The following is a 54,884-nucleotide window of genomic DNA, read 5'->3' as shown; positions in this document are numbered from 1 at the left end:
AACTAAAATACCTACCGGACCACCTCGTGGGGGTGGATCAGCGACCGGCCGGAAAAATCGAAAACTGGTTAGCAACGTTTATGAGCATTGCCGTCTCCATAGCTAACTCGTACCGCCGGATTGTTGCGAGAGCGTTAACGAAATCTGGATTAGTGTCCCGCCCAGCGGCCTACTATGGTTAAGATATTGGACAGATTGACCAGAATGGAAGATGGTCTCCCCGTGGCCACTTAATATTCTAAGTCGTCCTTTGGGGTCAGCAAAGACCAAGTTAGCTATCTCGGCAAGGCCCAGCCCGCGCCCATCTGTGTTCACAGAAGTTCGCCCTTCCTCCACTGCTGCTCCAATCAATTTGGCGTGGTCTGAGAACAAGCCATCAACAAGTGGCAGTCCAGCCAATCGTCCACGTACTTTTTCCCACATTTCCGAACGCGGCAAAGTCGCTGGGATGCCAACGCCCTGATCGTAGATGAGCACATTCAATCGTCGCTCCTGTGGTACCCACGATCCGCTGACCCACCATTCACCCTGAAGCCACTCCGTCCCCGATGCCATGTCATCTGGATATGCGTGCTGTACTGCGTTGGTCATTGCTTCAACGATGGCATCGTTCAACTCTAGTTCGCTGACCGCCAACTCCCCATCAGAAATATCGGTCAGTTCCTCAGAAATCTTACTTGCCGCCTCAAGGTCGCTCTTATTCCCCGATATACATCTGATAATTCTCGGCTCTCCGTCGTCGCCGTCTAGGCGCGGCAGATTCATCGCTCTTAAGATGTTGAAGAAGCCAACTTGCGCAAGCGACCAGAGAACAGATGGCTGCATCGTATCCCTATCACGGATACGCAAGCGTATCCTCTTCAACCTCCGCCATCTATCCAGTTCAGCAGCAAGCATCAAGGTGGCCGCTGGAGTGATGTGCTCAATCTTATTCAGGTCAACATAAACCGACCGCCCTTCCTGCAAGGCGGCAAGGCGGAAGTGTTCAAAGAACTCGATAACCTCGTCATAGTTCCCTGCCAAGCTGAAGTTAGCGGGGGCAACCAGATGCTCTTGTTTTCGCCCGCCCGAAACCCGCTTCGGCCTCTGTCCAAACCGCTCTTTAAACTTCCTCTCCGCTCTTCGCTGTTTCTCACTGAGGCGGCGCGCGGCTTCAAATTTGGCGTGGGTAAGCAGCCATTTTCGCCTGATCGTATCAAGGTGTTTCATTTACCCACTGCCCAAATCTTGACTGCCGAGCCACATCAGTTCTCCACGATACATTCGCTCGACAACTTCGCAGATCTACGCGAAATAGTTGACCTGGGGGTACATCCGAGAATTGGAGGAGGTGGCTATATTCGACCCCATCCGTCAAAGCACTAGCGCATACTGGTATCTGCACTTGTTTGATCTCGCCATAGTGTAGCGGTTAGTCAAAGAACTTCCCTAGGCCTACCCCCACCTTCCCAAATACTACTAAAAATTGCCAGAAATTTTCTCAGGTCTTTTTTCATCTGCAAAGGTTCAATTCAATCCATTTTCGGTAAAAAAACCTCGCTGTACCGAAGCTTTGCAATCGCTTGGGCAAGCTTGCTCAAGGGATTGCTCCGACCATATCTCTCAGCCATAGAGGCAGTACTCCAACCTGCAAGCGCATTGACGATCTCAACGTCGAGCTTCGCCCTCCTAGTGGCATCACGGAAGGTGTGACGGAAACTATGAAAGCTAACGCGCCGGTCCTTCACCCCGATCTTGCCAAGGAAACGGCTAAACCACTTCTGGAAGGCGTCGGAGTAATATTGATCCCCGCCCACCCGAAGATCGGGAAACAATTTCCGCTCATTCCGCTTCTGGCGCTTTGCTACCAATTGCAGTAGCCCGAGCTTCTTCAGTTCCGGGTGGACAGGAATAATGCGGTGGCTGGCTTCCGTCTTCAGCCGCTTGTTGTTTTCGCCCGGCTTGGCGGTCTCGCTTTCCTCGCGGACATGGATCACATCCACGCCATCGACCTTACCAATATCCGCCGTGTCTAGCTGACAAATTTCGTTCAGCCGCATCCCAGTGAATAGGGCAATCAGCGGCACCCAATAGCGGCCACTCTCACGAGGGATACAATTCCCTGGCTTGTCATAGCCTCGATCCGGGTTGGCGCAGCCGGTATAGAGCGGGGCGGAGAAAATCTTGTTTAACTGTTCGATGGTGAAAGGGCGGTATTTTTCCGTGTCGGCCTTCTTGAGCTTGAAGCGCAGACCCTGGGCCGGGTTCTCGCTCAGCCAGCGCAGGCGCAATCTGCCATGCTCGAAAGCCGCGCTCATAAAGTCGATATACTTGTTGGCGGTCTTCTTCGACATTGGCGCAAGGCCATCCGCCTGGGCGCGGGCTGGAATATCCGCTAGCGGCATATCCGGGTATTTGTCCCGGCATTTCGGCGGAAGCTGCATCAGACGCTCCTTGGCACCCTGGCAAACCTGAAAATCCATTCCGGTTAGCCTCGCATTGGTGCCCACCAGATCGCGCAGCAGCCGCGAAATGGATTGCTCATCCCGCTTGGTTCTCGAACCGAGGTTCATAGTCGCGCGGTGCCGGAGGTATTCGTCCAGCAGCATCCCGAAGGTTCTTTGCGCTTCATGGCGGCGGCGCGGCAACAAAGGGGCGCCCTGTGCCACGATTGCGGCAAAGAAACGGTCTGTTGGCGTGGGCGCGTTATTGCCTTCAAAATAGGCCGCCTCGAACTCGGCTCGGGCTGCATATCCGCGTGCCACCAAATGAAGCACATCTGAATATCGAGGGCTCTTTCTGTCGGGTACAATCCCGGACTGGATCAAAAGCCGATCAACGCTCGGCATCATGCTTGCGCTTAACTGGCGATAGTCGCCAAGCGAAAGATCGGCGTGATCCTGCCGCGCAGCCATAAGGGCTTCAGCCCGTTCTTCCGGCGTGTCCGGCAAACTAGGCAGTTGCAGCATTGAAGCTGCATACCATCGCTCGATAATCTCGTAGAGTTCTTGGTCGGCCAGTTCCGACAGCTTCCTGGGATACGGTGTTGGGTATTCAGGCACGGCAGAAGCCGCCGCCTTGCGCGGCCCCTCGCGGGTCGGTCTAAGGACTTCCTCTACCAGCCGGGCATATTCGATATTGGCGGCGATGATGGCGCGTTCCGCTCCCACGTTGTCGCCGGTCCCAAGGGTCCGTTTGAACTCCTTTCTACCGAGTACTTTCTGCACGGCAACAGGGAACTTGCGGCGGTAATACAGAGTATTCCCCCGCCGCAGAATGAACTGCCTTTTTCCCATATCTTTCATGTCCTCAGTGTACCAGCTTGGTGTACCAGCCGGAAGACAAGAAAGTGTTGGAAAATAAGGGTTTCTTAGCTTACAATGGCTTAGAAAGTTTTGGCTGGGGGACTAGGATTCGAACCTAGACAACCAGAGTCAGAGTCTGGGGTCCTACCGTTAGACGATCCCCCAGCAGGGATCGGGGCGGGGTATAGCCCGTTTGGCGGGCGCTTTCAACCCCTGCCGGCCCGGCTGCGGCAGGTATTGCCGGCGTGATCAGGAAAGGCGGAAAACCGCGGCCAGTTCCAGATGCGGGCTCCACAGGAATTGGTCGATCGGCACCAGTTTCTGCAGCTGATAGCCGCCATCCACCAGCAGCCGCGCGTCGCGGGCGAAGCTGTTGGGGTCGCAGGCTGCCATCAGGATCAGCCCTGGGCGTTGTTTGGCCTGGGCCTGTACGATGCCCTGCACCTGGGCACGGGCGCCGGCGCGCGGCGGATCCAGCAGCAAGGCATCCAGTCCCTTGAAATCCCCGGCCAGCAGCGGGCGGCGCTCTAGATCACGGGCCTCGGCTCGGATACGGCCAGCCAAGCCTTGCGCGTTGATGGCGGCAGTGAGGGCCGCTATCGCCCGCTTGTCGGCATCATAGGCCTGCACGCGATGGCCGGCCTCGGCCATGCGCAGGCCGAAGGCGCCGCAGCCGGAAAACAAATCGGCGACAGCCGCGCCGCCTTTCGCGGGCAATTCCGCCAGCAGGATTTCGGCCATGATGGCCTCGGCCTCGGCCGTCGCCTGCAGAAAGCCGCCTGGTGCCGGTGTCACCCGCACAGTGCCAAAACGCAGATACGGCGCTTCGCTCTGCGCCAGGATTTCCGGCGGCGCGTTTTCCTGGCTGCCGCGCCAAGCGAGGCGGCGGATATTATGTTCGGCGGCCAGCATCGCCAATGCCGAACGCGCAGCCCCATCCAGCCGCAGCGGCCCGGCCAGCAGCAGATCGAGGCCGTTCTCCATAGCGGTCAGCTTGAGGTCGATGCCCTTGCCCTCGCCCAGCAGCGGCTGCAAAGCCGCGCGCAAGGCCGGCAACGGCATCAGCAATTCGGGCCGCGCCACCCGGCATTCGGTGATATCCACCAGACGATGGCTGCCGGCCTCGTGATAGCCGATCACGACCGTTTTGCCGATGCGCCGCACATTGAGATCGATACGCCGGCGGCTGCCCGGCGGCACCACGCGCAAGTCATCCACCTGGATGTCGAGAAAATCCCGCCGCGCCAATGCCTGCACCAGCCGGTCGCGCTTCCAAGCGCGATAGGGCGCCTCCGTCCAATGCTGCAAACTGCAACCGCCGCAGGCCATGAAATGCTGGCAAGCAGCTTCGATGCGCTCGGGCGATACGGTCTCGATTTCCACCAATTGCGCGGCAAAACCGTCGCCACGCGGCTTGCCCAACCGTGCACTCACCCGTTCGCCGGGCAGTGTGTAGGGCACATAAGCGCGGGTACCATCGGGCAGATCGAAAACCCCATCGCCTTGGCCGCCCAGACGGGTTATCACACCGCTGCAATCACGCATCACGCATATACTCCGCCGCAATCAAAAATTCCCGGTTGCCCTCGGGGCCCAGGATCGGGCTGGGTTCGATGCCGATCACGCGCCAGCCCGGCAAGGCGCTCCACCAGGCATGGATGCGCTGGCAAACTTCCTCATGCAGCGCGGCATCGCGCACCACGCCGCCCTTGCCCACACGCTCGCGCCCCACTTCGAATTGCGGCTTGATCAGCGCCACGGCAAAAGCACCGGGCCTGGCCATGCCAAGCGCCGCCGGCAACACGGTTTGCAAACCGATGAAGCTGGCATCGCACACGATGGCATCCGCCGGCTCCGGGATTTGCTCTGATGAGAGATGGCGTGCATTGGTTTTTTCCAGCACCACCACGCGATCATCGTTGCGCAGGCGCCAATCGAGCTGCCCCTCGCCCACATCCACGGCATAAACCTTCGCTGCGCCATGCTGCAGCAAAACATCGGTGAATCCGCCGGTGGACGCGCCCACATCGATGCAGATGCGGCCCGTGGCATCCAGCCCGAAATGATCGATGGCATGTTTCAGCTTGATGCCGCCGCGGCTCACCCAGGGATGCGGCTTGCCGCGCAATTCCAGCGCCAGATCGGCGGCCACGCTCTGGCCTGGCTTGTCCAACCGCTTTTCGCCGCTGAATACCAGGCCAGCCATGATCGCGGCCTGCGCCTTGGCGCGGCTTTCCGCCAGGCCGCGCTCCACCAGCGCCTGATCCAGGCGGATTTTGGGGGCTTTGCTCATGCCTGAAGCTTACGGATGCGGTATTGAAAACGCCAGACCAGCAACAACGCCACCACGGCCAGGCCGGTTGCCAGGCCCAGCCATATGCCATTGCCGCGCATCGGGGTGAAAAAACCAAACCATATCGCCACCCCAAGCCCCACGATCCAATAGCCGAAGCCGGCCATCAGCATCGGAATGGCGGTATCCTTCAGGCCGCGCAAGGCGCCATTGGCGGTGGCTTGAACGCCATCCACCAACTGGAACAACGCCGCCCAGGCCAGAAACCCCACCGCCAAGCCGAAAACCGGGCTGGTGCCATCGGGCAGGAACAGCGCAATGGCGTGGCCGGAGAATTGCCAAAGTGTGAGCGCCGAAGCGCAGGCGAAAATCAGCGACAATACCACCGCCACCCAACCGGCCCGTGCCGCCGCCGCCACATCGCCGCCCCCGGCCGCCAAACCAACGCGCACGGTGGCAGCCTGGCTCAAGCCCATCGGCACCATGAAGGCGATGGAAGCCAGTTGCATGGCCAGTTGATGCGCCGCCACTTCCGCCGTGCCAAGCCGGCCCATCAGCATCGCAGCGATCGAGAACAGGCCCACCTCGGCGCCGAGCGTGAGTGCAATCGGCAGGCCGATGCGCAGATAGGCTTTCAGCCGCAGGGCATTGCTGCGCCACCAATCGCGCAGCAATTGATAGCTGTGGAATTGTGCATCGCGCGCCAGCACCCAGCCCAGCGCAATCAGGATCACCGTATTCACCAGGCTGGAACCGATGCCCGCGCCCACCGCGCCCAGGGCGGGAATGCGCATCCCCCAAAGCTGGCCGCCGAAAACCAGCACGATATTCACGCCGGCATTCAGCGCTATAGCCAGCACCATCAGCACCATGGCGGCGCGCGGACGTTCCAACGCAGCCATGAAGCTGCGCAGCACTACGAACCACAATGTGGGGATCATGCTGAAGCTGAGCGCCTGCAGGAAGGGCACGGCGATTTCGATCAATTGCTGTGGCTGGCCAAACAAACGGAAAATCGGCCCGCTGGCCCAGAGAATGCCCATGGCGATCAAACCGAACAGGCCGGTGAGGATCAAGCCGTCATGCACGGCATGGCGCACGCCAACGCGATCCTGAACATCGCGACCCAGCACCTGCGCCGCCATGGCCGGCGTGGCCATGCTCAGGCCCAGCGCCATCACCCACAGAATGTAGAACAGCGCCATGCCCAAAGCAGCGCCACCCAGCGCGGCCTCGGAATAACGCGCCAGCAGCAGTACATCGGTGGTGTGAATGGCCATCTGCGCCAATTGCGTGCCAATGATCGGCAACGCCAGGACGACGGTCGCCCTCGCTTCGGACAGGATTTGCATTGTCTGTCCTTATGCGCGGGCGCCGATACCGGCCTTCGGGCCGAGAGCCGAAATCGCGGCATCGGCGATCTGCGCGGCAGTCAGGCCGGCCTGTTCATATTGCCGCTGCGGCGTTTCATGGTCGATGAACACATCCGGCAGTACCAGCGGCCGAACCTTCAAGCCATGATCCAGCAGGCCATCATGGGCGCAGAAATGCAGCACATGCGAACCGAAGCCGCCGATGCTGCCTTCTTCCACGGTAAGCAGCACTTCATGATGGCGTGCCAATTGCCGCACCAGTTCGGTATCCAGCGGCTTGCAGAAACGTGCATCGGCCACCGTGGCGGGCAATCCGCGCGCGGCAAGTTCGTCGGCGGCCTTCAGGCATTCCGCCAGGCGGGTGCCGAAGCTGAGAATGGCGATGGCATTGCCCTCGCGCAGCACACGGCCCTTGCCGATCGGCAAAACTTCGCCGCGCGCCGGCAGCGTCACACCCATGCCCTCGCCGCGCGGATAGCGGAAGGCGCTGGGGCGATCGTCAATCGCCGCAGCAGTTGCCACCATATGCATCAGCTCGGCTTCGTCGGCCGCCGCCATCAGCACCATATCGGGCAGGCAGCCCAGATAGGCGATATCGAAACTGCCGGCATGGGTGGCGCCATCGGCCCCCACCAAACCGGCGCGGTCGATGGCAAAACGTACCGGCAGTTTCTGGATCGCAACGTCGTGCACCACCTGGTCATAGGCGCGTTGCAGGAAGGTGGAATAGATCGCGGCAAAGGGCTTGAAGCCTTCGGTGGCCATGCCGGCGGCGAATGTCACCGCATGCTGTTCAGCGATGCCCACATCGAATGTGCGATCCGGAAAGCGCCTGGCAAACAGATCCAGTCCGGTGCCAGACGGCATCGCGGCGGTAATCGCCACGATGCGATCATCGCGTTCGGCTTCGGCAACCAGCGCTTCGGCGAACACCTTGGTATAGCTGGGCGCCCCCGCCTTCGGCTTGGCCTGCGCGCCGGTGACAACATCGAATTTCGCCACGCCGTGGTATTTGTCGTCGGAGGCTTCCGCCGGGCCATAGCCCTTGCCCTTCTGCGTCACCACATGCAGCAGCACCGGACCGGGCTGACCGCTATCGCGGATATTCTTCAGCACCGGCACCAGATGATCCAGATTGTGGCCATCCACCGGGCCGATGTAATAGAAGCCCAGTTCCTCGAACAGCGTGCCGCCGCCGGTCACCATGCCACGGGCATATTCCTCGGCCTTCTCGGCTGCGGCGGCCAGGCCCTTGGGCAGCATCTTGCGGCCAAGCTGCTTGGCCAACTGGCGCAGCGAAAGATACGGCCGCGAAGAAAGCAGCCGCGAGAGATAAGCGCTCATCGCACCAACGGGCGGCGCAATCGACATGTCATTGTCGTTCAGGATCACCAGCAAGCGGCTATCCATCGAGCCGGCGTTGTTCATGGCTTCATAGGCCATGCCCGCCGACATCGCGCCATCGCCGATCACGCAGATCACCTGATTGTCGTCGCCCTTGCGGTCGCGCGCCACCGCCATGCCCAGGCCGGCGGAAATCGAGGTGGAGGAATGCGCGGCGCCGAACGGATCGTATTCGCTCTCGCTGCGGCGGGTGAAGCCCGACAGGCCGCCGCCCTGGCGAAGGGTGCGGATACGGTCGCGCCGACCGGTGAGAATCTTGTGCGGATAGGCCTGATGGCCCACATCCCAGATCAGCTTGTCGCGCGGCGTGTTGAACACATGATGGATGGCAACGGTGAGTTCCACCACGCCCAGGCCGGCACCCAGATGGCCACCCGTCACCGATACCGCGTCGATGGTTTCGCGGCGCAGTTCGTCGGCAAGCTGCCGAAGCTGCTCGAGATCGAAGCCACGGATATCGGCGGGCAGGCGCACGGTATCCAGCAGAGGGGTGCGGTTACTGATCATGGGGCCATTCTGTCACGAGCGGCGGGTTATAACAAACTCCGCCAGGGCATGCAAAACACCCGTATCGCCAGAAATCGGCGATAAACGGCTCTGAGCCGAGGCACAAAGCGCCTGCGCGCGCGCCTTGGCGCCATCCAGGCCCAGCAAACCCACGAAAGTGGCCTTGCCGGCGGCGGCATCCTTGCCCAATCGTTTGCCCACCAGGGCGGCATCGCCTTCATGGTCCAGGATGTCGTCGGCGATCTGGAAAGCCAGGCCCAGATCGGCGGCATAGCTGCGCAAAGCCGTCCGCGCGGTTTCCGGAGCGCCGCCAAGAATGGCGCCGGCCTCGGCGGAAAAGCCGATCAGCGCACCGGTTTTCAAGGCCTGCAATTGCGCGATTTCGGCCATGTCCATGCGTTTGCCGGCTTCCGCCAGACGCTCCGCTTCCAGGTCGATGGCCTGGCCGCCCACCATGCCGCGCGGCCCAGCCGCCTGTGCCAGCGCGGCAATCAGTTCCACGCGGATGGCGGCATCGGAATGGGTGGCCGGATCGGCCAGGATGGCAAAGGCCTGCGCCTGCAAGCCATCGCCGGCCAGCACGGCCGTGGCTTCATCGAACGCCTTGTGCAGAGTGGGCCGGCCGCGCCGCAGATCGTCGTTGTCCATGCAGGGCAGATCGTCATGGGCCAGCGAATAGCAATGCAGCATCTCGATGGCCGCCGCCGCCCGCAGGCTTTGCGCGCGCGGCACGCCGAACAGGTCCGCGCCGGCCAGCACCAGCAGCGGCCGCAGCCTTTTGCCACCGCCCAGGCAGGCATAGAGCAAGGCATCGTCCAGCCGTGCGGTATGGCCGGCCGGATGCGGAAGCAGATCCCGCAAAGCGGCCTCAACGCTTTCCGCCGCCTCGGCCATGGCTGCCGCCAGACGTTGGCTCATGGCAAGGCTTACTCGCTCTGGAAGGGCTGGGTGGCGGGCTGGCCGTCGGCGCCCACTACGATCTTTTCGATCTTTTCCTCTGCGGCGCGCAGCTTGGCTTCGCAATGCCGGCGCAGCAGGGCGCCGCGGGCATAGAGCGCAATGGACTCTTCCAGCTCCACCCGGCCGCTTTCCAACCGGGCAACGATTTCATCCAGCGCCTTCAGGGCTGCCTCAAAGCTCAGCGCCTGGATATCGGCTGGAATTTCGGACTGATTTTCCGCCGTTTCCTTGCCTGACACTGCCATGATATTGCCCTTTCCCGCGCCGAATTCGGCCACACTGTAAGCCTTAGCTGATACCCGGACAACCCGGCGGGGTTACCCCATAATTGGTGTAGAGCCTCGCCGGCGCCCTCCATATCTTGTATATTTCTAGAGACCAAACATTGAAAGGCCAAGCCATGCGCAATACCGCCTCGATGCCCAGCATTCATCGGCCCAGGATCAACCGTCGCAGCCTGTTGCAGGCCGCGCTCGCCGCCCCTGCCCTGGCTGCTTCCGCTACGCTGCTGCCGCGCGCCGCCCTGGCCAATACCGACCAGGGCCTGATCGATCAGGCCCGCATCACCGTGGAAGGTTTTGCCGGCGACAGCAATTTCGGCGACCTGCGCCGCCGTCTGCCCAATGCGCGCGGCGTGATGATCTTCCCGCAATTGATCAAGGGCAGCTTCATCATCGGCGGCGAAGGCGGCAGCGGCCTGCTTCTGGCCCGCAACAACGGCGTATGGAGCCAGCCGGCGATCTACACCCTGGCCGCCGGCTCGATCGGTTTCCAGATCGGCGGCGAGGTTTCGGAAGTGATTTTCATGCTGAACACCGAAAAGGCGGTGGACGCCATCCTGCGCAACGAATTCAAGCTGGGCGCCGATGCCTCTGTGGCCGCCGGCCCGGTGGGCGCGGGCATCGAGGCGTCCACCACCAGCAATCTGGGCACCGACATCCTGTCCTATGCCCGCAGCAAGGGCCTGGCCGCCGGCATATCGCTGGAAGGCGCGGTGATCACCGCGCGCCATAGCCGCAACGAGGCCTATTACGGCCGCTCGGCGCATCCGCGCGATATCCTCTACAACAACGCGGTCAACAATCCCGGCAGCCAGGGCCTGATCAGCGCATTGCAGGCCGCCGAACAGCGCGCATGATCAGTCGCCGGTTGCTGCGTGCCTATGCGGCAACCGACTACCTGATTCCCTCGGCTGATCTCAGCCTAATGCCCTACCGCCGCAATCCGGCCTTGGTCGCCTGGTTGCGGCGCCAGGGGGCTCAGCGGGTTGCCATCCTCACCGCCTGCAATCCGCGTAGCCATCCATTGAGCAAGCACGAGAATGCCAAACGCAATATAGCCCTGGCGGCTGAATTGCAGGCCGCAAGCCTGCGCCATTTCGATGCCAGCGGTACCGCGCAACGCGGCAACTGGCCGGCTGAATCCAGCTTCGCCATCCTCGATATCAGCCTGGCCCGGCTCGACGCACTCGGCCGCCGCTGGGGCCAGAATGCCGCCCTGGTCGCCGGCCGCGATGGCCGCCCACGTCTGCGCTGCTTCACCGCTGGGATCGGTTCACTGGGATGATCGATTCACTGAGATGATCGATTCACCGGGATGATCGATTCACTGGGATGATCGGCTGAAGCCGTATCTTTCTCCCTCTCGGCGGGATGATTAAGGAACAAAATAGCATTATATAGGAATATTATTGTTGACATTTTGTTCCTATATGCTCTCATAGGGGGAATTATAGCACAAGGATATATGAAATGTCTCCCTACGCTTCCCTGTTTGGCCCTCGCCGCATGAAAGCCAATCCGTCTGAATCCGAAGCCATCCGCGATCCTCTGGGCCGGGACCGGCATCTCTGGGACCAGGAGGAGGACGAACCCGACCTCAATGGCCAGCTTGAAGCCGCCCGCGCCGATTAGCGCGGTGATGCTTCGCTGCATTCGCTCTTCGGCCCCGGTGGCGCTTTCACGCTGGAGGATACCGTGGGCAAGAACGGTAAGAACCGTCCCGGCGACGTATTCAAGGTGCAAAGCCTGCTGCACCGCGAAGGCCTGCTGGACGCCGACAAGACCGATGGCCCCACCGGCTTCCTTGGCATCTACGACCATGAAGCCATCGAGAAATTCCAGAAGGAAAACGGCCTCAAGCAAGATGGCCGGCTCGGCCCCAAGGGTGAGACCATCAAGGCTTTCGAGACAATCTATCAGCCGGCCGGCATCCGCCCGCAGCCGCAACCACAGCAGAAGCCACAGCTTGGCTGGAAGGGTTACAGCCTCAACCTCATCGACCCGAAAACCTGGACCATATGGGACAGGATGGATGAACGCGAACGCAATTTCTACGAACAGCAGGCCGCACGGCAAGGGCAGCCCCATACGGAAACGCTTTCCGGCGGCGCTGGCGAAGACGACGCCACGCCTGTGCAATTGGCTCAGCAGGATAGCCCCGCTCCAAATACAAAAAGCGCTCCCCAACCCGTTTCTTCAAAGCCCTTGCCAGACTTCGATTGGAGCCGCTATCCGGGGGGCAGAATCAGTGGCCGCTTCTTGCTGCGTACCGAAGAAAACATGCCCGCTGAAAAGCAGGCAGAATTCAGCGACCGCATACCGGAATGGAATGCTTATGAAGAAGCTGTCGAAGGATCGATCATTCGATCGAGAGACCCGAAGGTTCCAGACCGGAAAGCCACCGCGAATGAAGCATTCGCCATCATGCAGACGCATGCCTACGAGGGTGGCCTGAAGAAAGATCCCAGCTCGTCGGCTTATGGCGGCATTCTGCAAGGCATATTGGACGAAGCGAAGGCTTCCGGCACCATCGATGGCCTGGACAATGTGAAAACCCCATCCGATCTGACGCCCACGCAGCATGCCGCCGTGACGCATTATTATCTGAATGAGGCATTCGGCCGGGTGGAAGGTGGCAAGGTCTTGCAGGACCTGCCCAACAAGCATGTGGCGGCCGCGCTTGCCGACACCGTGGTGCGTTTCGGCAAGAATGGAGGCGCGGATATAATCCGCGATGCGATCAAGAATCGGATGATAGAAAAAGAACTGAGCATTCCTGATTATTATAAAGACGCTTATGGCCGGCTGGGGCCGGCAGCTTTGAAGGATTTGAGAAACTTGTTGAAAGATGACGCCGAAATCGGACGCTTTTTGGAAAAACTACAAGCCCAGAGAAATAAAAAGGTTGAAGGTACGAAACATGAAGCCGGCGAAAATAACCGCAATCTCCATTTTCGATACGAGGAGCTCTACCCATAACGCGTTGCCGCATCACATCCTGGAATTCGGCAGCATCAAAGCCTCACGCAATGCCGGTATACCGGGAACAACATCCCGGCCACGCACCCGCCACACCCCTCCGGCTTTATAGAGGGCATAGATGGTATATCCCTTCACGCGCAGCTTGCATGCATTCTCGGCTGGTACGACACACATGCCATGCTGCACAAGAACGATGCCATCGCCCGGCAATATCCAGGGTGGAGTAGGCCTGTGCGAGAATCTGTGCTGTATCTCCTTCACCATCGCGGGCGATGGCCATAGAGAGGCATGCACCCGATAATAGATCGCTATGCGATAAATCGTTGGATCCACGGGCCGGGAATCCAAGTATTCCCTGATCTCACCGGTGGGCGGAGGCGGCAGCTGGTAGCCGACCTGGCCGCAGATGGGATTGCGGCGCATATCGGGTATTTCTTTGCAGGCGATAAAGGTTTCCAAAGCGCAAAGCGGGGTGGATAAATCGCCGAGGCAGCGCGCCGTATTCGGGATATCCGCCTCCAGCGTGATGGTGTAGATCGCATCCGCCGGATCGGGCGGCGGCAGATCAGCATCGGCTGCTTTGGCCGGACCAGCGAGCAAAGCCAGCGCTAAAACGCATACCCCGATATGCCGCAGCACGTGATCTCCCCGCTCAATCAACCGATCTTTCCATATCGCCAGAGTGCGGCGCTTTCATGTCGCCTGCAAGCGCAGAGGTGTTTCACGTGAAACACGCAAGCCCGCAAATGCCCCCTATTCATCGAACTCCGCGCGTTCCGGGATGCGGTTGAAAGCGATTTTCGCACCCATGAATTTCGCCGCTTCCTTCGCCTCATCGCCCTGACCCTGGCCGGGTGCGGGGCCGATATGCACGGTGTCGCGGCCATAGCGCTTGTTCAACTCATCCAGCGCCTTGGCAAGATCCACGCGGGCGGCGGCGCGGGCCGGTTCCGGCTCGAAACCCGATCCGCCGCCGAACAGATCGGCTGTCGTGGCCTGTTCGGGCACAAGGTCGCCCAGCACCACCCCCACCTTGCGCAAGCGCCGCCGCAGCGGCCCCACCGCCTCCTTGCGCATGCGGGCCCACAGCGTTTGCACGGCTTGCAGCACAACGAAACTGTCCTGCGTTTCGGTGAGGCGGAAATCGCCGGTCCATTTCTCGCGCCCACCATCATCGAAACGCACGCTGAGATGCAGTTGTCGCGCCTTGTGGCCAATGCGGCGCACACGCGCCACGGTTTTGGCCGCCAGACGCCGCGCCACCGCTTCGGCGGCATCGACCGGGCGCAATTCCGGCGGCAGCACATGGCTGTGGCTGATGGTATGGCGGCCATGTTCGGCGCGCTGCACCTGCTCGCCGCGCAATTCGCGCCAGAACTGTTCGCCGCCGATGCCGCCCCAGATGGTGCGGGCCTCCCGCGCGCCCAGATTCCACAGGCCCGGCATGTCGGTCACGCCGGCATCGTTCAGGCGCTTTTCCATATTGGCGCCGATGCCGGGCAGATCGCGCAGCTTGAGGCTCAGCAACGGCCCCGGCAGATCGGCCAGATGCAGCACGGTAAGACCATCGGGCTTTTTCAGATCGCTGGCCACCTTGGCGAGAAACGCATTCGGCGCGATGCCGATGGAGCAAAGGATGCATTCCCCCACATTGCGCTTCAGGCCGGCCTTCAGCCGCTTGGCAATCGCAATGGCATTCTGCGGCAGGCGCTCGTCGCCCATCAATTCGCACGCCATCTCGTCGATCGAACCGATCTTGCTCACCGGGATGTATTTGTCGATCTCATCCAGGATGCGGTGATGATAATCGACATAGAGATCATGCCGGGCCGGCACTAGTGCGATATCCGGGCAAAGCCGCTTGGCCTCCCAGATCGGCGTACCGGTCTTGATGCCGAAAGCCTTGGCCTCATAGCTGGCGGCAATCGCCGAGGTGGCGTCGGTCATCACCGGCACCACGGCCATCGGCCGCCCGCGCAGGCGCGGCCGCACTTGCTGCTCCACGCTGGCGAAATAGCTGTTGAGATCGAGATAGAGCCAGCGCAGCGAGGATGATTCCCAGGCTTGCGTCATGCCGGCCAGTCTAAACCGGCGGATCAGCGAGTCAACATTTTAAGAACATAGTTGGATCAAAGAGCTAGATCGAACACCGTTTCCAAGGCCCGATATCCACATGCAGATGTTTGGCATGGGCAGCATCGGAATTCGGCGTCAGCACCACCTGGAAATAATCGCAGGCCTTGCGCGCCACCTGGCGCAGATAAGCGCCCAGCGGGCCGCGATCGCGCCAATGCTGATCCACACTCACCCGGGTTTCGTCCATCAGCGCGAAACCCCAGATATCGATGGCACGGCCATGGCCATGTTCGGAGACCCTCGCGCCATTGCCGGTCATGCGCTTGCACACGAAACCGCCGGCATGGTTGATGCGGCGCAGCTCCTTGCCGAACATCTGCAAGGCATCGGGCCGCAACACATCGCGCTCGAATTCCATCAGGCGCAGCGCCAGCGGGCAGGTGATTTCCACCGGCCGCGACAATTCCGCTTTCATGCGCAGCAGCCGCACGCCGTTTTCCAGCGTGCAGCCGCCGCGCCCCGGCTCGGCCTGACCAATCAATTCAAATTGCGCCCCCATGGCTTCCAGGTCGTTCAGGCAGGCGGATTGAATGGCATCGCGGTTGGGCCAGTATTTCAGCGTGGGGCTGGGCACGGGGGCTGCAACCGGCGGCGCGGCGGCCGGCGGTGCACTGGGGCGCGGCGGGGCGCTGGCGCAAGCAGCCAGCAGCATGAGCAGCAGCAGGGCGGCTATTCTGTGCGCTCCTCCTATTCCCCACACCCTTCCTACTCCGCACACGCTTCCTACTCCGCAACGGGCAACCATAATACCTCCTCGATCCGCGCGGCATCGCAGAACAGCATGACCAGCCGATCCACCCCCAGGGCAATGCCGGCGCAATCCGGCAGGCCGTGGCGCAAAGCGGCGATGAAATCCATGTCGATGGGATAATCCTGGCCGTAGAGCCGCTTTTTCAGCGCCATATCGGCCTGAAAGCGACGCAACTGCTCGTCGGCATCGGTGAGCTCGGAAAACGCGTTGGCCAGTTCCATGCCGCAGGCATAAAGCTCGAAACGCTCGGCCAGACGCGGATTGCCCGGCTTGGGCCGGCTCAGCGCAGCCATGTGGATCGGATAATCATACAGAATGGTCGGGGCACCCTCGCCCAGATGCGGCTCGATCCGCTCCAGGGCCAAGCGGAAATACAGATCATCCCAGCTATCGCCGGCATCCACGCGTAAACCGATGGCCGCGCAAGCCGCCTGCATGCGCGCAAGATCGGGCCGCAACGGATCGGCGCCGATACACTCATCCAGATCCAGGCCGGCATAACGCAGGCATGCCTGCTGCACGCTGATGCGCTGCCAGGGTGCGGCGATATCGCAAACCCGGCCCTGGTGGCGCAGCCGGCTTTCGCCCAAGGCCGTGGCCAGCGCGCGCAGCAGCGCCTCGGTATCATCCATGATCGCCAGGTAATCGGCCTGCGCGCGATACCATTCCAGCATCAGGAAAGCCGGATGATGGCTGGCTGCGCGCTCGCCATTACGAAACACCTGGGCCAGCTGGAACAGCCGTGGTTCGCCCGCCACCAACAGCTTCTTCATGGCGAATTCCGGCGAGGTATGCAGGTAAAGCGCCCGCCGCCCGCCATCGGGGCGCTCAAGTTCGGTGGCAAAAGCCTTCAGATGCGGCTCAAGCCCCGGCGACACCTGCAAGGCCGGGGTTTCCGCTTCCACGAAGTCCCGGCTACTGAAAAACCCCCGCAAAGCCGCCAGCAACGCCGCGCGGCGCAGCAGGTTGGGCCGGCGCCGGGCATACAGGCCTGGGCGCCACCATTCGGTCGATTGGGGAGTATCCACCATGATTTCGGCCCGAATCGGGTTGTTTACCTACCCCTGACCTGATAGTTTCCCGCCGGTTTTTTAGCAAGCGGGCCGGATTCTGCGGCCCGCTTTTCGGTTCCGAGGGATAGGCATGAAGGTCAATGCAAACCAGTTGCGCAAAGGCAACGTGGTCGAGATCAATAACAAACTCTATGCCGTGATCACGGCACAGAACATCCAGCCCGGCAAGGGCACGCCGGTCACGCAGCTCGACCTGCGCGATCTGGCTACCGGCCTGAAGATCAGCGAGCGCTATCGCACCACGGAATCGGTTGAGCGCGTGTTCATCGACACCCGCGAATTCAGCTTCCTCTACGCCGAAGGCGACATACTCACCTTCATGGATACCGAAAACTACGAACAGCTGGGTGTGCCCACCGACGTGGTGGGCGATTCCGCCGTGTATCTGCAGGACGGCATGAAGGTTGAAATCAGCCTTTATGACGGCAAGCCGGTCAGCGTGGAAATGCCGCAGACCGTGGTTCTGGAAGTGAGCGAGACCGAGCCGGCCGTGAAGGGCCAGACCGCAGCCTCCTCCTACAAGCCGGCCATCCTGTCCAACGGCGTGCGCATCATGGTGCCGCCGTTCATTGCCACCGGCACCCGCATCGTGGTGAATGTGGGCGAGAATGCCTATATGGAACGCGCCAAGGATTGAAGCTGCGCTGCCCATTATGAAAAAGCCCGCTGTTTCAGCGGGCTTTTTTTTATTGCCGGCGGCATAATACCCGGCGATTCAAACCGTCTCGCTGATGCGGCGGGCAAAGGCTTGCCGAGCGGCTTCTACATGGTCGCCGTGTTCGGCCGCCCATTGCCAAAGGCCGCAGATCGCACCACCCAAACTGCTTCCCAGCGGGGTGAGACTGTATTCCACATGCGGCGGCACCACGGGATGCACATGCCGCACAACCAGCCCATCGCGCTCCAATTGCCGCAAGGTCTGGGTCAGCATCTTCTGGCTGACGCCTTCCAGCTTCTCGCGCAATCGTGAAAAGCGCATCGGCCCGGCTCCGAGATGTTCGATCGCCAGCAAGGTCCAACGATCGGCCAGACGCGTGAGCAATTCCCGCATCATCGCCTCTGTACGCGGATCATCCACATCGGCACATGAAATCTGCATTTCTTCAGTGGTGTTTGCATAATCAGAAAGCATGGCACTCTCCTGTGGCTGGGGCTGCCCGGAATGCGGCACCGAAGCAGCACGAATACAGGAAAAGCCCGTCAATCCGGCCATTCGCCGATCCAACGGTCTCCCACAAGTGCCTATGGAACTTTCGAGTGCCTTCTTGATGATACTAGCACGCTGGCATATCTCCTCCCAAGCGCCGCTTCACGGCCTGCCCGCCATTCTGCCCCAATGCGGAGAGATTATGATGCCCATCACATTCACCTTGAATGGAAAACCAGTCAGCTTGGATATAGACCCGGATATGCCCCTGCTTTGGGCCATACGCGACGAAGTAGGATTGACCGGCAGCAAATTCGGCTGCGGCATGGCGCAATGCGGCGCCTGCACGATGCATGTTGACGGCGAACCGGTGCGTGCCTGTTCGATGCCGGTCGGCAGCATCGAGGGCCAGCGCGTTACCACCATCGAGGGTTTGCAGGGCAAGGTTGCACAGGCTGTGCAGGCTGCCTGGGTGAAACATGAAGTGGCACAATGCGGTTATTGCCAGTCCGGCCAGGTGATGTCGGCGGTCGCATTGCTCAGCGGCAATCGAAAGCCGACCGATGCCGATATCGACCAAGCCATGAACGGCAACCTCTGTAGATGCGCCACCTATGTGCGCATCCGCGCAGCCATCCATGATGCCGCCAAGACCATGAGGGCTTAAGCATGACCGCGCAGCAACCTATCCAGACTTCCCGCCGCCGTTTCCTGCAAGGTGCTTCGGCCGCCGCCGGCCTGCTGGTTGGTTTTCATATCGTCCCGGGCGGCAAGGCCCTTGCCGCCACCGCCAAGGCGCCGGTTGCCCTGAATGCCTTCCTGCGCATCGCGCCGGATGGCATCGTCACCATCTACTCCAAGCATGTGGAAATGGGCCAGGGCAGCTATACCGGCCTGGCCACCATCCTGGCCGAAGAACTGGATGCCGATTGGAGCAAGGTGCGTGCTACCGGCGCACCGGCCGATGCCAAGCTGTATGCCAATCTGGCTTTCGGCATGCAGGGCACCGGTGGGTCCACCGCCATTGCCAATTCCTACGATCAATTGCGCCAGGCGGGGGCCACTGCCCGGGCCATGCTGGTACAGGCGGCCGCCGAAATCTGGAAAGTGCCGGCAGCCGAAATCAGCGTGGCCAAGGGCGTGGTTACTCATGGGCCATCGGGCCGCAAGGCCGGGTTCGGCGAATTGGCCGAACGCGCAGCGCAGCAAACCCCGCCGGCCAACGTGCAATTGAAGGATCCCACCCGTTTCAGCCTGATCGGAAAGCAGGTCCAGCGCCTGGATGCCCGCGCCAAGGCCAATGGTACGGCGGAGTTCACCATCGATGTGAAACTGCCGGGCATGCTCACCGCCCTGCTGGCGCGGCCGCCGCGTTTCGGCGGCAAGGTGAAAAGCCTGGATGCCACGGCCGCCAAAGCCGTGCCCGGGGTGATGGGCGTGGTGCAGGTGCCGGGCGGCGTGGCCGTGATCGCCAAGGGCTTCTGGGCCGCCAACAAGGGCCGCGAGGCCCTGCAGGTGGAATGGGATTTCAGCAATGCCGAAAATCGCGGCTCGGAGGAAATCCTGACCGCCTATCGCGCCCTGGCGCAACAGCCGGGCCGTCCGGCGAGACGCGACGGCGATGCCGATACCGCCCTTGCCAAGGCGGCCAAACGGATCGAGGCGAGCTACGATTTCCCCTATCTGGCCCATGCGCCGATGGAGCCGCTGGATTGCGTGGTGCAGCTTTCGCCCGCAGGCTGCGAAATCTGGGCCGGCGATCAATTCCAGACTGTCGATCAAGCCAATACCGCGCATGTGCTGGGCATCAAGCCCGAGCAGGTGAAGATCAACACGCTGTTCGCCGGCGGCAGTTTCGGCCGCCGCGCCAACATGCAATCCGACTTCGTGGTTGAGGCCGTGCAGATCGCCAAGGCGTTTGGCGGCAATGCCCCGATCAGGCTGCTCTGGACCCGCGAGGATGATATCCGCGGCGGCTATTACCGCCCGCTCTATCATCACCGGCTGGCCGCCGCCCTGGACGACAAGGGCGAATTGGTGGGCTGGCAGCACCGCATCGTCGGCCAGTCGATCATGGGCGGCACGGCGATGGAAGCAGTGATGGTGAAGGATGGCATCGATGCCACTTCGGTGGAAGGCGCCTCCAACCTGCCCTATGCCATTCCCAATCTGGCCGTGGAACTGCATACCACCAAGGCCGGCATTCCGGTGTTGTGGTGGCGCTCCGTGGGTTCCACCCACACCGCCTTCGCCACCGAATTATTCCTCGACGAAGTGGCGGCGACAACGAAGCAGGATCCTCTTACCCTGCGGCGCAAGCTGCTAGCCAAGCACCCGCGCCATCTCGGTGTGCTCAACCTGGCGGCTGAAAAAGCCGGCTGGGGCAAGCCGCTGCCGAAGGGCTGGGGGCGCGGCATCGCCGTGCATGAAAGCTTCAACAGCTTCGTGGCGGAAGTGGCCGAGATATCGGTGCAGCCCGATGGCAGCTGGCGGGTGGAGCGCGTGGTGGCGGCGGTGGATTGCGGCCGGGCGATCAATCCCGGCATCATCCGCGCCCAGGTGGAAGGCGCCATCGGCTATGGCCTTTCGGCGGCGCTTTACGGCGCCATCACCTTGGAAAACGGCGAAGTGCAGCAATCGAATTTCCACGATTACGAATCGCTGCGCATCGACCGCATGCCGAAGGTGGAAGTGCATATCGTGCCCTCCACCGAAAAGCCCACCGGCATCGGCGAACCGGGCCTGCCGCCCATCGCACCGGCCGTGGCCAGTGCATTGATGGCGGTTACTGGCCAGCGTTTCCGCTCCCTGCCGCTGCCCGACAAGGTGAAGCAGGCCTAAGCCTCTTCGCGGGCGAAATGAATCGCGTGGCGTTGGCGCCAGAGCAACCAGGCACCAACGCCACCGATCAACATCAGCGGCAACATCGCCGGGTAGATCCAGCCTGGGCCAAGACCGGGTAGATTGGCAGCATAAAGCGGCCCCATCAGCAAAGTGGCCAGAGCCAGCACGGCGCCATTGCCGGCACCATATAACGTCTGTGCCGTAGCCGAAACCGAAGGCTCGCACCCTTCCGCCAACAGCCGCATTGCGCCCAGATGCGCGGCGGCAAAGCTTGCTGCATGCAGCAATTGCAGCAGTGCCAGGGCCGTGGGATCGGTCAACAGACCATGCAGCGACCAGCGCAATACACCTCCGCCCACCGCAACCCACATCAGACCCACGCCGCCCAGCACTTGCACCACCCGCTGTCCCGCCGCAAACAGCAGCACCTCCGCCAACACACCAATTGCCCATAGAAAGCCGATCTGCGCATCGCTGAGGCCGATACTGCGCCAATGCAGCGTGCCGAAAGTGTAGAAAGCGGCATGGCTGGCCTGCAAGCCGGCATTGGCGGTCAGGAAGGCGCGGAAATTGCCATCGCGCAACAACCGCAACAGCGGTGCGCTGGCACGTGGGCGATCCAGCGGCAGGCGCAGATCCGGCAACAGATGGCCGGCCAGCGCAGTGGAAATCAAACAGCCCAGAATCAGCCAGAAAATCCAATCGTCGCTGCGGCCCTTCAGAAACAGACCGGCCAGATAAGCCGCTGCCAGAAACGACATGCTGCCCCAGAGCCGCATGCGGCCGTATTGCACGCCATGGCGGTTGGCCACCAGCATCGACAGGTTCTCGGTCAAGGGCGGCATCGGCGCCCAGGCCATGGCGAACAGCGCACCGACAAACATCAGCGCCATAAAACCATCGGCAATCTGGAAGGCGGCAAAGCAGATCAGGCTGGCCCAGCCCAGCAGGATCAGCGCACGCCGCCGCTCGCCTGATTTGTCCACCAGATGCGCCGCCAACGGCCCGGCCAGCAGGCGCAGCCAGATCGCGGTGGAGAGCATGATGGATATCTGCCAGGGGCTGAGGCCGCGCGATTCCAGCCACACCGCCCAGAACGGCAGATGCACGCCCGACACCGAGAAGATGGCGGCGAAATACAGGCTGACCCGCAGGCCGGGATTCATGGTGAAAGCCAGAAGGGGAAAAACCGCAGGGACGGAAACATGGGGGCGACTCGAAAGCTGGGGCAGCAGCATAGGGCAACCGCCTTCACTCGTCATGCACATATACCGGCAGATGTGCAGGCCGATAGCTTGCACCATCCGTCTGGTTGCGCATACTGGTGCCGGAGCATGCCATGAGTGGACCCGAAACCGTTACATTTCAGAAAGGCGAGTTCATTCTGGAGCAGGGCCAGAATGGCGATGATGCCTTTCTGGTACAGGCCGGCCAAGTCGCGATCTTCCTGCGCGAAACCAACGGACCGAAGCTGCTGGGCACCATAAAACCCGGCGGGGTATTCGGCGAAATGGCGCTGATCGACCCCGCCCCGCGCTCAGCCAATGCCCGCGCGTTGGAAACCACGATCTGCTTCCGTATCACCCGCGAGGCGCTGACCCGCGCGCTGAACCAGGCCCCGCCCCTGGTGCGCTACCTGCTGCGCAGTTTCGTGCGCAACATCCGTGCCGCCAATGGCAAACAACTGGACCTGCCAGCCGATACCAGCACCGATACGAGCCCCGATACGAGCGAAGGCATCCATATGTCTGAACGCGACCCTTCGCGCCGCATCCTGGAACGCCGCTCCTTCGCCGATGGCAGTTTCATCTTTCGCCAGGATTCCCATGGCAAAACAGCCTTCCTGCTGCAAAGCGGCATGATAGACCTGCTGCGCCAGGAAGCCGGCGAACCGGAGGCAAGATTGCTCCGCCGCCTGGCGCCCGGAGAGGTTTTCGGAGAATTGGCCCTGCTGCGGGATACCCCGCGCTATGCCTCCGCCCAGGCTGTGGGCGGGGTGATGGTGGAATTGATCCGCCATGACCAATTCGACGATATCCTGGCCAAGGCCCCGGCTTTCCTGCAAGCGCTGATACGCATCTATGTGGAAATGATCGGGAGCGGCGAGAAGCGCTGAATTCTTTTTGTCCGGCGAATTCTGGGCGTTGCCCGCAGGCGTCCGCTTACGCATACTACCTTACATGAGTGGACCGGAAACCATCACGTTCCAAAAAGGCGAGGTCATCCTGAAACAGGGCGATCCTGGCGACAGCGCCTTTTTGATCCAGATGGGCAAGGTGGAAGTGTTCCGCAGCGAGGGCGAACAGCACAAACCGCTGGGCGTACTGCAAGCCGGCGGCATCTTCGGCGAAATGGCTCTGATCGATCCGGCTCCACGCAGCGCCACGGCACGGGCGCTGGAACGCACCATCTGCACCCGCATCACCCGCGAAACCCTGGACCGCGCGCTCAAGCAGGCGCCGCCAATGGTGCGCTATCTGCTGCGCAGCTTCATCCGCAATATCCGCGCCGCCAATGGCCAGGCGCAGGATGAGACACAAGATCGCGCCGATGCGGTTTACATGTCGGAAGCCGATTCCAAGCAGCGCATCCTGGAACGTCGCGCCTATGCCGATGGCGACCTGATCTTCCGCCAGGGCAGCGACGGCAGCACTGCCTATCTGCTGCAATCCGGCCGGGTGGATCTGATCCGCGATACCGAAGATGGCCAGCATCTGATGCTGCGCCAATTGCGCCCGGGCGATGTGTTCGGCGAAATGGCGTTGCTGCGCGCCGCGCCGCGCTTTGCCACGGCGCTTGTGGTGGGCAGCGCCAATGTTGAGGTTTTGCGCGCCGACAAGTTCAACGACATGCTGGTCAAGGGTCCGCCTTTCCTGCGTGCCCTGGTGCGCATCTACGTGGAAATGGTCGGCAGCGCCAAAAAAGCCTAAAGGCCTACCGTGGCGATCTCTGCCGAATCTTCCAGCGCATCCCGCACTGGCAACCGCGCCAGACCGGCTTCGCGCCGGCGCAGGATATCGGCCGCAGCGGCAATGGCGATTTCGCCCGGCTGTTTGCCGGAAATTCCTTCGATGCCGATCGGGCAAGCCAGCGCCTTGATGCGCGCCTCGGGGATATCCAACTCGCGCAGCCGCTTCTCGAACCGCGCCCGTTTGGTATCCGACCCGATCAGGCCAACATAACTGAAGCGATCCTTGCGCAAGGCCCGCGCCGTGAGGCTGAGATCCAGTTGATGGCTATGGGTCATGATCAGCAGCCAGGCGCCATCGGGCAATGCATCCACCTCGCGCTCGGGCGTGGCCGTCACCTCCACGCTGGCATTGGGCGGCACGATATCGGGAAACGCATCGGGGCGCGGATCGAACCAGCGCAACTGGCAATTCAAAGTACCGAATACCGTAGCCACCGCACGGCCCACATGGCCGGCACCGAACAACGCCACCGTGAAATGCTCCGGCCGGCGCGGCTCGAATAGCAGCGTCACGCTGCCGCCGCAGCATTGCCCCAGGCTGGGCCCAAGCGGAAAGCGCCGCAGACTGGGCCCGCCGCGTCCGCCCAGCAGCCGCCGCGCGATGGCGATGGCCTGGAATTCCAGCTCGCCGCCACCGATGGTGTGCAGCGTTGCATCGCCGGTCACGATCATCTTGGCCCCGGCCTCGCGCGGAGCCGAACCATCCACGGATGCCACGGTGACCAGCACAGCGGGCACCCCGCGCGCATCCAGATCCAGCAAGGCATTCAACCAATCGGCCATGGCGGTTACTTGGCGGCCAAAGCCGTGCTGGCGGCCATACGGCGCTTCACATCCTCCACCGCCATCAGCACACGCTCGGGCGTAGCCGGCGCATCCAGCCGCACCGGCATCTCGTGCGCGCCCACGGCAGCCACCGCATCCTTCAGCGCCAGCCAGGCCGAAATCCCCAGCATGAACGGCGGTTCGCCCACCGCTTTGGAGCGGAAGATGGTGGCCGCCGGATTGGGCCGGCCATGCACCAAAGCCACGCGGAAATCCGGCGGCATATCGCGCGCGGTGGGTATTTTGTAGGTGCTGGGGGCATGGGTGCGCAGGCGGCCCTTCGCATCCCACCATAATTCTTCCATGGTGAGCCAACCCAGCCCCTGGATATAGGCGCCTTCCACCTGGCCGCGATCAATCGCCGGATTCAGGGATGTGCCGCAATCATGCAGCAGATCGGCGCGGGTGAAACGGTATTCGCCGGTGAAGGTGTCGATCAGCGCTTCGGTTACCGCCGCGCCATAGGCAAAATAATAGAACGGCTTGCCGCTGGCGGTCTTGCGATCATAGTGAATGCCCGGCGTGGCATAGAAGCCGGTGGCTGAAAGCTGCACGCGCTGCAAATAGGCGTGATGCACAACATCCTTGAACGCCACGGATTTATCGCCGGCACTTACCTGGCCATTGGCGAATACCAGGCTTTCCACTGGCGCATGCAGCATATGCGCGGCCACGCCAGCCAGTCTGTCGCGCAATGTCAGCGCGGCATTCTCCGCCGCCTTGCCATTCAAGTCGGCGCCCGATGACGCGGCGGTGGCCGAAGTATTCGGCACCTTGTCGGTGCGCGTGGCCGTGATGCGAATATCCTCAGGCGCCAGGCCCAGCACTTCGGCCACCACCTGCGCCACCTTCATATAAAGCCCCTGCCCCATCTCGGTGCCGCCATGATTGAGCTGCACCGAACCATCCTCGTAGATCAGCACCAAAGCACCGGCCTGATTGAGAAAGGCCGTGGTGAAACTGATCCCGAATTTCACCGGCGTGAGCGCCAAGCCTTTTTTCAGATACGGGCTTTGCGCATTGAAGGCGTCGATCTCCTGGCGGCGGCTGCGGTATTCGCTGGTCTTTTCCAGATCGGCCAGCAATTCATGCAGGATGTTATCGTCCAGCACCTGGCCATAGGGCGTGATGTTGCGCTCGTCGATGCCATAGAGATTCGCCAGCCGCACATCCAGCGGATCGTGTTTGAGATAGCGGGCAATCTCGTCGATCACATATTCGGTGGGCGCCATGCCTTGCGGGCCGCCGAAGCCGCGAAATGCGGTATTCGACACCGTGTTGGTGCGGCAGCGCAGGCCGGTGATTTTCACATTGGGCAGATAATAGCTGCTATCGGCATGGAACATCGCACGATCCACCACCGCATTGGTGAGGTCGGCCGAACAGCCGCCGCGCCCAGCCAGCAGGATATCATAGCCCTGGATGCGGCCCTGCGCGTCGAACCCCACATCGTAGCGGATATAAAAATCATGCCGCTTGCCGGTGGCGATCATATCTTCGTCGCGGTCGAGCCGGAATTTCACCGGCTTGCCGGTGCGTAACGCGAAAATGGCGGCCAACGCAGCGAATTGCGCCGCCTGGGTTTCCTTGCCGCCGAACCCGCCGCCCATACGCCGGCATTCGACCGTTACCGCGTGGATCGGCCTGGCCAGCACACGCGCCACCAGCTTCTGCACCTCGGATGGATGCTGGGTGGAGCACCAGACGAACACATCGCCATCTTCCATCGGCTGGGCCATGCTGATCTGGCCCTCCAGATAGAAATGGTCCTGCCCGCCCAATTCGATCTCGCCCTGCAACCGATGCGGCGCCGCGGCGATGGCGCTGGCGGCATCGCCGTGTGTCATCACATGGGGATCGCCCACCCATTGCTCGCGTTCCATCGCCTCGCGGATATCCAGCAAGGGTGGCAATTCTTCATATTCCACCTTCACCAGCCGCGCTGCCGCCCGCGCGACGTGCAGATCGCGCGCCACGATGGCCGCAACCGGCTGGCCATGAAACTGCACAAGCCCATCGGCCAGCACCGGATCCCCAGGGAATACCGGAGCGATATCGGGATCGCCCGGCACATCGGCCACGGTGATGGCATCCACCACACCGGGCAGTGCCAGCGCGGCAGACAGATCGATGCTCTTGATGCGGCCATGGGCGATGGGCGCCATGGTAAGCCCGCCATGCAGGCAGCCTTCCGGCTCGGGCAGGTCGTCGATATATCGCGCGCTGCCGCAAACATGCTTGGGGGCGCTATCATGCTTCAGGGATTTGGCAACCACATGGGTGTTCATTCCGCCGCCTCCCCCGCGCCATCGAACAACCGGATCGGCTTGCCGGCCTTGGCCTCGGCGGCGAATTTGCGCAGCAGATTCTGCGCCGCCAGCAGGCGATAGGCGGCGGATGCGCGCATGTCGTCCAGCGGCGAAAAATCCTCCGCAAGGGCGGCCACGGCCGGCTCTACGCCATCCCAATCCTGCCCCACCAGCGCAGCTTCCGCCTTGGCCGCGCGTTGCGGAATGCCGGCCATGCCGCCAAAGGCAAGCCGCGCCTCAGCGACGCGGCCATCCTTCACCGAAACATTGAAGGCACCCAGCACCGCCGAGATATCCTGATCAAAGCGCTTGGAAAGCTTATACACGGCAAAACGGCTATTCGGTGCGGCAATGGGCACATCCACCCGCGCCACGATCTCGTCGGGTGCCAGTGCGGTCTTGCGATAGGCGATGAAAAAATCTTCCAGCGGCATGCTGCGTTCGCCGCGGGCCGAAAGCAGCGTCAGCGTGGCTCCCCAGGCAATCAACGCCGGCATGGAATCGCCGATCGGCGAGCCATTGGCGATATTGCCGCCCAGCGTGCCGGCATTGCGCACCTGGCGCGAACCCAGGCGCCGCAGCAACAAGCCGAGATCGGGATGCAAAGCCGCCAATGCCGGCAAAGCATCGGTGAAGCTGGTCATGGCGCCGATGCTGAGGCCATCGGCGGTGGAACGCACCCCATGCAGCGCCGTCAATTGGCCGAGATGAATGATGGCCGCCGGCTTGCGATGCTGCTTGGTGATCCACAGCCCCACATCGGTGCCGCCGGCAAGAAGCCAGCGATCGGCAGGATCGGTTTCAGCGAGGGCCGCCCAAAGCTCGGCATAATCGCGGGGAGCATAAAACGCACCGGCCGCATTGGCATGCTTCAACGGCGCCTTGCGATCCAGGCCTTTCAGCTTGACCAGCAGATCGGCCTCCCAATCGGCCACCGCGCCGGCATCCTCGCCCGATGCCAGCGCCTGCTGCCCGGCCTGCAAGATCGGACGATAGCCGGTGCAACGACAGAGATTGCCGGCCAAGCTATCGCATAGGGCATCGGTATCGGCCGGCTCGCCGTTGCGCTGATGGGCAAACAGGCTCATCACAAAACCCGGCGTGCAAAAGCCGCATTGCGAGCCATGGCAATCCACCATGGCCTGCTGCACCGGATGCAAAGCGGTTTCGCTGCCGATATCTTCAACGGTGATCAGCGCCTTGCCATCCATCTGGCCCACCAGCTGGATGCAGCCATTCACGGCGGAATATTGCACGCCGCCTTTGGCATCGGGCTGCGCCACCACCATGGTGCAGGCGCCGCAATCGCCCTCGGCACAGCCTTCCTTGCTGCCGGTGCGGCGCAACGTGACGCGCAGGTAATCCAGCAAGGTGGTGGTTGGCGCCACGGCGGCATCAACCTCCACAATCTCGCCGCGCGAGAGGAAGCGGATCGGTTCTGCGCGCATGTTTCCCATCACGCCTTGCCTCCCCCGGCCCGCAATCCCAGGCGCAATCAGGTCATCAGATCGCTGCCACGGAAGGCCCAGCCGGTCATGCGCCGCTCGAAGGCGGCCGCCACAGCATACATCAACACGCCCATGATACCCACCACAACCAGGCCAGAGAAGACCAGCGGCACGTTATAGCTGGATGAAGCCGACAGCATCAGATAGCCGATGCCCTCGTTGGAGGCGACGGTCTCGGCAATCACCGAGCCGACGAAAGCCAGCGTGATGGCGATCTTCAGCGATGCGAACAGATACGGCATGGCGCGCGGAATGCCGATCTTGAACAGGATTTCCGTGCGGGTGGCGCCCAGGCAGCGCAGCACATCGCGCAATTCCGGCTCGATGGTGGCAAGCCCGGTGGCCACATTCACCACGATGGGGAAGAACGAAATCACGAAGGCGGTGACGATGGCCGGCACGGTGCCGATGCCGAACCAGATCACCAGCACCGGCACCAGTGCCACTTTGGGGATCGAATTGAAGCCCACCAGCACCGGATACAAGCCGGTATAAACCAGCTTCGACGCGCCGATGAAAACACCCAGCAGCATGCCGCCCACCACGGCAAGCACGAAGCCGGCCGTGGTGGTGAACAATGTCTGCAGCGAATGATGCAGTATCTGCGGAGCGAATTTCACCGTGGCAGCCCACACCGCCGTGGGCGCGGGCAGCACGAATTCGGCCACGCCGGTCACCAGGCAAGCCACTTCCCAGACCACGAAAATGCCGACCGTGACGGCCCAGGGCATGATGCGGAGGATCATCTTCTCGCTGATCATGAGTGCTTGACCTCCACGATGCGCTCGCGCAGTTCATGCACGATCTCGCCGAAATGCGGCTCAAAAGTCGTATCCAGGGTGCGTGGCCGGGGAATATCCACCTCACGCTCATAAACGATGCGGCCAGGCCGCTTGCTCATCACGAACACGCGGTCGGCCAGGAACACCGCCTCACGCAGATCGTGGGTGATCAGGATGGCGGTGAACCGACGCTCCATCCACAATTTCTGCATCACGCCCCACAATTCCTCGCGGGTGAAGGCATCCAACGCGCCGAACGGCTCGTCGAGCATCAGCAGGCTGGGTTCGTGGATGATGGCGCGGCACACGTTGGCACGCTGCTGCATGCCGCCGGAAAGCTGCCAGGGAAATTTGTCGGCGAATTCATGCAGGCCCACGGTGCGCAGCAGGTTCATCGCCCGGGCTTCGTAGCGGTCGCGCTCGCGGCGCAATTGGCGCTTATGCGGCTCCACGATTTCCAGCGGCAGCATCACGTTGTCCAGCGTGCTGCGCCAAGGCAGCAGGGTGGAATTCTGGAACGCCATGCCCACGCCCTGGGTGGGGCCCTTCACCGGCTTGCCGCCGATGGTTACGCCGCCGGCAGAGCAATTGATCAATCCGGTGACGATCTTCATCAATGTGGATTTGCCGCAACCCGACGGGCCTACCACGGCAACGAATTCGCCCTTCTTGATGCTGAGCGAGAGATCTTCCACCGCCAGGGTGCTGGTTTCGGCCTGCTGGTAAACCAGCGAAACCTTATCGAGCGTGACGAAAGTCGCGTCGTTGATTTCTGGGCTCATGCCCGGTTCTCCGTCAGGCTTCCATCCTGCATATTCTATCCCCCGTTTTACCTGCCTGTCGGCGAGCATTTTTGTGCACCGCACACAAGGCCGAATTGTAATCACGCGCCGGCTGAATTTGTAAACTCTTTTCGCCTACCCAATGGCGATTTTTTCAGCACGCCACAAAAAACAGCAAATCTAAAGCCCCAAAATCCGCAATTGGTCCTCCAACTCAGCCTTGGAGAGCGGATAATCCGTGCCATTCCGGGCATTCAGCATGGATTTGGGCGGCACCTTGGCGATATCGCGCTGCGCCATGACAGCCGTCCGCATACTGAATTTCGCCCGCCAGACCAAAGCCGTGATCAGCCGACCATTCTTTGATTCGAACGCCCTGGTCACCGCCTGTATCGGCGATTTACCTGCTTGGGCAATGGCTTGCAGTACAAAATGGCGGTCGCTGCGTTCGATCGCATCCTGCACGCGGTCGTTATCCAGCTTGCCTTCCTTGATCAGGCGCTTCACCAGCGCCTCGGCTTCGGATGGCGAGGTGGTTTCATCGCGCGGCGCGGCGCGGCGGTCCATGGCCGGCTTTTCATCAAGCTCCAGCCGCTGGTTCACCACCGCCGTGATCTCGGCCAAGGCGGCTTCCGGCAGATCGGTGCGCGCCGCCAGCCGGGCCAACAGCGATTCGGCAACAAAGCCGGCAATCCGCTTGGCGGCCATCACCGGCAGGTTGGGCCGCTGCACCAGGGGTTCGTGCCAGGCTTCCACGCTGGGTGCGGCGTCCAGGATCAGGTCCAGCGTCTCCTCGCGGATCTGGGCGGAATCGTTCGCCAGCAAGGCCGCCACGGCAGACACATCGCGGGTGGCCACAATGGAATCCGCCACGCCGGCGGAAAGGCCGATGCGGCGGGCGATGGCGGAAAGCGCGCCCGATTGCGCCGCCCCGGCCACGATCTCGCGCAGATCCTCGTCGGTCAGCAGCGGCGAGAATTCCAACACCGGCGCCGAAACGATCAGCTCCACATCCTGGGCCAGTTGCTTGACCACATGATGCGGAACATTGACCGCCGATTTCAGGGCTTCCGACAGCGTGGCGCGGATGCGGGTCAATTCGTCGCGCGCCAGCATCTCCACGGTCTGGATGGCATATTCGCGCGCCTTGCCCACCTCATCGGCCGGCATTTCCGGCAGCAGATGCGCCACCTTGTCGGCCAGCGAAGCGCGCACTTCCTCGTCGGAATCGTTGGCCAGGATCAGATGCGCCTGCGCCGGCGTGGCCAGATTGGCGGCAATCGCGCGGCGCACATCGGCTTCCTCGTCGACTGCCAGAAAATACAAGATCTCCGGCTGCATATCCTGGCTCTGCGCCAGTGCCAGCCGCACGGCAGCATCCTTGGACGTGGCCAGCGCCTTGGCGCTTTCATAATCCATGCTCATCCGTTCGCACCCGGCAATTCAGCGATATGCAGTTGCCCCTTGCCGCCCTTCTTGGCCACATACATCGCGGCATCGGCGCGCGCGATCAAGCTTTCCGCGCTTTCCGGCATATCCAGCCGCGCAAAAACCGCGCCGATGGAAAAGCCCAGCGGGTAACCTTCCACGCCCCAAACCTTGCTGATGCCAGCCGCCGCTTCCATCAGCCGGTCGGCAATCGACCTGGCAGCATCCGGCCCGGTTTCTTCCAGCCAGAGCAGAAACTCATCGCCGCCGATGCGCGAGGCAAGGTCCACCACGCGCAGGGCATGGCGCGCGGCTTCCGCCACCGCCTTCAGCACTTCATCGCCGGCCTGGTGGCCGCGCTGATCGTTCACTTTCTTGAAATTGTCGAGATCGAAATAGATCAGCGTACCCACCAGGCGGTTGCGGTAATGGCGGGCCAGGCGCTTCTCCAATTCCTCGATAAAGGCGCGGCGATTGAGCAGTCCGGTCAGCCCATCGGTATTGGCCAGGGCATTCAGCTGCTTATGGGCACGCCGCAGCGCCTCCACGCGCTCACGCGCCTCGGTTACGTCGCGCGCCACGCCGCGTGCGCCGCTCCAGGCGCCAGCCGCATCCTTGGCCGGCATGCAAGACACCTCGAAACACCCCACCGCGCCATCCTTGAAGCGCAAGAACACTTCCACGCCGCTCATCGCCTCCTGCGCCGCGAACGGCCAGCGGCTGGGCCGCGGATGCTCGGGCGAGTCCGCTGCGGCGAATTCTTCCGGCACATGGCCTTCCAACTCGCGCGCGCTATAGCCCAGTGCACCGCGCGGCGACACGAAGCCGAAACGGCCATCGGGCTTGGTCTCCCAGGCGAAATCCGTGGAGCAGGCCACCAGATCGCGGAACAATTGCCGCGACTGCATCAGCGCCTGCAGCATGTTGCGCTCCAGCGTGTTGTCGCGCCCCAGCAGCAACAGGCGGCGCTGCCCGCGCTGCGCCTGGCCTTGCATCCCGCCATAAGGCAGCAGGGTGATCTGCAGCGCGCTGCCGCCGCGCAGGCCCGGCAGATCGGCCTTGTCCTGGCGCGGCAGGCCATCCTCCAATGTGGCATCGATAGCAGCGGCAAGCGCCGGCAACCTGTCTTCGCTCAAAGCAGCCAACAGCAGGTCGGCGGCACGGTTGGCGTCCAATGCCCTGCCCTCGGCATCGAACAGCACCGCAGGGCCAGGATAGACCGGCAACAGCGCCTCAGCTTCCAGGGCGACCGGCTCCATATCGAAAGGCAGGGTATCGCTCATGCGCCTGACAATTTCGTTTCCACCCAATCGTTATAGCCGCGCCGCGGGAGGCTCGTCATCGGCCCCGCCCTGGCTTATTTTAGGCGCCATGATACGCGAACCCACCGCCCTGCGCAGCGCCGAAACATGGTTATTCGACCTGGATAACACGCTCTACCCGGCAAAATACGACCTGTTCGCGCAGATCGACCGCCGGATGGGCGAGTTCATCGCGCAACAATTCGATCTCAGCTACGACCAGGCCAAGCTGCGGCAGAAATCCTTTTTCCACAGCCATGGCACAACGCTCCGTGGCCTGATGGTGGAATATGGGCTGGATCCCGCGGATTTCCTCAATTACGTGCATGATATCGACCTGACCCCGCTGCCCGCCCTGCCCGACTTACGCAATGCGTTGGAGGCGCTACCCGGCCGCAAGCTGGTTTTCACCAACGGCACCGTGGCCCATGCCGAGCGGGTGATGCGTCATATCGGCATCGCCGATTGCTTCGAGGCGGTGTTCGATATCGTGGCGTCAGGCTATCTGCCCAAGCCGCATCCGCAGCCCTATGGCAAGCTGCTGGCCGAACATGGCGTGGTGCCGCAAAGCTGCGTGATGGTGGAAGACATGGCGCGCAACCTGGCGCCGGCGGCAGCCCTCGGCATGAGCACGGTCTGGGTGCCCACCAAGGCCGATTGGTCGGCGCCCCGCCCAGGCGAGGAGGACCACATCCATCACGTGGCGCCAGACCTCACGGCGTTTCTGCAGCAGGTGACGGGCGGATAAAGGCGTGCGGCCCTCCGCATCCTGAAAACCGTCACTCTCGGACTTGTTCCGAGAGTCCATGCCCGCCAAATCAGCACAGCCCAACGATGGACCACCGGAACAAGTCCGGTGGTGACGGCCTCTTTTGCAGTTGGCTTGTAAAGCTGAACGCAGGTCGCCCTATAGCCCCATATAGGCCTGCCGCACGCGATCATCGTGCAACAAGTCCTGGCCGCTGCCCTGCATGGCGATGCGGCCGTTTTCCAGCACATAGGCCTGGTCGGCCAGTTTCAACGACACCGCCACATTCTGCTCTACCAGGATGATGGTGAGGCCGCTTTCATGCAGCAGCTTGATGATGCGGAACACTTCCTGCACCACCGCCGGCGCCAGGCCGAGCGACGGTTCGTCGAACATGATCAACTCGGGCTGGCCCATCAGGCAACGGCCGATGGCCAGCATCTGCTGCTCGCCGCCGCTCATGGTGCCGGCCAGCTGACCGCGCCGTTCGGCAAGTCGCGGAAACAGGCCGAAGACCTGCTCCAGCGTCTGTTTTTCCTTGCCGCGTGCCCGCGACAGCATGGCCCCCATCTGCAGATTCTCCAGCACGCTGAGGCTGGGGAAAATCTGTCGCCCCTCTGCCACCTGTCCGATACCGAGATCGCACACCTTGTGGCTGGGCAGGCCGGCAATCTCCTTGCCGCCATAACGGATGCTGCCCCGGCGCGGCTGCTCGATGCCGGCAATGGAGCGGATCAGGGTGGACTTGCCGGCGCCATTGGCGCCAACGATGGCCAGGATGCCGCCGCCCTTGGCGGTGAGGCTTACATCATCCAATGCCTGGGCATCGCCGTAGAAAACATCCAGGCCGGTGATTTCGAGTGTGGGTTTGGCCGAACTCATATCTCGGCCTCCTCGCCCAGATAACATTCCAGCACGGCCGGGTCGCGCACCACCGCCTGGGGATCGCCGCGCGCGATCACTTCCCCGTGATGCAGCACCACAACCTGCTGCGACAGCGCCATCACGGCCCGCATCACATGCTCGATCAGCAGGATGGTCAGCCCCTCGCGCTGGTTCAGGTCGCGGAACACCGCCACCATCTGATCGGTCTCGGTGGGGCGCAGGCCGGCCATCACCTCATCCAGCAGCAGGATGCGCGGCTTGGTGGCCAGCGCGCGGGCCACTTCCAGGCGCTTGCGCTCGGGCAATGTCAGTTGTCCGGCTGGCTGGTTACGCTTTTCCAGCATGCCCAACCGGTCCAGCACCGCTTCCGCCTCGCGCTTGGCCCGGCGGGTATCGCTTTCGGTATGCAGCGCCCCCACCATCACATTGTCCAGCGCCGTGAGTTCCTTGAACGGCTTCACGATCTGGAACGTGCGGCCCACGCCGGCATGGCAGATCAGATCGGGGCGCAGGCCATCGATGCGCCGGCCATCCAGCGTGACGCTGCCCTCATCGGGCTTATACACGCCGGCGATCATGTTGAAGCAGGTGGTCTTGCCCGCGCCATTGGGGCCGATCAGGCCGACAATGCCGCCTTTGGGCACGGTCAACGAGGCGCGCGACACCGCCCGCAGGCCACGGAAGCTTTTGGAGATGCCATCGACAACGAGAAGGTCGCTCATTGCCGCGTCTCCAGGCCAAGCTTGCGGCGTAAGGGCGGCCAGATGCCATGCGGCAGATACATGATCACCGCAGCCAGGCAGATGCCGTAAAACACATGCTTGATGCCGGGGATATCGTAGCCCAGGCCATGCAGGGTCTCATACAGGCCTTCCGCCAGCAGGGTGAGCACGAAGGCGCCCAGGATCGGCCCGAACAGCGAGCCCAGCCCGCCGATGATCGGCCCGAGGATCAATTCGATCGAACGGCTGATATTGAAAATCTGCTCGGGAAACAGGTTGTTGTAATAGAAAGCGAAGAACACGCCGCTCAGCGCCGTCATGCCGCTGGAAATCAGCACCGCCAGCATCTTGTAGCGGAAGGTATTGATGCCCAGCGTTTGCGCGGCTTCCTGATCCTCGCGGATCGCCTGCCAGTAATAACCGATGCGGCCGGTGAGCAGCCAGCGGCAGAACACGAAGGCCGCCACGGTCAGCGCCAGCAGCAGGTAATAGAACATCACCGGCCGGCCGCGCAGGTTCAGCACATCGTTGCGGGTATATTGCTCCACCGGCAGGAAGAAGCCGCCGGAACCGTTCACCCACGCGAAATGATCGAAGCCGACGCGGGTGAATTCGGCAAACGCGATGGTGAGCAGCGCAAAATAAGTGCCGCCGATGCCGAAGCGGAAAGCCAGAAAACCGATGCCGGCGCCGAACGCCATGCTGATGGAAATCGCCGCCAGCGCACCGATGGTGGGCGGCAGTTGAAAATGCACATACAGCGCCGCCGACGTATAGGCTGCCAGCCCCACATACAGCGAATGGCCCAGGCTGAGCTGGCCGCAGAAGCCCATCATCACGTTCCAGGCCTGGCCGGTATAGGCGAAATACAGCACCAGGATCAGGATCGACAGCAGATACGGATCCACCAGCAGCGGCGCTACCAACATCGCAATCAGCAGCAGCCCGAGCAGCAGCAGCGCACGCCGGGGCACGCCATCCAGCAACCGTTCATACAGACCCGCAATCATGCCTTTTTCCCCAGCAGGCCCTGCGGCCTGAACAGCAACACCAGGATCAGCAATGCGATGGCGAACATGCTCTTGGCCGAAGGCGCGAAGAACAGGCCCGACAACGCCTCCGACAGGCCGATCAGCACGCCGCCCAGCAGCGCACCGGGCATCGAGCCCAGGCCGCCCACGATCACGATCACGAAAGCCTGCAGCGTGAAGGCCGGGCCGAGATTGGGGGTTACGTCGATCAGCAGCACCATCATCGCGCCGGCCGCGCCCACGCAGGCCGAACCCAGCCCGAAGGTGAAGGCATAAAGCTGCTTCACATTCAGCCCCACGGTGAGCGCGCCCATGTAATTGTCGGCGCAGGCGCGGATCGCCTTGCCGGTGCGCGAAAGCTTGAAGAAGGCGAACAGGCCGGCGGTGATGGCCAGCGCCAGGCCGGCGGTGATCAACCGCACTTTGTCGGCCAGCAGCGGCCCGATCTCCACCGAATCGAGGGCATAATCCACCAGCGTTGTGCGCGCATCGGGGCCGAAGATCATCAGCAGCGCATTCACCATCACGATGGCAACGGCAGCCAGCAGCATGAACTGGCTATGCTCAGGCCGGTTGATGAAAGGATTGATCAGCCAGGCCTGCATCACATAGCCCAGCGCAAACAGCAGCGCCGCGATCGGCACCATCGCAACCAGCGGGTCGATCTGCCAGGCGCCGAAAGCCACGATGGCGCCATACATGGCAATGGTCATCATCTCGCCATGGGCGAAATTCACCACCCGCACCACACCGAAAATCACACTGAGCCCCAATGCCATCAGGCCGTAAACCAGCCCGGTGAGCAGCCCCTGCAAAGTGACATTGAGAACGAGTTCTATCGGCATCCTATCAAAACACCCACGGCGCTTGCGGCGCCGTGGGTGCCACCCCTTGCTTGATTGATGTTAGCCGCGCTTGGTCCAGCCCGGCATCGGCAACAGCAGATTGTCTTCCGACACATCCAGCGGCAACACCACCTTCGGCTTCTGGCCGATATTCTGCAGCGTGACCGACTTGATGTTGACGTTCTGGCCCTTGGCATCGAATTCCAGCGTGCCGCCCGCCATCACGTGATCGGTGATCTTGGTGGCGCGGATGGCATCGGCCAGTTCGCGGCCATTGGTGCTCTTGGCGCGATTGAAGGCATCCACGGCCACCATCATCGCCTCGAACGAGAAGCCGACATTCAGCTCGAACAATTCGTTCTTGTAGGTCTTGCTGAATTCGTCGAGCAGCTTCTGGGTGATCGCGGCACGCGGATTGTACCACGGCACATTGGTCAGCAGGTAATCGGAATACTTGCCCAGCGTGCGGTAGAACTGGCCTTCATAGAAGCCCGGCGCGCCGGGGCTCATGATCACCTTCGGCTCCCAACGCTGCTTCACCATTTCGCGGATCAGCAGGATGGCGTCGTTCAGGCGGGTTACCGGCATCACCATTTCGGCGCCGGTGGCCTTGGCCTTGGCGATTTCCACCGACAGATCCTTGGCCTGCGGATCGTAGCTGATGGTCTCCACGATCTGGAACGGCAGGTTGAAGCGCGGGGCCATTGCCTTGATGGCGCCGGCCATCGACTGGCCGAACGTATCGTTGGCATGCATGAACACGGCGGTCTTGGGCGTGACGCCGCTCTTGTCGAACACGTTCTTCATCAGGTTCAGGCCATCGCCCACCAGCATCGGCGCGGTGGGGAAGTTGCGGAACACGAACTTGTAGCCCTGTTCGGTGATCTGCGGCGCGGCGGCCACGTTGATGATGTAGGGCACGCCCTTCTGCTCGGCCACCTGGGCGATGGCGGCGGACTGGCCGCTATCGAAGGCGCCGATCAGCACATTGGCGCCGTCATTCACCAGCTTTTCGGCGCGGCTGCGGGCGATATCCACGTTGGATTCGGTGTCCGCATTCATGATCTCCACTTCGGCATTCATGCCCAGCGCCTTCAGCACGCGCGGCGCGATATCCACGCCGCGCTGGCAGGCCAGGCCGAGCTGGGCCTGAAAGCCGGAGCGCGGATGGATCGAGCCGATCTTCAGCACGCGCCCCTGGGCGCGGCCGATATTGAACGGCGCGGTGCCGGCGATCAGGGCGCCGGCGGCAACGGCCGATGCGGTTGTCTGGCCGAATTGGCGGCGGGTAAACTTCTTGGTCATCTCATATCCCTCCCGGTCTGCGCCGCCCTTGCAAGTGGCCCCTTGGGGACCGGCGGCCTTGGTTGCAACTGTAGCGGATCATTCTGTACTGGTGAATGCCCGCCCCCTAATAAATGCGTTCCAACAACTCGATCAGCCGCCGCCGCTCGGCATCGTCCATGCGGGCGGAAATCCGTTTGTCATGCTCGGCCACGCGCTGGCGCAGGTTCACTGCCGCCCGGCCGCCCTTCTGCGTAAGATGCAGGCCATAGGCACGACGGTCATGCGGCGCGGGGCGGCGCTCCACCAGGCCCAGCCGCTCCAGCCGGTCCACCATGGTCATGGCGCCCGAGCGCGCCACGCCCAGCGCCTGACCCAGCCGGCCCTGCTGCAAACCGGGATTGCGTTCCACCAGCAGCAAGGCCGAAAACAGCGCCGGGCTGATGCCGGAGCCTTTCACGCTGCGGAAAAAATCCTCGTAGAGGCGCATCTGCGCGCGGCGCAGCGCATAGCCGATGAACCGCGTCAGGTCGCCGTAATCGACCGCAGTTGAATCGATGGCGGTTGCATCGACATCATGCGGCATATCCAGCCTTGCAGAGTTTTTCGCCGCGCGGACCATAGCCGACGCCAGCCTCCCGTTTTCCACCCCGACACACCCCGGGATCTCGCCCTGACCGGAATCTCGCCCTGAGAGACCCCACTCTGAGAGTTATCCCATTCCAGGATCGCATCCCGTTTGCCTGCCCCAGGGTTCATAGCCCCGGCGATTTCTTTCCACCCCACCCGTTATCGACGGCCTTGCCGTCACCGTATTTTGTCGGGCATTGTAGTGGCAAGAAATTGTAATGCAATACTACAAATGCAGTCATGGGAGAGAAGCATGGTGCCGACCAGCAACAAAGCGTCGTCCAATATGGCGCCGCCGGAGGTTCTTGTGGTGGGCGCCGGCATCGGCGGCCTGGTGCTGGCGCTGAGCCTGCATAAGGCAGGCATTCCGGTGCAGGTGGTGGAGGCGGTGCCGGAAATCCGGCCGCTGGGCGTGGGCATCAACCTGCTGCCCCATGCCGTGCGGGAGCTCTCGGAGCTTGGCCTGGCCGAGCGGCTGGAAGCCATCGCCATCCGTACCCGCGAGTTGATCTATACCAACAAATTCGGCCAGGAAATCTGGCGCGAGGATCGTGGCCAGGATGCCGGCTATCGCTGGCCGCAATATTCCATCCATCGCGGCCGCCTGCAGATGCTGCTGTATGATGCGGTGCGCGAACGGCTGGGGCCTCAGGCCATCGCCACGGATGCCGAACTGGTGGCGCTGGAACAGGATGAGCAGGGGGTGACCGCGCGATTGCGCCGCCGCAGCGATGGCTCTGCCCTGCCCGCCCGCCGCGCCGCGATTGCGGTGGGGGCCGATGGCATCCACTCGGCGGTGCGCGCGGCCTTCTATCCCAATGAAGGGCCGCCGAAATGGAATGGCGCGGTGCTGTGGCGCGCGGTGAGCGAGGCTCCGCCTTATCTGAGCGGCCGCTCGATGATCATGGCGGGCCATCAGGATCAGAAATTCGTCTGCTATCCGATCGGGCCCGAAGAGGCCGCACGCGGCCGCAGCCTGGTGAACTGGATCGCCGAATTGCGCTTCCCGAATGACACGCCGTGGAATCGCGAGGATTGGAACCGCCCGGGCAGGATCGAGGATTTTCTGCCCAAATTCGAAAACTGGAATTTCGGCTGGCTGGATGTGCCTGGCCTGATCCGCGCCACCAAGGCGGTGTACGAATTTCCCATGGTGGATCGCGACCCGGTGGCACGCTGGAGCTTTGGCCGCATCACGCTGCTGGGCGATGCGGCGCATTCGATGTATCCGATCGGCTCCAACGGTGCCAGCCAGGCCATCATCGATGGCCGTGTTCTGGCCTGGCGGCTGGCCACGGAAGCGGATCCACAAGCCGCCTTGCGCGCCTATGAGGCCGACCGCCTACCGCCGATGGCCAAACTGGTGCTGGCCAACCGCGCCAATGGACCGGAACGGGTGATGCAATTCGTGGAACAGCACGCGCCCAATGGCTATGCCAAGCTGGACGACGTGATCAGCCGTGCCGAACTGGAGGCTGCCGCGCAGGATTACAAGCTGGTGGCGGGTTTCGACAAAGAGGCCCTGAACACCCGCGCATCCTTCGATGCACGGCATCCGCAGGCTGCCTGATCACTCGTCGAACGAGGGCGCATCCTTGCGCGACGGCGTGCGGCGCTGGCCACCGCGCCGGGTCGGCCGTTGGCGCCGTTCGGAAATCGTGTTGGTGGGCGTCACCTCGGTTTCGCCACGACGCTCCTTGGCGCGGCGCTCGCCCTTGCGGCGGCGATCGGGACCGATATAGCCGCCGCCGCGCACCAGCGGACGGGCCTTGGACAGGATATGCAGCAGGCGGCGCACCAGCACCTGAATCGAAATCGGCTTCATCACGATTTCGGTCACACCGGCATCGCGGGCGGCAACAACCAGTTCGGCATCCACGCTATGAGCCATCAGAATCACCGGCACGCCGTTGTTGCCCAGGCTGCCATCGCGGCGCAGTTGTTCGGTGAAGCTCAGGCCATCCAGCTTAGGCAGGCGATAATCCACCAGAATCAAACTCGGTTCATGGGCCGCCACTTCCATCAGCCCGGTGCGGCCATCGGCGGCCTGATACACGGCGGCAAAGCCCATCCCCAGCAACACATCGCGCAAAGCCTGGCGCGTGCCGCGATTCTCCTCGAGCACCAGAACGGTGGAGGCGTGGAAACGCTCGGCCGGGGCTTTGCTCTTGGGACCAGTCATGGCAGTCGCTGTATTCATCATGGCGAGCGACTATTCAATAGCGACAGTTAATGAAGCGTATAGATATGCTGCCGATTCAATCAAACCGCGAGCGAGATTCGCTCTCGCTCGCGCAGACGGGCTGATTTCTCAGCAGAGTGTTATTTTCCGCCCCCTATCAATCGCCCAGCGGACAATCGGCCAGCGGATTAATCGCGCAGCAGATCGTTGATCGAGGTCTTGGAGCGGGTCTGGGCATCCACGCGCTTCACGATCACCGCGCAAGACAGCGAAGGGCCCGGCGTGCCATCGGGCAGCGGCTTGCCCGGCAGGCTGCCCGGCACCACCACCGAATAGGCCGGCACGCGGCCAAAGAATATCTCGCCGGTGGCGCGATCCACGATCTTGGTGGTGGCGGAAATGAACACGCCCATGGAGAGCACGGCGCCCTCTTCCACGATCACGCCTTCCACCACTTCGGAACGCGCGCCGATGAAGCAGTTATCCTCGATGATTACCGGCGCGGCCTGCAAAGGCTCCAGCACGCCGCCGATACCGACGCCGCCCGAGAGATGCACATTCTTGCCGATCTGTGCACAGGAACCCACGGTGGCCCAGGTATCCACCATGGTGCCGCTATCCACATAGGCACCCACATTCACGAAGCTGGGCATCAACACCACATTGGGCGCGATGAAGGCCGAACGACGCACCACGGCACCCGGCACGGCGCGGAAGCCGGCGGCACGGAAACGGTTTTCGTTCCAGCCGACGAACTTGCTGGGCACCTTGTCCCACCAATTGGCGCCGCCCGGGGCATCGGCGATCAGCATGTTGTCGTAGAGCCGGAAAGACAGCAGCACCGCCTTCTTGGCCCATTCCTGCGCCTGCCACTTGCCGTCGATCTTCAGGGCCGCGCGAAGCTGGCCGGCATCCAGCGCTTCCAGCGCGGCTTCCACGGCATCGCGCACTTCGCCCTTGGTGGCGGTGGTGATTTCGGCCCGGGCCTCCCAGGCGGCATCGATCACGGGCTTGAGCTGACTGGCGAGCGTGGCGGACATGACGGTATTTCCCTTTAATAAATATGGCCGCGCGACAATAGCCGCGCGGCCAAATCAGTCAACAGCTTAAGATCAGGACAGGCCGGCGAAGAAATCGTTGCCCTTGTCGTCCACGATGATGAAGGCGGGGAAATTCTCCACCTCGATCTTCCACACGGATTCCATGCCGAGTTCGGGATATTCGAGCTGCTCGACCTTCTTGATGTTGTTCTTGGCCAGAATCGCCGCCGGGCCGCCGATCGAGCCGAGATAGAAGCCGCCATATTGCTTGCAGGCATCGGTAACGGCCTTGGAGCGGTTGCCCTTGGCCAGGCTGATGAAGCCACCGCCATTCTGCATCAAAAGGCCCACATAGCTGTCCATGCGGCCCGCCGTGGTGGGGCCGAAGCTGCCCGAGGCATAGCCTTCCGGCGTCTTGGCTGGGCCGGCATAATAGATCATGTGGTTCTTCACATATTCGGGCAGGCCTTCGCCGCGCTCGATGCGTTCGGCGAATTTGGCATGCGCCAGATCGCGCGCCACGATCAGCGTGCCGCTGAGCGAAAGCCGGGTCTTGACCGGATATTGCGACAACTGCTTGCGGATTTCGCTCATCGGCTGGTTCAGGTCCACCTGCACCACTTCGGCCGACAATGCGCCTGCGCCGGTATCGGGCAGATATTTGGCCGGATCGGTTTCCAGTTGCTCCAGGAAGATGCCCTCATGGGTGATCTTGCCCATCGCCTGGCGATCCGCCGAGCAGGACACGCCGATGCCGATCGGCACGCTGGCGCCATGGCGCGGCAGGCGGATCACCCGCACATCATGGCAGAAATACTTGCCGCCGAATTGCGCGCCGATGCCGTTGGCGCGGCTCAATTCCAGCACCTTCTGCTCCATCTCCAGGTCGCGGAAGGCATGCCCGCCGGGGCCGCCCTGGGTGGGCAGCGCATCGAGATAGCGGGTGGAGGCCAGCTTCACGGTCTTGAGATTCAATTCCGCCGACAGGCCGCCGATCACGATGGCCAGGTGATAGGGCGGGCAGGCGGCGGTGCCCAGCGTCTTGATCTGGGTGTCGATGAACTTCACCAGATTCTCGCCGCGCAAAACCGCCGGGGTCTGTTGATACAGGAAGGTCTTGTTCGCCGAGCCGCCGCCCTTGGAGATGAACAGGAATTTGTAGGCATCGCCCTTCACGGCGCTGAGATCGATCTGCGCCGGCAGGTTGGTGCCGGTATTCACTTCCTTGAACATGCTGAGCGGCGCCAATTGCGAATACCGCAGATTGGTTTCGGTATAGGTGCGATAGACGCCGTGGCTGATGGCGGCTTCGTCCTCGCCATCGGTCCAGACATACTGGCCCTTCTTGCCCATCACGATGGCGGTGCCGGTATCCTGGCAGGAAGGCAGCACCATGCCGGCCGAAATATTGGCATTCTTGAGCAGTTCAAGCGCCACGAAACGGTCGTTATCGGAGGCTTCCTTGTCCTCCAGGATGGCGCGAAGCTGCGCCAGATGGCCGGGGCGGAACAGATGCGCGATATCATGCATGGCAGCGAAGGTAAGATCGCTCAGCGCCTTGTCTGAAACCTTCAGAATCTTGCGGCCACCCACCTCGATGGTTTCCACACCCTCGCTGCCGAGCTTGCGATAGGGCGTGGTGTCGGGGCCAAGCGGAAACAAATCCTGATAGTTGAAATCGGGCATCGTGAACTCGCTGGTATATTTAAGGGCTGACAGGCAAAAGCGCCGACGAACAGGCAAACAGCCGACGATACGGCGGGTTTAGGTTTTCTTCTTGCGGAAAGCATCCAGCGCCACAACCTCGCCGCCGGCAGGCTTGGCGTCGGATTTGGCATCCGCCGCCCTGGCATCTGCGCTTCTGGCATCTGCGGTCTTGGCCTCGCCCGCTTCAGCAGACTGGGTCACGTCCGCGCCGGCACCATCCGCAGATGGATTCTGGTTGCCAGACTGGGCGGCATTGCGCGCCAGCGCCTCGGCCGAGGGCTGCACACGGAATTGCAAGCCGAATTGCACGCTGGGATCGGCAAAGGCAGTCAGCGCCGCATAGGGAATCACCAGGCGCTCGGGCGCCTTGTTGAAGCTGAGCGTAACCTGGAATTTGTCTTCGCCCGGCTCCAGCCCCCAGAACTGGTGCTGCAGCACGATGGTCATCTCATCGGGATAGCGCTCGTGCAAAAACGCCGGAATATCCACCCCGGGCTGATCGGTGCGGAAGGTGATATAAAAATGGTGGTTGCCCGGCAGGCCGAATTCGGCGGCGCGCTTCAGCGCCTCGCGCACGGCGCCGCGCAGGGCATTCTCCACAAGAAGATTGTAATCAAGCAATTTGCCGGCCATGCGCGCTGTGCTGGTTAATGGTTAAGGATTGGGCTGCCCGATCATACCGCAAGCGGGTGCGCCGGTTCAATTCCAGAGCATGGGTCGAATTTACGCTTTTCGTTAACGGATTAAGTGGGGGGCTTCTGTTGCCCGGCGCCCCCCGAGCCGCGCTTGCCTAATTAGGCAGCGAGTGCAACGCTGTTGTCGTTGGCACTTGGAGAATGACCCGATAACGGCGGTATCATGCCGGGCAAAAACCGAACCTTTATTGCGCACGTCGAGCCTGATTCGCCCCCATCATCAAGCCAGCGGGCTGTTTCTTAACAGCGGTCTGGCCTGATGGTGGAGGCGCCGGGTACTGCCCCCGGGTCCGTTACGCCTATTCCGTGCGGCGTTTATCACCATAGCCGGGCGAACCCGGCAGGACAGATATAAGCTCTCCCGGGCGGCTTTTGAAGCCCCCGCATCCGGTTTATAAAAACCGGCTGAATTCAGGGGAGCCCGATTCCATGCCCGTTACGCCCGAACAAGCCGCCGAAATCGATGCCCTGCGGGCGCAAAGCCAGACCACCCGCCGCGCCACCGTGCCGGCGCTGGAAGACATGCTCTACACCCCGCTGCCGGTGCTGGATCATGGTTTCGTGCGCGTCATCGACTATATGGGCGACGATGCCGCCGTGGTGCAGGCCGCCCGGGTTTCCTACGGCCGCGGCACCAAGCGGGTCAGCGAGGATCGCGGCCTGATCAATTATCTGATGCGGCACCGGCATACCACGCCATTCGAGATGTGCGAGATCAAGTATCACGTGAAGCTGCCGATCTTCGTGGCACGCCAGTGGATCCGCCACCGCACCGCCAATGTGAACGAATATTCCGCGCGCTATTCGATCATGGACAAGGAATTCTATCTGCCGGCGCCCGACCAGTTGGCCGCGCAATCCGATTCCAACCGCCAGGGCCGCGGCGACCTGCTGACCGGCGCCGAGGCCGAGCATGTGCTGCACCTGCTGAAGCGCGATGCCGAACAGAGCTATGCCAGCTATGAGGAAATGCTCAACGAAGGCCCCGATGGCCAGCCGCGCGATGCCGGCCGCGATGGCCTGGCGCGCGAATTGGCGCGTATGAACCTGACGCTGAATTATTACACCCAATGGTATTGGAAGACCGACCTGCTGAACCTGCTGCACTTCCTCAGCCTGCGCGCCGACAGCCATGCGCAGTATGAAATCCGGGTATATGCCGACGCGATGCTGCAAACCGTGAAAAGCTGGGTGCCGCTGGTCTTCGATGCCTTCATGGAATACCGGGTGGGCGGCGCCGCCTTCTCGGCCACTGCGCTGAAAGCGCTGCGGCGCATGCTGGCCGGCGAAGCTGTGGATCAGGCATCCTCGGGGCTTTCGGCGCGTGAATGGCGCGAATTCATTGCCGCCGTGAAGCCGCAAGGCTGAGCATGAATGCCGTGAAGCCGCAAGGCTGAACGAAATAGCCCCGTGAAGCCGCAAGGCTGAGCATGAATGCCGTGAAGCCGCAAGGCTGACGCGCGATCACTCTCCGGTCACGGCCCGGCGGATCGCACGGTAATTGCCGATCCAACAAAGCACGCCCAGCACCACCGTGCCGCCACAAACCAGCGCCAGCACATGCGGGTTGCCGGCAGGGAACATGGCGATTGCCGCCGCACCCAGCGCACCGCCCATGGTTTGCGTGAACCCTGCCAGCGCAGCGCCGGCCCCCAGCATGCTGCGGTTCAGCCCGATCGCCGCCGTCATCGAGGTGGGCATCGCCAACCCCATGCCGATGGCCCAGATCATCCGGCTGATCACGATGCTTTCCACGCTGGCGCCGACCATCTCCACCCAGACCGCGAGGCCGATGCCGCCCAGCGCCAAAAACAAGCCGCCCAGGCTGATTACATGCAACACGCCCAACCGCAGCCCGAACAGCGAGGCAATCATCGCACCGGCGAAAAAGCCCGCGCTGGCGCTGGCGGCCAGCAGGCCGTAGAGCACCGGACTGACGCCCAGGGTTTCGATCATCACCGCCGGCGCACCGCTGTTGAAGCCATGCAGCCCGGCATAGATGCAGGAACTGACGATGATGAGGCTGAGAAAGGCACGTGAGTGCAGCAGCAAACCGTAGGAATGCAGCATCTGCCGGGCCAGCGAGGCCTGCGGCGGCCCTGGCCGATGGGTCTCGGGCAGGCGGAAAAACAGCGCGGCCAGAACCACCACGGTGATCAAACCGGAAAAGGCAAAATTCGCCCGCCAGCCCAGCCCTTCCTCGATCAAGCCACCCAGCAGCGGTGCCAGGATCGGGGCCAGCGCCAGGGAAGCGGAAACGATGGACGAAGCCCGGGCCGCCGCAGGTCCGACATAAACATCGTTGAGCACTGCCCGGCCCGACGCCATGCCGGCAGCCGCCCCCAGCCCCTGCAGCAGCCGCGCCGCCAGCAGACCGGTCAGCGAGCCGGCCATGGCGCAAGCCACCGAGCCCATGACCATGGCCACCAATCCGGCCAACAGCACCCGGCGGCGCCCTAGCCGGTCGCTCAGCGGACCGAACAGCAATTGGCCGAAACCAAAGGCCATCAGATATATTGTCAGGGTGAGCGGCATCACCTCGGCGGGAATATCCAGTGCCCGACCGATACTGGGCAGCGAAGGCAGGTATACCGTCGCCGCCATAATGGCATTGCCATTCAATACCGTGAGCAGGATAAGCAGGCCCACGGAAGGGGAAACTCGGGACATGGCAGTTGATCGCCTGCTTTTTAGGGGGGAGTGGCCGCAGCGTAACAAGCGCTGGTGGAAACGCGCAAGCTGTTGGCTTAATGAAGGTTTGAGTATATAGAGAAGCCCAGGTGAATAACCCAGGGCGGGCGCCGGGACAGCCCCCCATTTCCTCCAGCAGGCCTTACGGACGCATGTCGGAAAAACGGACGCATGTCGGAAAAGATTGATTTCAGCCATGTCCGTTTTCTCATCGTCGATAACAATCGGCTGATGGGCAAACTGGTTAAGGATATCCTGGCGATGCTTGGCGCCACCCAGGTGGCCATGGCGCGCGACTATGACGGCGCGCTTACCATGCTGCGCTCGGGCAATGTGGATGTGTGCATCACCGAGTGGAACCTGAAGCCGCGCAGCGGCCTGGAATTGCTCGATTTCATCCGCAACGATGCCACCTCATCCGACCGTATGCTACCGGTGATCATGCTCACCGCGAATTCCGAGATGGAATATGTGGTGGAATCGCGCGACAAGGGTGTGACCGAATTCCTTGCCAAGCCCTTTACCGCCGACGGCCTTTACCGCCGCCTGGTGATGGTGATTGCCCGGCCGCGCGATTTTGTCAGCGTGAAGGGGTATTTCGGGCCTGATCGCCGACGCCAGCAATTGCCCTTCGATGGTCCGGACCGTCGCGATAGCGGAAACTGAGCCGTGTCATCAGATATCCGCTCGCCCAAGCCGAAATTCATCCCCAACCGCGGCGACCTGAAGCGGAAGGCTGTGAATTTCAAAAAGGGCCTCGAGTTGAAGCTCGACGATGGCCTGCGCGACAAGCTGAACAATCTGGTGCAGGAATCCGCCGCCGCCTTCCTGGATGAAAGTGCCGCCCGCATCAAAGCGCTGCGCGAGCAGGTGAGCCACATGCCGGCCGATCCGGCGGCACGCAAGAACCTGGTCGAGGAAATCCGCGAGGAGGCCTTCCAGATCAAGGGCATGGGCGGCCTGTTCGGATTTCCGCTGCTCACCGAATTCGCCAAGTCGCTGCATGATTTCCTGAAGGAAACCGACGACGACCTGGACGAATTGCAGCAGGAAATCGTCTCGATCCATGTGGACACCATGTATGTGGTGATCGCCCACAAGATCGCCGGCTCGGGCGGTGCCCTGGAAGCCCAGTTGCGTGCCTCGCTGAAGGCCGCCGTGGATAAGGCCAAGCACAAGGCCACCCAGGCCTGACCCTCTCCGCCGCCGGGGAAACCCTTGGCCGATTTACTCCGCAGCGCGCTTGCGCCCGGAAATCATCGCCCACACCAGATTTTCCCGATGCAGCAGGCTGGAAGCCAGCACGCCGGCTACATGCAGCGCCGCCAGCACGATCATGCCGTTGGCCAGCCCTTCATGCACCTCCTCGAAGAAATGCCCGAGCCGGCCGCCCTGCAGGGTTATCCAGCCCGTTCCTGCCGTAAGCAGCAATCCGGCCAGCAGCAGCACGATCATCGCCCCGCCGGCAGGATTATGGCCCAGATAGCGACGCGCACGGCCGCGCAGCATATCCTGCAAATAGCTGCGCACCCCGCCGGGGCCGGGTACGAAATCTCCGAAGCGGGCATGGCGGCTGCCGATAAAGCCCCAAATCAGACGCAGGCCCACCAAAGCGGCGATGGCGTAGCCCAGCCATTCATGGATTCTAGCCCAGCGATCCGCCTCGCCGGTCAGCCAGGCCCCGGCGAAAGCGGCAACCAGGCACCAATGGAACAGGCGGACGAAAATATCCCAAACCTTTACCTCGCCGGATTTTGCATCACCGGGTTTTGCATCACCGGGTTTTGTATTTCTGGCCGTCACGACTTCTTTCTGCACGGCACTTACCATTTGCGGACCGATTGGATAGCCCCGGTCTGGGCATCGCCTTTCAGCTTGTAGGCATCGCCAGCCTGGTTGAAGGCCCGCGCTTCGAAACAGCCGCGTTCGACCTCCAGCTTGCCGATATCGCGATAGCCCTGCTGTTCGAGTTTCGCGGCTAGGCTGCTGAGCGCGAGCGGCTGTATTGCGGCCCCCGATATGCGGCAATCCCGCTCGCCGGCCTGGGAATTGCCGGCGGCTGCCAGCGGAGCCAGCAGGCCGGCGGCGAGAATGGCGAGATGTATGGGGGAAATCGGGTTACGCATGGAACGAATCCTCTGTTGTCGGGTTCAATGGACCGGATTTTCATGCCACGCTGCGGCTGAATGTCGCCTGAGCGGCCCATTCATCTGGCATTCAGCCCCGGCTTCGTATGAAATCGGCCCATGCGACGCGTCACCCTCTTATTGCTGCTGATGCTGCTGCCCGCCGCCCTGCTGGGGCCGGTGCAGGTATTGGCGGATTCCGACGGCCAGACCGATATGGAGCGGGCACGCACCGCCCTGCGCTCGGGGCAGATCCTGCCGCTCTCGCGGATTCTCGAAGCGGTGGAGCGCGATTTCCAGGGCGAAGTCATCGAAGTGGAACTGGAATACGAGCATGAGCGCTGGATCTATGAATTGCGCCTGCTCAGCCCACGCGGCGCGGTGCTGAAACTGGAATACAATGCCAAGGATGCCACGCTGTTTCGCGCCCGTGGCCGCGACCTGGACGCAGCACGAAAGGCCCATTGATGCGCGTGCTGCTGGTCGAGGACGATCAACGCCTGGCGACCCAGATCGCCGCCGCGCTGCGCCAGGAAGGCTATGCGGTGGATGTGGCGCATGACGGCGAGCAAGGTGAATTCCTCGGCGCCACCGAAACCTACAATGCCGCCATCCTCGATCTCGGCCTGCCCGGGCTGGATGGGCTTTCGGTGCTGCGGCAATGGCGGCGCGCCGGCTTTATGCATCCGGTGCTGATCCTCACCGCACGCGGCAATTGGACCGACAAGGTGGAAGGCATCGATGCCGGCGCCGACGATTACATGGCCAAGCCCTTCCGCCTGGAGGAATTGCTTGCCCGGCTGCGCGCCCTGATCCGCCGCGCCCATGGCTTTGCCACGCCGGACCTGGTCTGCGGCCCGCTGCGCCTGGATCCGCGCGGCGGCACCGCCAGCGTGGATGGCCGGCCGCTCACCCTCACCGCGCAGGAATACAAGGTGCTGCGCTATCTGCTGCTGCATCAGGGCCAGATCGTCAGCCGCGCCGACCTGGCCGACCATATCTATGCATTGGACGAGGATCGAGACAGCAACACCATCGAGGTGTTCATCGGCCGGTTGCGGCGCAAGCTGGGCGTGGATGTGATCGAAACCCAGCGCGGCCTGGGCTATCGTCTGCGTCCGCCGCCTGCCCTATCCTCACCGGCATGAAGCATTCGCTTTCGCTGCGCCTGGTACTGGGCGCACTGGTCTGGCTGGCCGTGGCGCTCGGCTTCACCGGCTATGGCCTGGGCACGCTGTTCGAGCGCCAGGCGGAGAATGCGCATCTGCGCCTGCTGGGAGCCGACCTCACCGCGCTGATGGCCGCATTGGACTGGTCGGAAGACGAGGCCCCGCTGCTCAGCCGGCGCCCCGCCGATCCGCGCTTCGACCGTCCCTATGGCGGCCGCTATTGGCAGATCGCCACGCCCGATGGGGTGCTGCGGCGCTCGCGCTCGCTCTGGGATCAGGTGATCGAACTGCCCGACGAAGACCTCTCCGACGGCCTGGAGCATCGCCATCTGCTGCCCGGGCCGCAGGATCAGCAATTGCTGGTGCTGGAGCGTTCGGTGGTATTGCCCGGCCATGAAGACAAGCCCCTGCGCCTGGCCGTGGCGCTGGATCGTGCCGAGATCGCCGCCGCCCGCGCCGAATTCGACCATCTGCTGTGGATCGCGCTCGGCGCGCTGGGCCTGGGCCTCACCTTGGCGGTGGCCGCGCAAACCTTTTACGGCCTGTGGCCGCTGCGCCGCATCAGTGCCGCATTGGCCGATATGCGGGGCGGCGGCAGGCGGCAGCTTGTCGGGCAATGGCCGGTGGAGGTGCGGCCGCTGGTAGAGGCGCTGAATGCCCTGCTGGCCGCCGATGCCGAACGGCTGGAGCGTGGCCGGCGCCAGGCAGCCGATCTGGCCCATGCCCTAAAATCCCGCCTGGCCGTATTGGCCAACGATCTTGCCGGGCATCCCTCCGCCCATGCCGATATCGAGGCGCTGCGCCGGCAGGTGGAACGCCATCTGGCCAGGGCCCGCGCCGCCGGTGCCGCGCAGATCGGCGGCGCGATATGCGATGCCGGTGCCGCCGCCGCCGAATTGGCCCGCAGCCTGGCCCGGCTGCCTTCCGAGCGGCCCCTGGATTGGTCCTGCGAGGGCAGCGGGCGCTTTGCCGGCGACCGCGAGGATCTGGTGGAGATGCTGGGCAACCTGCTGGACAATGCCCGGCTATGGACCAAAAGCCGCGTGGCAATCACCCTGACCGAACAGAATGGCAGGCTGCGGATCACCATCGACGATGACGGCCCCGGCATGCCCGCCCAGGCCCAGACCGCCGCCCTGGCGCGCTTCGGCCGGCTGGATGAAAACGCCGCCGGCAGCGGCCTCGGCCTGGCCATCGCCGCCGATATCGCCGAGCTTTATGGCGGCAAATTACGCCTGGAAACCGCCCCCATCGGCGGCCTGCGGGCCTGCCTGATCCTGCCCTGCCCGCCGGAATCGCCACCGCCTGCGATTGCCGCGTAAACTGGACACTGTTGCCCGGGCGCCCTATAACCTCGACATGAGCATCGAAGCGCCCCTTTCCTTCATCAAGATGCACGGACTCGGCAACGATTTCGTGGTGCTGGATGCGCGCGCCCGGCCGCTGCCGCTCAGCCGCGAGAATGTGCGCAAGCTGGGCAATCGCCGCAGCGGCGTGGGGTTCGACCAGCTCATCACCATCGAAAAATCCCCCAAGGCCGATGCCTTCATGCGCATCCACAATGCCGATGGCGGCGAAGTGGAAAGCTGCGGCAACGCGGCCCGCTGCATCGGCGCTTTGCTGATGCGCGAAAAGGACCGCGATGCAGTGAGCATCGACACGCTGGGCGGCTGGCTGAATGCCACGGGCGCCGCCAAGGGGCTGGTGACCGTGGATATGGGCCAGCCGCGTTTCGGCTGGCAGGAGATTCCGCTCAGCCGCGCCATGGATACCCTGGCGCTGGATTACAGCTTCGCCGGTTATTCCGAACCCGGCGCGGTGAATGTGGGCAATCCGCATGTGGTGTTTTTCGTGGATGATGCCGAGGCCGTGCCGCTGGCCGAGATCGGCCCCCGTATCGAACATGATCCGCTATTCCCGCAGCGCATCAACGTGGAATTCGCCCAGGTGCTGGCGCCCGACCGTATCCGCATGCGGGTATGGGAGCGCGGCGTCGGCATCACCCAGGCCTGCGGCACCGGCGCCTGCGCCACCCTGGTGGCGACCGCGCGGCGCGGCCTCTGCGCCCGCAAGGCAGAGATTATCCTGGATGGCGGCCCGCTTACCATCGAATGGACCGCCGACGACCGCATGCTGATGACCGGCCCGGCCACCGAATCCTATCGCGGCGAAATCCCGCCGGCCTTCTGGCGCGACTGAACGGTATGTCTGTTCTCAGCTTCGGCTGCCGCTTGAACATCCAGGAAGGCGAAGCGATCCGCGCCCATCTGGCCGCCGCCGGCTTGCAGGATACCCTGGTGGTGAATACCTGCGCCGTCACATCCGAAGCCGAGAAGCAGGCGCGCCAGGCGATCCGCCGCCTGAAGCGGGAAAATCCGCAGGCGAAAATCGTCGTCACCGGCTGTGCCGCACAGATTTCGCCCGACAGCTATGCCGCCATGCCGGAAGTGCATCGCGTATTGGGCAATGCCGAAAAGCTGCGCGCCGATAGCTGGATGCACCAGGCCAGCGCGGTGGGCGACATCATGGCGGCGCGCCAGCCGGAAACCCTGCCGGAAGAACCCGGCCAGGATTTCAGGCAGCGCCCGCGCGCCTATCTGGAAATCCAGCAGGGCTGCGACCATCGCTGCACCTTCTGCATCATTCCCTATGGCCGTGGCCCCAGCCGTTCGCAGGCGCTGGGTGCCGTGGTGGAACGCGCCCGCAAGCTGACCGATCAGGGTTTCCGCGAATTCGTGCTGACCGGCGTGGATATCGTATCCTATGGCGGCGACCTGCCGGGCCGGCCCAGCCTGGGCCAGGCCGCACGCCGCCTGCTCAATCTGGTGCCCGGCATCGAACGGCTGCGGTTTTCCTCGCTCGATCCCGCCGGCATCGACGATGACCTGCTGCGCCTCTATGCCGAAGAACCGCGCGTGATGCCCCATGCGCATCTCAGCCTGCAGGCCGGCGACGACCTGATCCTGAAACGCATGAAGCGCCGCCATAGCCGCGACCAGGCCCTGCGCGTGGCCGAAAGCCTGCGCGCCGCGCGACCCGATATCGCCTTGGGCGCCGACATGATTGCCGGCTTCCCCACCGAGGATGACGCAGCCTTCATGCGCGGCGCCGATCTGGTGGACGAGATCGGCCTGGCCTATCTGCATGTCTTTCCGTTTTCCGCCCGCCAAGGCACGCCGGCCGCGCGCATGCCGCAACTGCCGATGGACCTGCGCCGGGCCCGCGCCGCCGAATTGCGCCGCCGTGGCGAGGCCGGCCTGCGCCGCCATCTGGCGCAACGCAGCGGCAAGGCTGCCAGCATCCTGGTGGAGCAGCCCGGCCTGGGCCGCGACGAAACCTATGCGCCGGTGAAACTGACCGGCATCCATGACAAAGGCAGTGTGATCGCAACGCAGGTGCTGGCGGCGCGCGATGGCGGTTTGTGGCTGGAGGCGGCGTGAGCGAGCAGAAGAAGACCGGCTGGTTCGGCCGCCTGAAACAGGGCCTCTCGCGCAGCGCATCGGCACTCGGCGAACAGATCGGTGCGCTGTTCACCAAGCGCAAACTGGATGCGGCGGCCCTTGAGGAACTGGAAGAAACCCTGATCAAGGCCGATCTGGGCGTAAGCACGGCGGCGCGCATCGTCAAGGAAATCGCCCGCGAGCGTTTCGACAAGGAAGTGAGCTCGGAGGAAATCCGCACCGCCCTGGCCGACAGCGTGGCCGCTATTCTGCGTCCGGTGGAGAAACCGCTCGATCTCGATGCCGCCAGGCCTGAAACCGGGCCCTGCGTGATCCTGGTTGTGGGCGTGAACGGCGTGGGCAAAACCACCACCATCGGCAAGATCGCCCAGCGTGCGCGCGAGGCCGGCAAGAAGGTGGTGCTGGCTGCCGGCGACACCTTCCGCGCCGCCGCCGTTGAGCAGTTGAGCATCTGGAGCGAACGCACGGGTGCGGCCATCGTGAAGCGCGAAACCGGCGCCGATGCCGCCGGCCTGGCTTTCGATGCCTTGACCCAGGCGCGCGAAACCGGCGCCGATCTGCTGCTGATCGACACCGCCGGCCGGCTGCATAACAAAGCCGACCTGATGCAGGAACTGGCCAAGATCGTGCGCGTTCTCAAGAAACAGACGCCCGAGGCGCCGCATCATGTGCTGCTGGTGCTGGATGCCACCACCAGCCAGAACGCGCTGAACCAGGTGGCGACCTT

At 62.7% G+C, this 54,884-nt stretch carries 54 protein-coding genes, 1 tRNA gene and 1 other RNA gene; 20 read left to right on the top strand and 36 right to left on the bottom strand.

Features of this window, described 5'->3' with window-relative positions; genetic code table 11:
- Positions 1 to 102: 102 nt before the first annotated feature.
- From KF827_RS12930 to KF827_RS12890, 9 genes are all read right to left on the bottom strand, one after another.
- Positions 103 to 1,209: an ATP-binding protein gene (locus tag KF827_RS12930; protein WP_291006095.1), complete on the bottom strand. Its 1,107-nt coding sequence runs from the start codon at positions 1,207 to 1,209 to the stop codon at positions 103 to 105.
- Between the two features lie 302 nt (positions 1,210 to 1,511).
- Positions 1,512 to 3,284, bottom strand: coding sequence for a site-specific integrase (locus KF827_RS12925; protein ID WP_291006092.1), 1,773 nt, complete (start codon positions 3,282 to 3,284; stop codon positions 1,512 to 1,514).
- A gap of 91 nt (positions 3,285 to 3,375) precedes the next feature.
- Positions 3,376 to 3,449: transfer RNA gene (locus KF827_RS12920), tRNA-Gln, on the bottom strand.
- Positions 3,450 to 3,533: 84 nt separating this feature from the next.
- Positions 3,534 to 4,829: a methyltransferase gene (locus KF827_RS12915; RefSeq protein WP_291006089.1), complete on the bottom strand. Its 1,296-nt coding sequence runs from the start codon at positions 4,827 to 4,829 to the stop codon at positions 3,534 to 3,536.
- Complete coding sequence (locus KF827_RS12910; RefSeq protein ID WP_291006087.1) at positions 4,822 to 5,577, bottom strand: TlyA family RNA methyltransferase; 756 nt, start codon at positions 5,575 to 5,577, stop codon at positions 4,822 to 4,824. The genes KF827_RS12915 and KF827_RS12910 overlap by 8 nt, the downstream gene beginning before the upstream one ends.
- On the bottom strand, positions 5,574 to 6,929 hold the full coding sequence (locus tag KF827_RS12905) for an MATE family efflux transporter (RefSeq protein WP_291006084.1): 1,356 nt from the start codon (positions 6,927 to 6,929) through the stop codon (positions 5,574 to 5,576). Before KF827_RS12905 ends, KF827_RS12910 begins: the two co-directional genes overlap by 4 nt.
- Positions 6,930 to 6,938: 9 nt before the next feature.
- Entirely contained in the window at positions 6,939 to 8,861 is a 1,923-nt protein-coding gene (dxs, locus tag KF827_RS12900) for a 1-deoxy-D-xylulose-5-phosphate synthase (RefSeq protein ID WP_291006081.1), read from the bottom strand.
- A 12-nt stretch (positions 8,862 to 8,873) separates the two neighbouring features.
- Positions 8,874 to 9,779, bottom strand: coding sequence for a polyprenyl synthetase family protein (locus KF827_RS12895; protein WP_291006076.1), 906 nt, complete (start codon positions 9,777 to 9,779; stop codon positions 8,874 to 8,876).
- 8 nt (positions 9,780 to 9,787) lie between these two features.
- The gene (locus KF827_RS12890) at positions 9,788 to 10,066 is read right to left on the bottom strand and encodes an exodeoxyribonuclease VII small subunit (RefSeq protein WP_291006073.1); all 279 of its coding nucleotides are present in this window, start codon (positions 10,064 to 10,066) and stop codon (positions 9,788 to 9,790) included.
- 155 nt (positions 10,067 to 10,221) lie between these two features.
- Here KF827_RS12890 and KF827_RS12885 point away from each other — a divergent pair, with 155 nt between their 5' ends.
- The 4 genes from KF827_RS12885 to KF827_RS12870 all read left to right on the top strand — a co-directional run bounded on the left by KF827_RS12885 (position 10,222) and on the right by KF827_RS12870 (position 13,081).
- The gene (locus tag KF827_RS12885; protein WP_291006070.1) at positions 10,222 to 10,959 is read left to right on the top strand and encodes a lipid-binding SYLF domain-containing protein; all 738 of its coding nucleotides are present in this window, start codon (positions 10,222 to 10,224) and stop codon (positions 10,957 to 10,959) included.
- Entirely contained in the window at positions 10,956 to 11,387 is a 432-nt protein-coding gene (locus KF827_RS12880; protein ID WP_291006067.1) for a DUF3293 domain-containing protein, read from the top strand. Before KF827_RS12885 ends, KF827_RS12880 begins: the two co-directional genes overlap by 4 nt.
- A 185-nt stretch (positions 11,388 to 11,572) precedes the next feature.
- Complete coding sequence (locus KF827_RS12875) at positions 11,573 to 11,734, top strand: hypothetical protein (RefSeq protein WP_291006065.1); 162 nt, start codon at positions 11,573 to 11,575, stop codon at positions 11,732 to 11,734.
- Positions 11,735 to 11,797: 63 nt separating this feature from the next.
- Positions 11,798 to 13,081 (top strand): peptidoglycan-binding protein, encoded by a 1,284-nt coding sequence (locus KF827_RS12870; protein WP_291006062.1) that lies wholly within the window; start codon positions 11,798 to 11,800, stop codon positions 13,079 to 13,081.
- A 12-nt stretch (positions 13,082 to 13,093) separates the two neighbouring features.
- Here the strand turns inward: KF827_RS12870 and KF827_RS12865 are convergent, their stop codons facing one another.
- The 4 genes from KF827_RS12865 to epmA all read right to left on the bottom strand — a co-directional run bounded on the left by KF827_RS12865 (position 13,094) and on the right by epmA (position 17,002).
- Entirely contained in the window at positions 13,094 to 13,723 is a 630-nt protein-coding gene (locus KF827_RS12865) for a hypothetical protein (RefSeq protein WP_291006060.1), read from the bottom strand.
- A 114-nt stretch (positions 13,724 to 13,837) separates the two neighbouring features.
- Positions 13,838 to 15,157 (bottom strand): hypothetical protein, encoded by a 1,320-nt coding sequence (locus tag KF827_RS12860; RefSeq protein ID WP_291006057.1) that lies wholly within the window; start codon positions 15,155 to 15,157, stop codon positions 13,838 to 13,840.
- Between the two features lie 64 nt (positions 15,158 to 15,221).
- Positions 15,222 to 15,872, bottom strand: a complete 651-nt coding sequence (locus tag KF827_RS12855) for an extensin family protein (RefSeq protein WP_291006054.1) — start codon at positions 15,870 to 15,872, stop codon at positions 15,222 to 15,224.
- A 71-nt stretch (positions 15,873 to 15,943) separates the two neighbouring features.
- Positions 15,944 to 17,002 carry an EF-P lysine aminoacylase EpmA gene (gene epmA, locus KF827_RS12850; protein WP_291006051.1) on the bottom strand — a complete coding sequence of 353 codons (1,059 nt, stop codon included), beginning with the start codon at positions 17,000 to 17,002 and terminating at the stop codon, positions 15,944 to 15,946.
- A gap of 112 nt (positions 17,003 to 17,114) precedes the next feature.
- On the opposite strand from epmA, the gene efp reads away from it, so the two are divergent.
- Positions 17,115 to 17,681, top strand: coding sequence for an elongation factor P (efp, locus tag KF827_RS12845; protein WP_291006048.1), 567 nt, complete (start codon positions 17,115 to 17,117; stop codon positions 17,679 to 17,681).
- Positions 17,682 to 17,759: 78 nt separating this feature from the next.
- Here the strand turns inward: efp and KF827_RS12840 are convergent, their stop codons facing one another.
- A complete protein-coding gene (locus KF827_RS12840) occupies positions 17,760 to 18,176 on the bottom strand; it encodes a helix-turn-helix domain-containing protein (protein WP_291006045.1) in 417 nt (138 codons plus the stop codon).
- A gap of 220 nt (positions 18,177 to 18,396) precedes the next feature.
- Between KF827_RS12840 and KF827_RS12835 the strand changes: the two genes are divergently transcribed.
- On the top strand, positions 18,397 to 18,858 hold the full coding sequence (locus KF827_RS12835) for a (2Fe-2S)-binding protein (RefSeq protein ID WP_291006099.1): 462 nt from the start codon (positions 18,397 to 18,399) through the stop codon (positions 18,856 to 18,858).
- 2 nt (positions 18,859 to 18,860) lie between these two features.
- Positions 18,861 to 21,032 carry a xanthine dehydrogenase family protein molybdopterin-binding subunit gene (locus tag KF827_RS12830; RefSeq protein ID WP_291006042.1) on the top strand — a complete coding sequence of 724 codons (2,172 nt, stop codon included), beginning with the start codon at positions 18,861 to 18,863 and terminating at the stop codon, positions 21,030 to 21,032.
- On the opposite strand, the gene KF827_RS12825 is transcribed toward KF827_RS12830, so the two are convergent.
- Positions 21,029 to 22,201, bottom strand: a complete 1,173-nt coding sequence (locus KF827_RS12825) for an MFS transporter (protein ID WP_291006040.1) — start codon at positions 22,199 to 22,201, stop codon at positions 21,029 to 21,031. The genes KF827_RS12830 and KF827_RS12825 overlap by 4 nt on opposite strands.
- A gap of 173 nt (positions 22,202 to 22,374) precedes the next feature.
- On the opposite strand from KF827_RS12825, the gene KF827_RS12820 reads away from it, so the two are divergent.
- Complete coding sequence (locus tag KF827_RS12820; RefSeq protein WP_291006037.1) at positions 22,375 to 23,151, top strand: cyclic nucleotide-binding domain-containing protein; 777 nt, start codon at positions 22,375 to 22,377, stop codon at positions 23,149 to 23,151.
- Between the two features lie 64 nt (positions 23,152 to 23,215).
- Positions 23,216 to 23,965 (top strand): cyclic nucleotide-binding domain-containing protein, encoded by a 750-nt coding sequence (locus KF827_RS12815; protein ID WP_291006034.1) that lies wholly within the window; start codon positions 23,216 to 23,218, stop codon positions 23,963 to 23,965.
- Here KF827_RS12815 and xdhC read toward each other — a convergent pair.
- The 7 genes from xdhC to KF827_RS12780 all read right to left on the bottom strand — a co-directional run bounded on the left by xdhC (position 23,962) and on the right by KF827_RS12780 (position 32,923).
- Positions 23,962 to 24,789: a xanthine dehydrogenase accessory protein XdhC gene (gene xdhC / locus KF827_RS12810; protein ID WP_291006031.1), complete on the bottom strand. Its 828-nt coding sequence runs from the start codon at positions 24,787 to 24,789 to the stop codon at positions 23,962 to 23,964. The two genes, KF827_RS12815 and xdhC, sit on opposite strands and share 4 nt — an antisense overlap.
- Before the next feature lie 5 nt (positions 24,790 to 24,794).
- Positions 24,795 to 27,119, bottom strand: a complete 2,325-nt coding sequence (gene xdhB, locus KF827_RS12805; RefSeq protein ID WP_291006027.1) for a xanthine dehydrogenase molybdopterin binding subunit — start codon at positions 27,117 to 27,119, stop codon at positions 24,795 to 24,797.
- Positions 27,116 to 28,588 (bottom strand): xanthine dehydrogenase small subunit, encoded by a 1,473-nt coding sequence (gene xdhA / locus KF827_RS12800; protein WP_291006024.1) that lies wholly within the window; start codon positions 28,586 to 28,588, stop codon positions 27,116 to 27,118. Before xdhA ends, xdhB begins: the two co-directional genes overlap by 4 nt.
- 47 nt (positions 28,589 to 28,635) lie before the next feature.
- Entirely contained in the window at positions 28,636 to 29,409 is a 774-nt protein-coding gene (locus tag KF827_RS12795) for an ABC transporter permease (RefSeq protein ID WP_291006020.1), read from the bottom strand.
- Entirely contained in the window at positions 29,406 to 30,212 is an 807-nt protein-coding gene (locus tag KF827_RS12790) for an ABC transporter ATP-binding protein (protein WP_291006017.1), read from the bottom strand. The genes KF827_RS12795 and KF827_RS12790 overlap by 4 nt, the downstream gene beginning before the upstream one ends.
- 180 nt (positions 30,213 to 30,392) lie before the next feature.
- Entirely contained in the window at positions 30,393 to 31,637 is a 1,245-nt protein-coding gene (locus KF827_RS12785) for a DUF2336 domain-containing protein (RefSeq protein WP_291006014.1), read from the bottom strand.
- Positions 31,634 to 32,923: a sensor domain-containing diguanylate cyclase gene (locus tag KF827_RS12780; RefSeq protein WP_291006011.1), complete on the bottom strand. Its 1,290-nt coding sequence runs from the start codon at positions 32,921 to 32,923 to the stop codon at positions 31,634 to 31,636. Before KF827_RS12780 ends, KF827_RS12785 begins: the two co-directional genes overlap by 4 nt.
- Before the next feature lie 88 nt (positions 32,924 to 33,011).
- Between KF827_RS12780 and KF827_RS12775 the strand changes: the two genes are divergently transcribed.
- Positions 33,012 to 33,689, top strand: a complete 678-nt coding sequence (locus KF827_RS12775; RefSeq protein ID WP_291006008.1) for a pyrimidine 5'-nucleotidase — start codon at positions 33,012 to 33,014, stop codon at positions 33,687 to 33,689.
- A 159-nt stretch (positions 33,690 to 33,848) separates the two neighbouring features.
- Here the strand turns inward: KF827_RS12775 and KF827_RS12770 are convergent, their stop codons facing one another.
- The 6 genes from KF827_RS12770 to KF827_RS12745 form a co-directional block, all read right to left on the bottom strand.
- Positions 33,849 to 34,571 (bottom strand): ABC transporter ATP-binding protein, encoded by a 723-nt coding sequence (locus tag KF827_RS12770; protein WP_291006003.1) that lies wholly within the window; start codon positions 34,569 to 34,571, stop codon positions 33,849 to 33,851.
- The gene (locus tag KF827_RS12765) at positions 34,568 to 35,296 is read right to left on the bottom strand and encodes an ABC transporter ATP-binding protein (RefSeq protein WP_291006000.1); all 729 of its coding nucleotides are present in this window, start codon (positions 35,294 to 35,296) and stop codon (positions 34,568 to 34,570) included. The genes KF827_RS12770 and KF827_RS12765 overlap by 4 nt, the downstream gene beginning before the upstream one ends.
- Positions 35,293 to 36,306, bottom strand: coding sequence for a branched-chain amino acid ABC transporter permease (locus KF827_RS12760; protein ID WP_291005997.1), 1,014 nt, complete (start codon positions 36,304 to 36,306; stop codon positions 35,293 to 35,295). The genes KF827_RS12765 and KF827_RS12760 overlap by 4 nt, the downstream gene beginning before the upstream one ends.
- Positions 36,303 to 37,172 carry a branched-chain amino acid ABC transporter permease gene (locus KF827_RS12755; protein WP_291005993.1) on the bottom strand — a complete coding sequence of 290 codons (870 nt, stop codon included), beginning with the start codon at positions 37,170 to 37,172 and terminating at the stop codon, positions 36,303 to 36,305. The genes KF827_RS12760 and KF827_RS12755 overlap by 4 nt, the downstream gene beginning before the upstream one ends.
- 60 nt (positions 37,173 to 37,232) lie before the next feature.
- Positions 37,233 to 38,477, bottom strand: a complete 1,245-nt coding sequence (locus KF827_RS12750; RefSeq protein ID WP_291005991.1) for an ABC transporter substrate-binding protein — start codon at positions 38,475 to 38,477, stop codon at positions 37,233 to 37,235.
- A gap of 106 nt (positions 38,478 to 38,583) precedes the next feature.
- Positions 38,584 to 39,042, bottom strand: a complete 459-nt coding sequence (locus KF827_RS12745; RefSeq protein WP_291005988.1) for a MarR family transcriptional regulator — start codon at positions 39,040 to 39,042, stop codon at positions 38,584 to 38,586.
- Positions 39,043 to 39,339: 297 nt separating this feature from the next.
- Here KF827_RS12745 and KF827_RS12740 point away from each other — a divergent pair, with 297 nt between their 5' ends.
- Positions 39,340 to 40,656, top strand: coding sequence for a flavin-dependent oxidoreductase (locus KF827_RS12740; protein ID WP_291005985.1), 1,317 nt, complete (start codon positions 39,340 to 39,342; stop codon positions 40,654 to 40,656).
- On the opposite strand, the gene KF827_RS12735 is transcribed toward KF827_RS12740, so the two are convergent.
- The 5 genes from KF827_RS12735 to ssrA form a co-directional block, all read right to left on the bottom strand.
- Positions 40,657 to 41,268 carry a response regulator gene (locus KF827_RS12735; RefSeq protein ID WP_291005981.1) on the bottom strand — a complete coding sequence of 204 codons (612 nt, stop codon included), beginning with the start codon at positions 41,266 to 41,268 and terminating at the stop codon, positions 40,657 to 40,659.
- A 188-nt stretch (positions 41,269 to 41,456) separates the two neighbouring features.
- Entirely contained in the window at positions 41,457 to 42,308 is an 852-nt protein-coding gene (dapD, locus tag KF827_RS12730; protein ID WP_291005974.1) for a 2,3,4,5-tetrahydropyridine-2,6-dicarboxylate N-succinyltransferase, read from the bottom strand.
- Between the two features lie 72 nt (positions 42,309 to 42,380).
- On the bottom strand, positions 42,381 to 43,994 hold the full coding sequence (locus KF827_RS12725; protein WP_291005971.1) for a fumarate hydratase: 1,614 nt from the start codon (positions 43,992 to 43,994) through the stop codon (positions 42,381 to 42,383).
- A gap of 78 nt (positions 43,995 to 44,072) precedes the next feature.
- The gene (locus tag KF827_RS12720) at positions 44,073 to 44,648 is read right to left on the bottom strand and encodes an SspB family protein (protein ID WP_291005968.1); all 576 of its coding nucleotides are present in this window, start codon (positions 44,646 to 44,648) and stop codon (positions 44,073 to 44,075) included.
- A 113-nt stretch (positions 44,649 to 44,761) separates the two neighbouring features.
- Positions 44,762 to 45,091: a transfer-messenger RNA gene (gene ssrA / locus KF827_RS12715) on the bottom strand.
- A 48-nt stretch (positions 45,092 to 45,139) separates the two neighbouring features.
- Here ssrA and thyX point away from each other — a divergent pair.
- Positions 45,140 to 46,078: an FAD-dependent thymidylate synthase gene (gene thyX / locus KF827_RS12710; protein WP_291005944.1), complete on the top strand. Its 939-nt coding sequence runs from the start codon at positions 45,140 to 45,142 to the stop codon at positions 46,076 to 46,078.
- Between the two features lie 96 nt (positions 46,079 to 46,174).
- Here thyX and KF827_RS12705 read toward each other — a convergent pair whose 3' ends face one another.
- A complete protein-coding gene (locus tag KF827_RS12705; protein ID WP_291005941.1) occupies positions 46,175 to 47,359 on the bottom strand; it encodes a Bcr/CflA family efflux MFS transporter in 1,185 nt (394 codons plus the stop codon).
- A 213-nt stretch (positions 47,360 to 47,572) separates the two neighbouring features.
- On the opposite strand from KF827_RS12705, the gene KF827_RS12700 reads away from it, so the two are divergent.
- Both KF827_RS12700 and KF827_RS12695 read left to right on the top strand, forming a co-directional pair.
- Complete coding sequence (locus KF827_RS12700) at positions 47,573 to 48,067, top strand: response regulator (RefSeq protein WP_291005935.1); 495 nt, start codon at positions 47,573 to 47,575, stop codon at positions 48,065 to 48,067.
- A 3-nt stretch (positions 48,068 to 48,070) separates the two neighbouring features.
- The gene (locus tag KF827_RS12695; RefSeq protein WP_291005932.1) at positions 48,071 to 48,595 is read left to right on the top strand and encodes an Hpt domain-containing protein; all 525 of its coding nucleotides are present in this window, start codon (positions 48,071 to 48,073) and stop codon (positions 48,593 to 48,595) included.
- A 33-nt stretch (positions 48,596 to 48,628) separates the two neighbouring features.
- On the opposite strand, the gene KF827_RS12690 is transcribed toward KF827_RS12695, so the two are convergent.
- A complete protein-coding gene (locus KF827_RS12690; protein WP_291005925.1) occupies positions 48,629 to 49,204 on the bottom strand; it encodes a cytochrome b/b6 domain-containing protein in 576 nt (191 codons plus the stop codon).
- A gap of 20 nt (positions 49,205 to 49,224) precedes the next feature.
- A complete protein-coding gene (locus KF827_RS12685; protein ID WP_291005922.1) occupies positions 49,225 to 49,527 on the bottom strand; it encodes a PepSY domain-containing protein in 303 nt (100 codons plus the stop codon).
- 120 nt (positions 49,528 to 49,647) lie between these two features.
- Between KF827_RS12685 and KF827_RS12680 the strand changes: the two genes are divergently transcribed.
- From KF827_RS12680 to KF827_RS12655, 6 genes are all read left to right on the top strand, one after another.
- Complete coding sequence (locus KF827_RS12680) at positions 49,648 to 49,995, top strand: PepSY domain-containing protein (RefSeq protein ID WP_291005919.1); 348 nt, start codon at positions 49,648 to 49,650, stop codon at positions 49,993 to 49,995.
- Positions 49,995 to 50,675: a response regulator transcription factor gene (locus KF827_RS12675; RefSeq protein WP_291005916.1), complete on the top strand. Its 681-nt coding sequence runs from the start codon at positions 49,995 to 49,997 to the stop codon at positions 50,673 to 50,675. Before KF827_RS12680 ends, KF827_RS12675 begins: the two co-directional genes overlap by 1 nt.
- Positions 50,672 to 52,018, top strand: a complete 1,347-nt coding sequence (locus KF827_RS12670; RefSeq protein ID WP_291005912.1) for a sensor histidine kinase — start codon at positions 50,672 to 50,674, stop codon at positions 52,016 to 52,018. The genes KF827_RS12675 and KF827_RS12670 overlap by 4 nt, the downstream gene beginning before the upstream one ends.
- A 37-nt stretch (positions 52,019 to 52,055) precedes the next feature.
- A complete protein-coding gene (dapF, locus tag KF827_RS12665; RefSeq protein WP_291005909.1) occupies positions 52,056 to 52,895 on the top strand; it encodes a diaminopimelate epimerase in 840 nt (279 codons plus the stop codon).
- Positions 52,896 to 52,900: 5 nt separating this feature from the next.
- A complete protein-coding gene (mtaB, locus tag KF827_RS12660) occupies positions 52,901 to 54,136 on the top strand; it encodes a tRNA (N(6)-L-threonylcarbamoyladenosine(37)-C(2))-methylthiotransferase MtaB (RefSeq protein WP_291005906.1) in 1,236 nt (411 codons plus the stop codon).
- A partial coding sequence (locus tag KF827_RS12655) for a signaling recognition particle receptor family protein (RefSeq protein WP_291005903.1) occupies positions 54,133 to 54,884 on the top strand: 752 nt, incomplete at its 3' end. The genes mtaB and KF827_RS12655, both read left to right, overlap by 4 nt.

It is taken from the genome of Ferrovibrio sp. (assembly GCF_019636075.1).
In the GTDB taxonomy this organism is placed as follows: domain Bacteria; phylum Pseudomonadota; class Alphaproteobacteria; order Ferrovibrionales; family Ferrovibrionaceae; genus Ferrovibrio.
This window is presented reverse-complemented; position numbering and strand designations above follow the sequence as displayed.

Excerpts from the sequence above, each read along its gene's own strand:
- KF827_RS12700 (WP_291005935.1), top strand. The coding sequence starts at position 47,573 with ATGTCGGAAAAGATTGATTTCAGCCATGTCCGTTTTCTCATCGTCGAT.
- KF827_RS12815 (WP_291006034.1), top strand. The coding sequence starts at position 23,216 with ATGAGTGGACCGGAAACCATCACGTTCCAAAAAGGCGAGGTCATCCTG.
- KF827_RS12915 (WP_291006089.1), bottom strand. The coding sequence starts at position 4,829 with ATGCGTGATTGCAGCGGTGTGATAACCCGTCTGGGCGGCCAAGGCGAT.
- KF827_RS12890 (WP_291006073.1), bottom strand. The coding sequence starts at position 10,066 with ATGGCAGTGTCAGGCAAGGAAACGGCGGAAAATCAGTCCGAAATTCCA.
- KF827_RS12835 (WP_291006099.1), top strand. The coding sequence starts at position 18,397 with ATGCCCATCACATTCACCTTGAATGGAAAACCAGTCAGCTTGGATATA.
- KF827_RS12735 (WP_291005981.1), bottom strand. The coding sequence starts at position 41,268 with ATGACTGGTCCCAAGAGCAAAGCCCCGGCCGAGCGTTTCCACGCCTCC.
- dxs (WP_291006081.1), bottom strand. The coding sequence starts at position 8,861 with ATGATCAGTAACCGCACCCCTCTGCTGGATACCGTGCGCCTGCCCGCC.
- xdhA (WP_291006024.1), bottom strand. The coding sequence starts at position 28,588 with ATGCGCGCAGAACCGATCCGCTTCCTCTCGCGCGGCGAGATTGTGGAG.
- KF827_RS12790 (WP_291006017.1), bottom strand. The coding sequence starts at position 30,212 with ATGAGCCCAGAAATCAACGACGCGACTTTCGTCACGCTCGATAAGGTT.
- KF827_RS12875 (WP_291006065.1), top strand. The coding sequence starts at position 11,573 with ATGTCTCCCTACGCTTCCCTGTTTGGCCCTCGCCGCATGAAAGCCAAT.
- dapF (WP_291005909.1), top strand. The coding sequence starts at position 52,056 with ATGAGCATCGAAGCGCCCCTTTCCTTCATCAAGATGCACGGACTCGGC.
- KF827_RS12775 (WP_291006008.1), top strand. The coding sequence starts at position 33,012 with ATGATACGCGAACCCACCGCCCTGCGCAGCGCCGAAACATGGTTATTC.
- KF827_RS12725 (WP_291005971.1), bottom strand. The coding sequence starts at position 43,994 with ATGCCCGATTTCAACTATCAGGATTTGTTTCCGCTTGGCCCCGACACC.
- KF827_RS12685 (WP_291005922.1), bottom strand. The coding sequence starts at position 49,527 with ATGCGTAACCCGATTTCCCCCATACATCTCGCCATTCTCGCCGCCGGC.
- mtaB (WP_291005906.1), top strand. The coding sequence starts at position 52,901 with ATGTCTGTTCTCAGCTTCGGCTGCCGCTTGAACATCCAGGAAGGCGAA.
- epmA (WP_291006051.1), bottom strand. The coding sequence starts at position 17,002 with ATGGTGGATACTCCCCAATCGACCGAATGGTGGCGCCCAGGCCTGTAT.
- KF827_RS12750 (WP_291005991.1), bottom strand. The coding sequence starts at position 38,477 with ATGACCAAGAAGTTTACCCGCCGCCAATTCGGCCAGACAACCGCATCG.
- thyX (WP_291005944.1), top strand. The coding sequence starts at position 45,140 with ATGCCCGTTACGCCCGAACAAGCCGCCGAAATCGATGCCCTGCGGGCG.
- KF827_RS12675 (WP_291005916.1), top strand. The coding sequence starts at position 49,995 with ATGCGCGTGCTGCTGGTCGAGGACGATCAACGCCTGGCGACCCAGATC.
- KF827_RS12780 (WP_291006011.1), bottom strand. The coding sequence starts at position 32,923 with ATGAGCGATACCCTGCCTTTCGATATGGAGCCGGTCGCCCTGGAAGCT.
- KF827_RS12765 (WP_291006000.1), bottom strand. The coding sequence starts at position 35,296 with ATGAGCGACCTTCTCGTTGTCGATGGCATCTCCAAAAGCTTCCGTGGC.
- KF827_RS12670 (WP_291005912.1), top strand. The coding sequence starts at position 50,672 with ATGAAGCATTCGCTTTCGCTGCGCCTGGTACTGGGCGCACTGGTCTGG.
- KF827_RS12820 (WP_291006037.1), top strand. The coding sequence starts at position 22,375 with ATGAGTGGACCCGAAACCGTTACATTTCAGAAAGGCGAGTTCATTCTG.
- KF827_RS12755 (WP_291005993.1), bottom strand. The coding sequence starts at position 37,172 with ATGCCGATAGAACTCGTTCTCAATGTCACTTTGCAGGGGCTGCTCACC.
- efp (WP_291006048.1), top strand. The coding sequence starts at position 17,115 with ATGAAGGTCAATGCAAACCAGTTGCGCAAAGGCAACGTGGTCGAGATC.
- KF827_RS12930 (WP_291006095.1), bottom strand. The coding sequence starts at position 1,209 with ATGAAACACCTTGATACGATCAGGCGAAAATGGCTGCTTACCCACGCC.
- KF827_RS12910 (WP_291006087.1), bottom strand. The coding sequence starts at position 5,577 with ATGAGCAAAGCCCCCAAAATCCGCCTGGATCAGGCGCTGGTGGAGCGC.
- KF827_RS12745 (WP_291005988.1), bottom strand. The coding sequence starts at position 39,042 with ATGCCGCATGATGTCGATGCAACCGCCATCGATTCAACTGCGGTCGAT.
- KF827_RS12720 (WP_291005968.1), bottom strand. The coding sequence starts at position 44,648 with ATGGCCGGCAAATTGCTTGATTACAATCTTCTTGTGGAGAATGCCCTG.
- KF827_RS12825 (WP_291006040.1), bottom strand. The coding sequence starts at position 22,201 with ATGAATCCCGGCCTGCGGGTCAGCCTGTATTTCGCCGCCATCTTCTCG.
- xdhB (WP_291006027.1), bottom strand. The coding sequence starts at position 27,119 with ATGAACACCCATGTGGTTGCCAAATCCCTGAAGCATGATAGCGCCCCC.
- KF827_RS12680 (WP_291005919.1), top strand. The coding sequence starts at position 49,648 with ATGCGACGCGTCACCCTCTTATTGCTGCTGATGCTGCTGCCCGCCGCC.
- KF827_RS12785 (WP_291006014.1), bottom strand. The coding sequence starts at position 31,637 with ATGAGCATGGATTATGAAAGCGCCAAGGCGCTGGCCACGTCCAAGGAT.
- xdhC (WP_291006031.1), bottom strand. The coding sequence starts at position 24,789 with ATGGCCGATTGGTTGAATGCCTTGCTGGATCTGGATGCGCGCGGGGTG.
- KF827_RS12880 (WP_291006067.1), top strand. The coding sequence starts at position 10,956 with ATGATCAGTCGCCGGTTGCTGCGTGCCTATGCGGCAACCGACTACCTG.
- KF827_RS12860 (WP_291006057.1), bottom strand. The coding sequence starts at position 15,157 with ATGACGCAAGCCTGGGAATCATCCTCGCTGCGCTGGCTCTATCTCGAT.
- KF827_RS12855 (WP_291006054.1), bottom strand. The coding sequence starts at position 15,872 with ATGCTGCTGGCTGCTTGCGCCAGCGCCCCGCCGCGCCCCAGTGCACCG.
- KF827_RS12840 (WP_291006045.1), bottom strand. The coding sequence starts at position 18,176 with ATGCTTTCTGATTATGCAAACACCACTGAAGAAATGCAGATTTCATGT.
- KF827_RS12895 (WP_291006076.1), bottom strand. The coding sequence starts at position 9,779 with ATGAGCCAACGTCTGGCGGCAGCCATGGCCGAGGCGGCGGAAAGCGTT.
- KF827_RS12905 (WP_291006084.1), bottom strand. The coding sequence starts at position 6,929 with ATGCAAATCCTGTCCGAAGCGAGGGCGACCGTCGTCCTGGCGTTGCCG.
- dapD (WP_291005974.1), bottom strand. The coding sequence starts at position 42,308 with ATGTCCGCCACGCTCGCCAGTCAGCTCAAGCCCGTGATCGATGCCGCC.
- KF827_RS12770 (WP_291006003.1), bottom strand. The coding sequence starts at position 34,571 with ATGAGTTCGGCCAAACCCACACTCGAAATCACCGGCCTGGATGTTTTC.
- KF827_RS12830 (WP_291006042.1), top strand. The coding sequence starts at position 18,861 with ATGACCGCGCAGCAACCTATCCAGACTTCCCGCCGCCGTTTCCTGCAA.
- KF827_RS12885 (WP_291006070.1), top strand. The coding sequence starts at position 10,222 with ATGCGCAATACCGCCTCGATGCCCAGCATTCATCGGCCCAGGATCAAC.
- KF827_RS12795 (WP_291006020.1), bottom strand. The coding sequence starts at position 29,409 with ATGATCAGCGAGAAGATGATCCTCCGCATCATGCCCTGGGCCGTCACG.
- KF827_RS12740 (WP_291005985.1), top strand. The coding sequence starts at position 39,340 with ATGGTGCCGACCAGCAACAAAGCGTCGTCCAATATGGCGCCGCCGGAG.
- KF827_RS12925 (WP_291006092.1), bottom strand. The coding sequence starts at position 3,284 with ATGAAAGATATGGGAAAAAGGCAGTTCATTCTGCGGCGGGGGAATACT.
- KF827_RS12760 (WP_291005997.1), bottom strand. The coding sequence starts at position 36,306 with ATGATTGCGGGTCTGTATGAACGGTTGCTGGATGGCGTGCCCCGGCGT.